43 protein-coding genes (1 of these 43 cut by a window edge) are annotated in these 45,186 nt (G+C 34.3%); 38 read left to right on the forward strand and 5 right to left on the reverse strand.

Translation table 11 applies throughout. The features are described from left to right. Positions 1-390: the 3' portion of an orotate phosphoribosyltransferase gene (pyrE, locus tag J5Y03_RS06530; protein WP_209403769.1), read on the forward strand. The gene continues 249 nt to the left of window position 1, outside the view; only the last 390 of its 639 coding nucleotides appear in the window; the start codon falls outside the window, past its left edge; its stop codon occupies positions 388-390. A gap of 194 nt (positions 391-584) precedes the next feature. Here the strand turns inward: pyrE and J5Y03_RS19980 are convergent, their stop codons facing one another. Beyond that, entirely contained in the window at positions 585-707 is a 123-nt protein-coding gene (locus J5Y03_RS19980; protein WP_280849627.1) for a hypothetical protein, read from the reverse strand. A 29-nt stretch (positions 708-736) separates the two neighbouring features. On the opposite strand from J5Y03_RS19980, the gene J5Y03_RS06535 reads away from it, so the two are divergent. Continuing rightward, complete coding sequence (locus J5Y03_RS06535) at positions 737-1,135, forward strand: helix-turn-helix domain-containing protein (RefSeq protein ID WP_209403771.1); 399 nt, start codon at positions 737-739, stop codon at positions 1,133-1,135. Between the two features lie 127 nt (positions 1,136-1,262). Beyond that, positions 1,263-1,595, forward strand: a complete 333-nt coding sequence (locus J5Y03_RS06540; protein WP_209403773.1) for a hypothetical protein — start codon at positions 1,263-1,265, stop codon at positions 1,593-1,595. Positions 1,596-1,730: 135 nt separating this feature from the next. Here J5Y03_RS06540 and J5Y03_RS06545 read toward each other — a convergent pair whose 3' ends face one another. Together J5Y03_RS06545 and J5Y03_RS06550 are read right to left on the reverse strand one after the other, a co-directional pair. Further along, a complete protein-coding gene (locus tag J5Y03_RS06545) occupies positions 1,731-2,195 on the reverse strand; it encodes an NUDIX hydrolase (protein ID WP_209403775.1) in 465 nt (154 codons plus the stop codon). Positions 2,196-2,338: 143 nt separating this feature from the next. Continuing rightward, positions 2,339-4,039 (reverse strand): Rqc2 family fibronectin-binding protein, encoded by a 1,701-nt coding sequence (locus J5Y03_RS06550; RefSeq protein ID WP_209403778.1) that lies wholly within the window; start codon positions 4,037-4,039, stop codon positions 2,339-2,341. Between the two features lie 210 nt (positions 4,040-4,249). On the opposite strand from J5Y03_RS06550, the gene J5Y03_RS06555 reads away from it, so the two are divergent. The 16 genes from J5Y03_RS06555 (at position 4,250) to spoVM (ending at position 22,386) form a co-directional block, all read left to right on the forward strand. Continuing rightward, the gene (locus J5Y03_RS06555; protein WP_209403779.1) at positions 4,250-6,922 is read left to right on the forward strand and encodes a calcium-translocating P-type ATPase, SERCA-type; all 2,673 of its coding nucleotides are present in this window, start codon (positions 4,250-4,252) and stop codon (positions 6,920-6,922) included. Between the two features lie 137 nt (positions 6,923-7,059). Further along, a complete protein-coding gene (locus J5Y03_RS06560; protein WP_209403882.1) occupies positions 7,060-7,917 on the forward strand; it encodes a YicC/YloC family endoribonuclease in 858 nt (285 codons plus the stop codon). Between the two features lie 426 nt (positions 7,918-8,343). Beyond that, a complete protein-coding gene (gene gmk, locus J5Y03_RS06565; protein WP_209403781.1) occupies positions 8,344-8,961 on the forward strand; it encodes a guanylate kinase in 618 nt (205 codons plus the stop codon). Between the two features lie 4 nt (positions 8,962-8,965). Continuing rightward, positions 8,966-9,178: a DNA-directed RNA polymerase subunit omega gene (gene rpoZ / locus J5Y03_RS06570; protein WP_209403783.1), complete on the forward strand. Its 213-nt coding sequence runs from the start codon at positions 8,966-8,968 to the stop codon at positions 9,176-9,178. Positions 9,179-9,474: 296 nt separating this feature from the next. Continuing rightward, a complete protein-coding gene (gene coaBC, locus J5Y03_RS06575) occupies positions 9,475-10,680 on the forward strand; it encodes a bifunctional phosphopantothenoylcysteine decarboxylase/phosphopantothenate--cysteine ligase CoaBC (protein WP_209403785.1) in 1,206 nt (401 codons plus the stop codon). After that, complete coding sequence (gene priA / locus J5Y03_RS06580) at positions 10,677-13,076, forward strand: primosomal protein N' (RefSeq protein ID WP_209403787.1); 2,400 nt, start codon at positions 10,677-10,679, stop codon at positions 13,074-13,076. Before coaBC ends, priA begins: the two co-directional genes overlap by 4 nt. Positions 13,077-13,350: 274 nt before the next feature. Next, the gene (gene def / locus J5Y03_RS06585; protein ID WP_209403789.1) at positions 13,351-13,824 is read left to right on the forward strand and encodes a peptide deformylase; all 474 of its coding nucleotides are present in this window, start codon (positions 13,351-13,353) and stop codon (positions 13,822-13,824) included. A gap of 8 nt (positions 13,825-13,832) precedes the next feature. Further along, a complete protein-coding gene (fmt, locus tag J5Y03_RS06590) occupies positions 13,833-14,786 on the forward strand; it encodes a methionyl-tRNA formyltransferase (RefSeq protein ID WP_209403791.1) in 954 nt (317 codons plus the stop codon). Then, positions 14,779-16,125 carry a 16S rRNA (cytosine(967)-C(5))-methyltransferase RsmB gene (gene rsmB / locus J5Y03_RS06595; protein WP_209403793.1) on the forward strand — a complete coding sequence of 449 codons (1,347 nt, stop codon included), beginning with the start codon at positions 14,779-14,781 and terminating at the stop codon, positions 16,123-16,125. The genes fmt and rsmB overlap by 8 nt, the downstream gene beginning before the upstream one ends. A gap of 2 nt (positions 16,126-16,127) precedes the next feature. Further along, positions 16,128-17,219, forward strand: coding sequence for a 23S rRNA (adenine(2503)-C(2))-methyltransferase RlmN (gene rlmN, locus J5Y03_RS06600; protein WP_209403795.1), 1,092 nt, complete (start codon positions 16,128-16,130; stop codon positions 17,217-17,219). A 4-nt stretch (positions 17,220-17,223) separates the two neighbouring features. Then, entirely contained in the window at positions 17,224-17,976 is a 753-nt protein-coding gene (locus tag J5Y03_RS06605; RefSeq protein ID WP_209403797.1) for a Stp1/IreP family PP2C-type Ser/Thr phosphatase, read from the forward strand. A gap of 8 nt (positions 17,977-17,984) precedes the next feature. Next, positions 17,985-19,964: a Stk1 family PASTA domain-containing Ser/Thr kinase gene (gene pknB / locus J5Y03_RS06610; protein WP_209403884.1), complete on the forward strand. Its 1,980-nt coding sequence runs from the start codon at positions 17,985-17,987 to the stop codon at positions 19,962-19,964. 29 nt (positions 19,965-19,993) lie between these two features. Continuing rightward, complete coding sequence (gene rsgA / locus J5Y03_RS06615) at positions 19,994-20,875, forward strand: ribosome small subunit-dependent GTPase A (protein WP_209403799.1); 882 nt, start codon at positions 19,994-19,996, stop codon at positions 20,873-20,875. 2 nt (positions 20,876-20,877) lie between these two features. Beyond that, entirely contained in the window at positions 20,878-21,522 is a 645-nt protein-coding gene (rpe, locus tag J5Y03_RS06620; RefSeq protein ID WP_209403801.1) for a ribulose-phosphate 3-epimerase, read from the forward strand. A gap of 44 nt (positions 21,523-21,566) precedes the next feature. Continuing rightward, positions 21,567-22,208, forward strand: a complete 642-nt coding sequence (locus tag J5Y03_RS06625) for a thiamine diphosphokinase (RefSeq protein ID WP_209403803.1) — start codon at positions 21,567-21,569, stop codon at positions 22,206-22,208. A 94-nt stretch (positions 22,209-22,302) separates the two neighbouring features. Then, positions 22,303-22,386, forward strand: a complete 84-nt coding sequence (gene spoVM / locus J5Y03_RS06630) for a stage V sporulation protein SpoVM (protein WP_209403886.1) — start codon at positions 22,303-22,305, stop codon at positions 22,384-22,386. Between the two features lie 537 nt (positions 22,387-22,923). Here the strand turns inward: spoVM and rpmB are convergent. Beyond that, positions 22,924-23,112 (reverse strand): 50S ribosomal protein L28, encoded by a 189-nt coding sequence (gene rpmB / locus J5Y03_RS06635; RefSeq protein WP_025568947.1) that lies wholly within the window; start codon positions 23,110-23,112, stop codon positions 22,924-22,926. A gap of 369 nt (positions 23,113-23,481) precedes the next feature. Between rpmB and J5Y03_RS06640 the strand changes: the two genes are divergently transcribed. After that, positions 23,482-23,844 carry an Asp23/Gls24 family envelope stress response protein gene (locus tag J5Y03_RS06640; protein WP_209403805.1) on the forward strand — a complete coding sequence of 121 codons (363 nt, stop codon included), beginning with the start codon at positions 23,482-23,484 and terminating at the stop codon, positions 23,842-23,844. Between the two features lie 22 nt (positions 23,845-23,866). Next, positions 23,867-25,546: a DAK2 domain-containing protein gene (locus J5Y03_RS06645; protein WP_209403807.1), complete on the forward strand. Its 1,680-nt coding sequence runs from the start codon at positions 23,867-23,869 to the stop codon at positions 25,544-25,546. A gap of 220 nt (positions 25,547-25,766) precedes the next feature. Here J5Y03_RS06645 and J5Y03_RS06650 read toward each other — a convergent pair whose 3' ends face one another. Then, positions 25,767-26,501, reverse strand: coding sequence for a GntR family transcriptional regulator (locus J5Y03_RS06650; RefSeq protein ID WP_209403809.1), 735 nt, complete (start codon positions 26,499-26,501; stop codon positions 25,767-25,769). 381 nt (positions 26,502-26,882) lie between these two features. Between J5Y03_RS06650 and deoD the strand changes: the two genes are divergently transcribed. The 17 genes from deoD to J5Y03_RS06735 all read left to right on the forward strand — a co-directional run bounded on the left by deoD (position 26,883) and on the right by J5Y03_RS06735 (position 44,977). Beyond that, positions 26,883-27,593 (forward strand): purine-nucleoside phosphorylase, encoded by a 711-nt coding sequence (deoD, locus tag J5Y03_RS06655; RefSeq protein ID WP_209403811.1) that lies wholly within the window; start codon positions 26,883-26,885, stop codon positions 27,591-27,593. 228 nt (positions 27,594-27,821) lie between these two features. Continuing rightward, positions 27,822-28,724: an EamA family transporter gene (locus J5Y03_RS06660; protein WP_209403813.1), complete on the forward strand. Its 903-nt coding sequence runs from the start codon at positions 27,822-27,824 to the stop codon at positions 28,722-28,724. A 389-nt stretch (positions 28,725-29,113) separates the two neighbouring features. Further along, a complete protein-coding gene (gene sdaAB, locus J5Y03_RS06665; RefSeq protein WP_209403815.1) occupies positions 29,114-29,776 on the forward strand; it encodes an L-serine ammonia-lyase, iron-sulfur-dependent subunit beta in 663 nt (220 codons plus the stop codon). A gap of 20 nt (positions 29,777-29,796) precedes the next feature. After that, complete coding sequence (gene sdaAA / locus J5Y03_RS06670) at positions 29,797-30,681, forward strand: L-serine ammonia-lyase, iron-sulfur-dependent, subunit alpha (protein ID WP_209403818.1); 885 nt, start codon at positions 29,797-29,799, stop codon at positions 30,679-30,681. Then, a complete protein-coding gene (gene recG, locus J5Y03_RS06675) occupies positions 30,678-32,726 on the forward strand; it encodes an ATP-dependent DNA helicase RecG (protein ID WP_209403820.1) in 2,049 nt (682 codons plus the stop codon). The genes sdaAA and recG overlap by 4 nt, the downstream gene beginning before the upstream one ends. A 100-nt stretch (positions 32,727-32,826) precedes the next feature. Beyond that, positions 32,827-33,390 (forward strand): transcription factor FapR, encoded by a 564-nt coding sequence (gene fapR / locus J5Y03_RS06680; protein WP_209403822.1) that lies wholly within the window; start codon positions 32,827-32,829, stop codon positions 33,388-33,390. Positions 33,391-33,412: 22 nt separating this feature from the next. Continuing rightward, positions 33,413-34,411 carry a phosphate acyltransferase PlsX gene (gene plsX, locus J5Y03_RS06685; protein WP_209403824.1) on the forward strand — a complete coding sequence of 333 codons (999 nt, stop codon included), beginning with the start codon at positions 33,413-33,415 and terminating at the stop codon, positions 34,409-34,411. Positions 34,412-34,426: 15 nt separating this feature from the next. Next, positions 34,427-35,377, forward strand: a complete 951-nt coding sequence (gene fabD / locus J5Y03_RS06690; RefSeq protein WP_209403826.1) for an ACP S-malonyltransferase — start codon at positions 34,427-34,429, stop codon at positions 35,375-35,377. After that, on the forward strand, positions 35,371-36,114 hold the full coding sequence (fabG, locus tag J5Y03_RS06695) for a 3-oxoacyl-[acyl-carrier-protein] reductase (protein WP_209403828.1): 744 nt from the start codon (positions 35,371-35,373) through the stop codon (positions 36,112-36,114). Before fabD ends, fabG begins: the two co-directional genes overlap by 7 nt. Before the next feature lie 67 nt (positions 36,115-36,181). Further along, positions 36,182-36,415 carry an acyl carrier protein gene (gene acpP / locus J5Y03_RS06700; protein WP_209403830.1) on the forward strand — a complete coding sequence of 78 codons (234 nt, stop codon included), beginning with the start codon at positions 36,182-36,184 and terminating at the stop codon, positions 36,413-36,415. A 92-nt stretch (positions 36,416-36,507) separates the two neighbouring features. Next, positions 36,508-37,251, forward strand: a complete 744-nt coding sequence (gene rnc / locus J5Y03_RS06705; protein ID WP_209403832.1) for a ribonuclease III — start codon at positions 36,508-36,510, stop codon at positions 37,249-37,251. A 147-nt stretch (positions 37,252-37,398) separates the two neighbouring features. Continuing rightward, positions 37,399-40,971, forward strand: coding sequence for a chromosome segregation protein SMC (smc, locus tag J5Y03_RS06710; RefSeq protein ID WP_209403834.1), 3,573 nt, complete (start codon positions 37,399-37,401; stop codon positions 40,969-40,971). A gap of 14 nt (positions 40,972-40,985) precedes the next feature. Further along, positions 40,986-41,978, forward strand: coding sequence for a signal recognition particle-docking protein FtsY (gene ftsY / locus J5Y03_RS06715; RefSeq protein WP_209403836.1), 993 nt, complete (start codon positions 40,986-40,988; stop codon positions 41,976-41,978). Positions 41,979-42,639: 661 nt separating this feature from the next. Next, complete coding sequence (locus J5Y03_RS06720; RefSeq protein ID WP_209403888.1) at positions 42,640-42,972, forward strand: putative DNA-binding protein; 333 nt, start codon at positions 42,640-42,642, stop codon at positions 42,970-42,972. Positions 42,973-42,985: 13 nt separating this feature from the next. Then, positions 42,986-44,326, forward strand: coding sequence for a signal recognition particle protein (gene ffh, locus J5Y03_RS06725; protein WP_209403838.1), 1,341 nt, complete (start codon positions 42,986-42,988; stop codon positions 44,324-44,326). Positions 44,327-44,462: 136 nt separating this feature from the next. After that, on the forward strand, positions 44,463-44,735 hold the full coding sequence (rpsP, locus tag J5Y03_RS06730) for a 30S ribosomal protein S16 (protein WP_209403840.1): 273 nt from the start codon (positions 44,463-44,465) through the stop codon (positions 44,733-44,735). Positions 44,736-44,749: 14 nt separating this feature from the next. Continuing rightward, positions 44,750-44,977, forward strand: coding sequence for a KH domain-containing protein (locus tag J5Y03_RS06735; protein WP_209403842.1), 228 nt, complete (start codon positions 44,750-44,752; stop codon positions 44,975-44,977). The last annotated feature ends 209 nt before the right edge of the window (positions 44,978-45,186 follow it).

Below are 45,186 nucleotides of genomic sequence, written 5' to 3' on the forward strand. Positions count from 1 at the left end.
GATGTAATGAATTTACCAATGTGCTACGTACGTAGCTCTGCAAAAGGACACGGAAAAGGCAATCAAATTGAAGGACTAGTAAAAGCAGGACAAAAAGTGGTAGTTGTTGAAGATTTAATTTCAACAGGCGGAAGTGTTATCACATGTGTTGATGCACTACGCGAAGCAGGCTGTGAAGTAGTAGGTGTTGTATCAATTTTTACTTACAACTTACCAGCAGCTGAAGAAAAATTTACTGCTAATAATGTAATGTACTACTCTCTAACTGACTACGATACGCTAGTTCAAGTTGCAAAAGAAGAAGGTACAATTACTGAAAATGATGTTAACAAATTAACTGAGTGGAGAAAAAATCCACAAGATAGCAATTGGATGAACGTTGGGGTTTAAGATTATAAACTAAAAAAGTAAAGGATAGATCAGTAGATTATTTCTGCTGTATCTGTCCTTTTTTGTTTGGTTGTTTTGTAAATATTGTAGTTATTAAGAAGGAAGTAATGTCTTTTTTGTTGAATAAAACTATACATATTGAATTGAGTATCACACAGGGAGCTGCAAGCATTGATTCTTAGAAGTGGTAACCCTTAAGCTTTTTTACCTTCTTTTAAACTTTCTTCTAAACGTTGATCTAATAGTTCAATTTCTTTATCTTTAGTCTTCATTCTTTTCATTTTTTCACCTATAACCTTTTTATTTATTACAAACAAAGTATTCACTTACAAGGAGATTGTTATTCATGAAAGTTGAAATTGAATTGCAAGAGGAAACCATAAAAGCATTGGAACAATATGCCTCGTTTTATAATGTTAAACATAAAGTTATTGGGACTAATGACGAACAATCTATAGAGGATATCATTAAGGCAGCTATAATGATGTATATACGCTGGTTATCGATAACTCCGAGTCCATTTATTTCCTCAAAGGGATTAACAGTTCTTTCACGAATCCCGCATATCTTTTCTTCCCAAGGGAAATCTTTAAGCGAATTAAGTTTGCAGACAGGAATACCTAAAAGTACACTCAGTGGTATATTAAAAGGGAACATTCCTAATTTAGAAAATTTCATACGGATATGGTTATCGATTGGCCAACCACCGATCTTAAATTTATTAGAAATACGATACGATTCTTAACGGACAACCTGTTCGATAAATCGAATAAAATGTTATAAATTTTTTCGATTTGTTGAATAGGACAAAACAGTAGTTCCATATAGTTGAATAAAAAGGTTTTTAGCTTCTAATAAGGAGGCGACCAAGTTTGTTCACTTTACATGATACTATTAGTATTGTCCAAGTAATTTGTTTATTAATTTCCACTTTTTTATCTGTTTATAAAGCAGTTAAACCACAGCCTACAGATAAAGAAGATATAGAAAAGAGAAAGGTAACCAAGGAGCATTTGCTAAAGGGAAAAATACTAAATGAGAACGTGAATACATTTCAGAAGGGATACTTAAATTATCACTTTATTGGCGACATCCATCAAAAACGGTATCTAATAATTGTTATCCTAGTATTTGAAATAACTGAAAATAGACAAAATACACTTTTTATTATAATCATGAACATTAATTATATTAACAACAAATAATATATTAAATAGAGCTATAAAATGACAGCTTTCATTTAGTCAGTCAATTAATAGTATATTTACCTAAAGTAAAACTTTTTTAAGTAATCAGAGGGTTACTTAAAAAAGTTTTTATTTTGGAAAAGGCAGTTCAAACTAACATTCTTTCTTTGAAAAAGTATCGATAAATAAGCTTACTATAGGAAAATCAGGCGGACTAATTTTTGATGGAAGTTCTTTAAAAGAGAAGAATTTCAATTCTTTTACTTCTTCTGTATCTTTCTGCAGCCTCCCTTTATAATCAGTGCAAATATAGGTTGCAACAACGTTATACACTTCATCACCATGAGGATACTTATAATAAAATTCATCTCCAGAAAAAATATTAAATAAACTAAGATGATTTGCTGTTAAACCCGTTTCTTCTTTTAATTCTCTTTTTGCTACATCTTCTAAATTTTCCCCTATTTCCATAGAACCACCTGGTAATCCCCAAGAATGATTATCGGTCCTTAATTGTAATAGGATTCTATTATTTGAATCCAATATGATTACATTTGCTCCAACCATGACTAGAGGACGACTACCAACTATTTTTCTTAAATCCATTATATAACCCATTGAGACACCTCTTATATACCGTATATATCTTTTATGTTCTATGAAGATTCGTCAAATCCTCTATAAAAATGAAATCATGATAAATAGTTAAAAATAAAAGGGGATGCCAGTAATTTATATTGGCATCCCCTTAATTTTTTAAGTTATTTTTTTAACTTCAACACTAGCTCTTCATCAGGTGTAACATAGATCGTATTATTTTGCTCATAAATAACAAAGCCTGGTTTCGAACCATTTGGTTTTTTTACATGACGGATTTGTGTATAGTCTACTGGAACTGAGCTAGATTGACGTGCTTTACTAAAGTATGCTGCCAATATTGCTGCTTCGTTAATTGCTTGTTCACTTGGTTCTTTTGAGCGAATAACAACGTGAGAGCCTGGGATATCTTTAGTATGGAACCATAGCTCATCTCTAGCAGCTAATTTATTTGTTAAGTATTCATTTTGTTTGTTGTTTTTTCCAACTAGTAATAATTCACCTGTAGAAGAGATGTATTCATCTAAAGTAACTTTTTGTTTATTTGATTTTGTTTGTTTTTTAGAATGTTTTTTTCTTAAGTAACCTGTTTCTACAAGCTCTTCACGAATCTCCTCTATGTCTCTAGGAGATGCTGATTCTAGTTGTTGGAGAATCGTCTCTAAATACTTATTTTCATCAATCGTTAAACTGATTTGCTCTTCAATATGGGTAATACTATTTTTCATTTTTGTATATTTTGTAAAATAGGATTGTGCATTTTCTGAAGGCGTTTTTAATGGAGAAAGTGGAATTGTGATTGTTGCTCCATTTTCATCATAATAGTTAACAACTTCAATATCCTTCATCCCTTTTTTAAGTGCAAACATATTTGCAGTTAATAGTTCACCTTGGAGCTGTAAACGATCTGCTTTTTCAGTGTCTTTTAGACTTTGTTCAAGCTTCTTTAGTTTTTTATAATTTTTAGAAACTTCATTGTGTAAAAGCTTTTCTAAATCACCGCTTTGTTGCTTCACACGGTCACGTTCGGCTTTTCCAAAATAAAATACATCTAATAATTTACTTAGTGTATCAAAATGGACTGTTTCTCCATGCAAATGTGTTATTGGCAAGAAATAAAAATACTCTTTGTTCTCAGTTTTGAAGTAGGTTGGTGTGTATTCATATTTCTTTAGCTTTTCAATAAGATCCGAAAACACTTCATAAGATTGTCCAATCCCTTTGAATACCACTTCATTAGCAAATAATGGAGACACTCCAGAGAATGAATTAATAATTGCTTGAGACGGAGTCACATCTTCTTGTTGAATTAAACTGTTAAATTCATCCTTTGAAATTGGCGCAAACGGATTTCTTTTTTCTTGAGCTGGTGGTTGTATATACTGTGCGCCAGGTAAAATGGTACGGTGTCTATTCACAGCCATTGGAACGTGTTTTACACTATCAAGAATCATATTTCTATCATTATCTATTAAAATAATGTTACTATGACGCCCCATTAATTCAACAACTAGTGACCTTGACATTTCATCGCCAATTTCATTACGACTACGTACTTTAATCGTAACAATCCGTTCGTTATCTGATTGCGTAATGCTTTCGATAAATCCGCCATTTAAATGCTTTCTAAGAACCATCGTAAACATTGGTGGCTCATTAGGTGAATCATATTGTTGGTCTGTAATGTGGAAACGAGCATAGCTTGGATGAGCGCTTAATAATAATTTGTAATTTGTACTGCTTGCTCGAATCGTAAATAAAACCTCATACGCACTTGGTTGAACAATTTTTGAAATCCGTCCAGTTGTTAAAAGTGAAGCAACTTCGTGTGTCATTGCTCCTGTAAATAAACCATCAAAAGACATAATGTCACTTCCTAACTAAATAAACATAATAAGTTATGTATATCACAATTGTTTTTATTTGTATTTTATCGATAAAGACCTTTTAGAGCTAAACAAGCTCACTCCACATTTCTTAATTCATTATATCATTTTTTTGGACGAGTTCGAATATGCATTTATAAGAGGGGAAGGGGATTGCTTTCCTTATGTATTTAGTAGGGGTGACGATGAATGGATTTTTACCGTATGGATTCGGATGAGGTGTTTCATGTTACGAATAGTAATATGTCCTTAGGTTTGTCAGATGCAGAGGCAAAGAGAAGGCGAGAAAAGTTTGGTTATAATGAGCTTCAAGAAAATGAAAAAAAGTCAAAAATAATTTTGTTTTTAAGTCAGTTTAATGATTTTATGGTGTTTGTTTTACTCGGAGCAACGTTAATTTCAGTGTTTTTAAAAGAGATAGTTGATGCAATTGCGATTATTGCAATTGTGCTAGTCAATGGTATTCTAGGTTATTTTCAAGAGGCTAGAGCGGAGAAATCTTTAGAGGCTTTAAAGGAATTGGCTGCACCTCAAGTTACTGTTCTCAGGGAAGGACAATATAAGAAAGTTCCTACGAAAGAGTTAGTGCCTGGAGACATAATAAAATTTACAAGTGGGGATCGAATTGGTGCAGATGTTAGGATTTTTGAAGCAGCAAGTTTATACATAGAAGAATCTGCATTAACAGGCGAGTCATTACCTGTTCAGAAACGTTCGGAAGCTCTTGATTTGGACAATCTTGGGATTGGTGATCAAACGAATATGGCGTTTATGGGTACTTTGGTTACACGTGGACACGGTAAAGGTGTTGTTGTTTCAACAGGTATGAAAACTGCAATGGGGCAAATCGCAAATTTATTACAAAATACTGTTGCAGTTATAACACCTCTTCAACGAAGACTTGAGCAATTAGGAAAAATCTTAATTGTTGTTGCGTTATTCTTAACGGCACTTGTCGTACTCATTGGTGTTTACCAAGGAAACGAGCTTTATCATATGTTTTTAGCGGGTGTTTCACTTGCTGTTGCGGCAATTCCAGAAGGACTTCCGGCCATTGTAACAGTAGCATTGTCACTTGGTGTCCAAAGAATGATTAAAAAGAAAGCAATTGTAAGAAGGTTGCAGGCAGTAGAGACATTAGGTTGTGCTTCTGTTATTTGCTCTGACAAAACAGGAACAATGACAGAAAATAAAATGACAGTAACAAATATTTGGTCGGGTGGTACAAACTATTCTGTCACAGGTAGTGGCTATGAGACAGAAGGTCAATTTTTACAAAGTGATAAGCAAGTGAATTTGGCACTAAACAAACAATTATTTCAAACACTAGTTTTTGGTTCAGTTTGTAATGATGCTCAATTAATAAAAAGGAAAAAAGATATATTCTTAGACGGGGATCCAACTGAAGGAGCAATTATCGTAGCAGGTCATAAAGCTGGAATTAATCAAGCTTATATCGAATCCAACTTTACTAGAGTACATGAACTTCCTTTTGATAGTACTAGAAAAATGATGAGTGTGGTTGTACGTGATAAAGCTGGTAATTTCTTCGTCGTTACAAAGGGGGCTCCAGATGTTTTGCTATCAAGATGTTCCACAATCCTCTGGCATGAACGTCAAGAACAATTAAATGCATTGCGTGTTGGTGCGGTTGAAAATATCATATCTAGTTATGCGAATAATGCACTTCGAACCATTGCAATTGCTTTTAAACCAATTGAAGCAAAACATGCTCGAGATGAAGAAATGTTAGAGAGCGGATTAACATTTATTGGTCTACAAGGAATGATTGACCCTCCACGAAGAGAAGTAGCAAAAGCTGTTCAAGAATGTAAAGAAGCAGGCATTAAAACAATCATGATTACGGGTGATCATAAATTAACTGCTTCAAGTATTGCAAAACAATTAGGGATATTAAGAGAAGGAGGACTAGTTATTGAGGGGAAAGATTTAGACTCTCTTTCAGTACAACAGTTATCTGATATTGTTGATGATGTAAATGTTTTTGCTCGTGTTTCACCAGAGCATAAATTGAAAATTGTAAAAGCCCTTCAATCAAATGGACATATTGTTGCGATGACTGGGGATGGTGTAAATGATGCACCTGCTATAAAAGCAGCGGATATCGGTATTTCCATGGGTATTACGGGTACTGAAGTAGCGAAAGAAGCATCGGCTCTTATCTTGTTAGATGATAACTTCGCAACAATTAAATCTGCTATTAAAGAAGGACGAAATATTTATAGTAATATTCGAAAATTTATCCGATATCTCTTGGCATCGAATGTAGGCGAAATTTTAGTTATGCTTTTCGCAATGATTCTTGGATTGCCATTACCACTTGTTCCTGTTCAAATCCTTTGGGTAAATTTAGTAACAGATGGATTACCTGCTATGGCTCTTGGGGTAGATTCACCTGAAGATGATGTGATGAGAAGAAGTCCGAGATCATTATCGGAAGGTATTTTTGCAAGAGGACTAGGTTGGAAAATTATTTCAAGAGGCTTTTTAATAGGAATTGTCACCTTACTTGCGTTTATTATTTCTTATAATCAGCATCCTGATCATCTTGAATATGCACAAACTGTTGCTTTTTCTACTCTAGTACTTGCACAACTTATTCACGTTTTTGATTGTCGAAGTGAACGATCTATTTTTCATCGAAACCCATTTGGGAATCTCTATTTAATAGGAGCGGTAATTGTTTCATTATTATTAATGCTTGTCGTAATTTATTTCCCACCACTACAACCTATTTTTAAAACATTACCGCTTGATCCTAGAGAATGGTTTTTAATAGTTGGACTTTCATGTGTACCAACTTTTATGTTGGCAGGTGCCTTATTTACAAAGAAAAAATAATTTTCTCGAAGAAAATAGCCTAGTAGAACAGAATATGGTATAATCGCTTAAGGTAGTAGAGGTAATCTCTATTACCTTTTGTCTTTACTAATTATTTAGGACAAAATTGTATTGGAAGTGAAATAATGGTTGTTAGTATGACTGGGTATGGAAAAGCCATCCTAACGAAAGAGCAAGTAAAAATACATATTGAAATGAAGTCAGTAAATCATCGCTACTTAGAAACAATTCTACGTATGCCTAGACAATTAATGCCATATGAAGAGCCAATTAAAAAAATTGTTTCTGAATATACAAATCGTGGGCGAGTTGAACTGTTTATTACGATTGAAGGCATGTTAAGTCGTAAATTAGTCGTTGATGAAGAATTATTGACACAATATAAAAACGTACTAAATCAACTTCAATTAGATAAAAAGGACTCTAAAGATTATTCAGCAATCGAATTATTGAAGTTGCCAGAAGTAACAACAATTACCGAAGTTGAGCAAATTGAAGAAAATTTCGGGCAGTATTTATTTGATACTGTTCACGAAGCATGTAATCAATTTAGACAGATGAAAGAAAAAGAAGGAACACAGCTTAAAAAAGATGTAGTTCTTCGTCTTAACTCAATTGAAGAGTCATTAGAAAAAATTAAGCCATATGCACCAAACGTTATTAAGTCTTATCAAAATAAGCTTCAAGCTAAGCTAAACGAAGTACTTAACCAATCAATTGATGAGCAAAGACTATTAGCAGAAGTAATGATTTTTGCTGATCGTAGTGACATTACAGAAGAACAAGTGAGGCTAAAGAGCCATATCGAAATGTTTAACGAAACTCTTCAATTAAATGAGTCAATTGGACGTAAACTAGACTTTATTGTTCAAGAAATGAACCGCGAAATCAACACAATCGGTTCAAAAGCAAACGATATACTAATATCAAAACTAGTAATCGAAATGAAAAACAACCTTGAAAAAATCAGAGAACAAGTACAGAATATAGAGTAGAACGAAAAGCGGAGTCGCCTTGCTCACATCCGACAGACATTGGAGCAAAAATCAAATGAAGTGCGGTTTTCACTTCAATTGGTTTTTGTGAAATGGCCGAGGAGGTAGGCGACGGAGCTAGACAGACAGAAAAGCTGAGTCGACCCGGTTAGCCCCGACAGGCGTTGGAGCATTTTATTCTTAATTATTGGCTTTTTTCTAAAGATTGATGCTTTTAGGTTTTGTATATTAACTTACACATACTAATATAGCAACATGTCTATAAAAACAGCCTGATTTTTAAAGAACTTGTTTACAGTATTAAGTAAGGGGCAACAATGTTTTTTAAATAGAAGTTAATATTTAGATATTCGACGAAATTAAATAGAGTAAAAATTTTTTACTTCTTATAGAAATTGTTTGATTTAAAGAAGGGTAGGAGCCAAAATGAAACACGAACGCGGCTTATTAATTGTCCTTTCTGGGCCATCTGGCGTAGGTAAAGGTACAGTTCGTAAAGCACTATTTGAGTGTAAAGATACAACGCTTCAATATAGTATTTCAATGACAACACGTTCACCTAGAGAAGGTGAAGTCAATGGAGTCGATTATTTCTTTACAACAAAAGAAGACTTCAAACAACGCATTGCTGAAAATAAGTTTTTAGAGTGGGCAGAATATGTAGGAAACTATTATGGAACACCTATTGAATATGTAGAAAAAACATTACAAGAAGGTAAAGACATCCTATTAGAAATTGAAGTCCAAGGTGCATTACAAGTTAAAAAAGCTTTCCCAGAAGGAATCTTTATTTTCTTAGCTCCACCTAGCTTAAAAGAACTTCAAAATCGTATCGAAACTCGTGGTACAGAAACAGAAGATTTAATTAGAAATCGAATGAATGCTGCTAAAGAAGAGTTAGACATGATGGATGCTTATGATTATGTAGTTGAAAATGACAAAGTTGATTCTGCTTGTGATCGTGTAAATGCAATTATTACAAGTGAACATTTAAAACGTGAACGAGTATCAAATTATTATAAAAGAATGCTGGAGGCGGAATAAGTATATGTTATATCCTTCTATTGACCGTTTATTAACAAAATTAGATTCAAAATACACTTTAGTAACAGTAGCATCGAAACGTGCTCGCGATATGCAAGTAAAACGTGATGGACGCGTTGAAAAGCCAGTATCAGACAAATTTGTTGGTAAAGCGTTAGAAGAAATCAATGCAGGCCTATTATCTTACCGTAAGCTTGAAGAAGTAAAAGAAGATTAAGCTTTCTCAATGAATAACAACCTACGCATCTAGGTTGTTATTTTTTTATCCCGCATTAAAAGGCAGTAATAGGGAAAAGGGAAAAGGTAGTAGGGAAACTTCCCTTTAATTAAACCTGGTATTTAGCATCGGTGGAGTATTGAAAAAAATATGATTTAAATACGAATCAAGACATTTTTGTTAATCTGATGCATAGTCCTCATTATTTCTTAATCTTTTATGGTAAATTAGAATTAGTTAATAAACGAAATTAAATGAAAAGATTATTTGCTTATAGATTGAAAGGGTGAAGGGAATTGGTACAAAAGAAAATTTTACTGTGTGTAACTGGAGGCATTGCTGTTTACAAAGCTGCTGCTCTAACAAGTAAACTTGTACAAGCAGGCTATGATGTAAAAGTGATGATGACTCAAAGTGCGACAGAATTTGTAGCTCCTTTAACGTTTCAAGCGTTGTCTAAAAACGACGTATATATAGATACTTTTGATGAAAAGGATAGCTCAAAAATTGCCCACATCGATCTTGGCGATTGGCCTGACCTAATTGTTGTTGCACCTGCCACGGCTAATACGATCGGAAAGTTAGCAAATGGGATCGGAGACGAAATGATCTCTACTACTTTACTTGCTGCAACAAAACCGATCTGTATTGCACCAGCAATGAATGTGAATATGTACAATCATCCAATTGTTCAAAAGAATATGGCAACTTTAAAGGAAATCGGATATCAGTTTATTGAGCCTGATGAGGGTTATTTAGCTTGTGGCTATGTTGGGAAAGGACGTCTTGCAGAACCTGAGGAGATTGTTTCATTTGTTAATGAACAGTTTACAGAAGAGGAAAAAATCTTAAGCGGGAAAAAAATTGTTATTTCTGCTGGTCCAACAAGAGAAAAAATTGACCCGGTACGTTATATTAGTAATCATTCATCTGGAAAAATGGGCTATAGCATAGCTGAAGTTGCCGTTTCTTTAGGAGCAAATGTTGTATTAGTATCTGGTCCAACAAATCTGACTCCACCTTCAGGATGTGAAGTAATTCAAGTTGAGTCTGCGGCACAAATGTATGATGCCATCCATTCTCATTTTAATGATGCTGATGTTGTCATTAAAACTGCTGCAGTTGCTGATTATACACCTGAAGTAACTTATGACCATAAAGTTAAAAAAACTGACGGCAATTTGTCAATTCCTTTAAAACGAACAGAGGACATTTTACTTTCTCTTGGGAACAAAAAAACTCATCAATTATTAGTTGGATTTGCAGCTGAAACAGAGCAAGTAGAAGAGTATGCAAAAGGAAAACTACAGAAAAAGAATGCTGATTTTATTGTAGCGAATAATGTAACTCTTGAAGGTGCTGGATTCGGAACTGATACAAATATTGTAAGCATTTATAATCGTAACGGTGATATTAAACATCTACCTAAAATGACGAAAAAACAAGTCGCAAAAGAAATTTTAGCTGAAGTATACCGCAAATTGAGTGAGGGAGAAAAATGAATTATGCATCTGTTTTAGTAGATGTATCGGTTCGCCAAACGGATAGAGCTTTTGATTATGCTATTCCTAACCGTTGGGAAGATGCTGTTCAACCAGGCATGCGTGTAATTGTTCCATTTGGTCCAAGGAAAGTCCAAGGAATTGTATTAGCTGTAAAAGATCATACGTCAGTTTCGAAAGTAAAGGAAATTGGTGAAGTACTTGATGTGATTCCTGTTTTAACGGAAGAATTATTATTATTAGGTACGTATTTATCGGAAGAGACACTTTGTTTTTTAATTACGGCCTATCAAGCTATGCTTCCAACAGCAATAAAAGCAGTGTACAAGAAATTTGTCAGACTACATTCGAAAGAATCAATAGATTATTTGCCAGAAGAGCTTCAAGCCATTTTTACTCATTTAGAGAGAAGAGAATGGAGTGAATTGGAAGAGTTAGTTTCAAAAATCACAACTGTCCAAAGAGCGATCAAAGAAGGTTTACTTGAAGTAGATTATGAAGTGAAAAATAAAGCGAATAAAAAAGTGGAAAGAGTAGCGACATTATTAGAAGTTTTTGATCATGAAGCAAATTCTATCTCTTCACCTCAACAAAGGGATATAATCGAATTTCTTCGACTAAATGGACAAACAAGTATAAAAGAACTAAAGGAACGATTAGGCATCACAGAATCACCAATCAAAACACTTCAAAAGAATAAAGTAATAAATGTTCATTCGATTGAAGTCTATCGTGATCCTTATGTGAACAAACAAATAAATAGAACAAGTCCATTACCTTTAGTTGATGAACAAAAAAATGCATATGAAAAAATTGCTACTTCAATTTCAAATAATGAACATAAAGTTCATTTATTACACGGTGTTACTGGAAGTGGAAAAACAGAAGTTTATCTTCAAACAATCCAAAACGTACTAAATTTAAATAAAGAAGCAATTGTTTTAGTTCCTGAAATTGCGCTTACTCCGCAAATTGTAGAACGGTTTAAAGGACGTTTTGGAAACGATGTTGCAGTTTTACACAGTGGATTATCAATTGGTGAAAAATATGATGAATGGCGAAAAATTCAGAGAAAAGAAGTTAAAGTTGTTGTTGGAGCACGTTCGGCAATTTTTGCACCATTTGAAAACCTTGGCTTAATTATTATTGATGAGGAACATGAAACAACATACAAACAAGACGAACATCCAAGATATCATGCACGTGATGTAGCAATTTGGAGAGGAAACTATCACAGTTGTTCAGTCGTTCTCGGTAGCGCAACTCCTACATTAGAGTCATATGCCCGTGCTCAAAAAGGTGTCTATGAACTTGAAACAATGGAAAAACGTGTGAATCAAGATGCATTACCTACTGTTGAAGTAGTTGATATGAGAGAAGAACTTCATCGTGGTAATCGCTCGATGTTTTCTACAGCGTTACATGAGAAAATTGAAGACCGGTTACAAAAGAAGGAGCAGATTATCCTTTTCTTAAATAGAAGAGGCTATTCCTCATTTGTTATGTGTCGTGATTGTGGGTTTGTTATTCAGTGTCCACATTGTGAAGTATCATTGACTTATCATAAAAATACCCATCGTTTAAAATGTCATTATTGTGGTTACGAGGAGCATATGCCAAAAGTATGCCCTTCCTGTCAAAGTGATTACATTCGCTTTTTTGGTACTGGGACGCAGAAGGTTGAAGAGGCAATCTATCAACAATTTCCAGAAGCACGGGTCATTAGAATGGATAATGATACGACAAGTCGAAAAGGATCTCATGAAAAAATGTTAAAACAATTTGGAAATGGAGAAGCTGATATCTTACTAGGGACACAAATGATTGCAAAGGGACTTGATTTTCCGAAAGTTACTTTAGTAGGTGTGTTAGCTGCAGATAGTTCTCTTCATTTACCAGATTTTCGTGCGAGTGAACGAACGTTTAGTTTATTAACTCAAGTTAGTGGACGAGCAGGACGTCATGACTTGCCAGGTGAGGTTGTTGTACAAACTTATACACCAGAGCATTATAGTATTGAACTCGCAAAGGACCAAAATTATCTTGATTTTTATGAGCAAGAAATGAAAATTAGAAGAAACTTTCATTATCCACCATATTATTATCTAGTTCTTATATCAATCTCGCACCAGGATTTAATGAAGGTTGTAAAGGTTTCAGAACAGATAGCCATTTATTTGAGGGAACATTTGTCCAATAAATCAATCATACTTGGCCCAGTGTCTTCACCAATACCTAAAATTAAAGATAAATTTCGCTATCAATGTGTCATCAAATATAAATATGAACCCGCTCTACACGCGGTTTTAACAAAAATACAACAATTTTACCAAGAAGAAACCGACAAAGGTCAGCTTCAAATAACGATCGATTTTCAACCAACAATGTTCATGTAAGGTTTTTTCTAAAAGATTGTTGTTTTTAAATAAATTATGTTATAAGAAACTTTTGAATAGAAGTTGATTGGAACGGAAGGTGCGAGACTCCTGTGGGAACAGCGGGACAGGTGAGACCCCGCAGGAGCGATAGCGACGAGGAGGCTCACCGCCCGCCCCACGGAAAGCGAGCAACCTGGAGTGGAAATCAACTTACACATTCTAAAATAACAACAATGTATACGCAAACAGCCTTATATAATTAAACTTGATTTAACATTTAGGAGGAAACAATTTGTCACTTTTAAAAATCGTTACACATCCAAATGAAATCCTTGAAACACCTTGCGAAAAAGTGACTTCATTTGATAAAGATCTAACAAAGTTATTAAATAATATGTATGAAACAATGCTAGCTGAAGATGGGGTTGGATTAGCAGCACCACAAATTGGCGTATTAAAGCAAATTGCTGTTGTCGATGTTGATGATGACAACGGTCGTATTGATTTAATTAACCCAGTTGTAATGGAAGTAAAAGGTGAACAAACTGATATCGAAGGTTGCCTAAGTTTTCCAGGATTATTTGGTGATGTAACAAGACCTAGCTATGCTAAAATAAAAGCGCAAAATAAAAGAGGTAAATATTTTATTATTGAAGCAAGAGGTTTTTTAGCTCGCGCACTTCTTCATGAAATTGATCATTTAAATGGTGTGTTATTTACTTCAAAGGTAACTCGATATTATACAGAAGATGAGCTAGAAGGGTAGGATCAAAAATGACTAGAATCGTATTTATGGGTACACCGGATTTTTCAGTAAATGTCTTAAGAACATTAATTGAAGAAAAATATAATGTAGTGGGTGTAGTTACGCAACCAGACCGTCCAGTAGGTCGAAAAAGAGTATTAACACCTCCACCTGTAAAGGTTGAAGCTTTAAAACATGATATTCCTGTTTTCCAACCAGAGAAAATAAGATTGGCAGAAGAAGTAGAAAAGGTATTAGCATTAGAACCAGATTTAATTGTCACTGCTGCATTTGGACAAATTTTACCTAAGGAAATTTTAGAAACACCTAAATTTGGCTGTATTAATGTTCATGCATCTCTACTTCCTGAGCTAAGGGGTGGGGCACCAATTCATTATTCAATTATCCAAGGTAAAAAAGAAACTGGTGTCACTATTATGTATATGGTTGAGAAACTTGATGCTGGTGATATGATTTCTAAAGTAGTTGTTCCAATTGAAGAAAGAGATCATGTTGGGACACTGCATGATAAATTAAGTGTGGCAGGTGCAGAATTGCTTTCACAAACAATTCCAAACTTATTAAATGGAGAAATTAATCCTGAGAAACAAGATGAAAGCAAAGCTACATTTGCATGGAATATTAAAAGAGAAGAAGAGAAAATTGATTGGACAAAAACAGGTGAAGAAATTTATAATCATGTCCGAGGTTTACACCCATGGCCAGTCGCTTATACTACACTAAACGGAGATGTCATGAAAGTTTGGTGGAGTGAAAAAGTAATAACTTCTAAAAATGCAAAGCCTGGTGAAATCATTGAGGTTGAAGCTGATGGTTTTATCGTATCAACAGGAAATGATGTAGCTATTAAAATTACAGATTTACAACCAGCTGGTAAAAAACGTATGGACGCTAAGCAATATTTAAATGGAGCGGGATCGTTTATTACAGTTGGAATGAAGTTAGGAGACGTACATGAGTAAAAATGTAAGAGAGATTGCCCTTGATGCACTTCTTTCCGTTTATAAAAACCAATCATACAGCAACTTGCTTTTAAATAATGTCATTAATAAAAATGATTTATCACAAGCTGATACTGGTTTATTAACTGAAATAGTATATGGAACGATTCAAAGAAATCGATATTTGGAATATGCTTTAAATCCATTTATCGCAAATCAAAAGAAATTACAAGATTGGGTGAAAGTTTTATTAAAGCTATCCCTTTATCAGTTGCAATTTTTAGATCGTATTCCTGCTCATGCGGTATTAAATGAAGCTGTAGAAATTGCAAAAAAACGTGGTCATAAAGGAATTTCTTCATTAGTTAATGGCGTTCTAAGAAATATTCAACGTAATGGAACTAGATCGATTGACGAAATAGAAAATCCGGTTGAAAGAATTGCTGTTGCTACAAACCATCCAGAATGGTTAGTAAGTCTTTGGATGAAAGAGTTTGGTGAAGAGGAAACAATTAAAATGTGTGAAGAAAACATCAAACCTCCATTTCAAACTGCGCGTGTGAATACGAGTAAGATTTCTAAAGAAGAAGCGATCAAAATGTTACAGCAAGAAGGAGTAGAAGTTGAAACAGGTGACTTATCTCCTTTTGCCATCAAAATATTAGAAGGAAATGTTGCCTTTACTAACGCATTTAAAGAAGGATATATTTCAATTCAAGATGAAAGTTCAATGCTTGTTGGGCAAGCACTAGGTGTAAAAGCTGGTGAGACAGTACTTGATACATGTGCTGCTCCGGGAGGTAAATCAGCTCATATTGCTGAGTTGTTAAATAATACTGGTTCAGTAACTTCACTTGATTTGCATAAGCATAAAGTGAAATTAATAAAAGAACAAGCTAACAGACTAGGACTATCAAATATTCATGCCTTCACATTAGATGCTCGAAAAGCACCTGAAGAGTTTGATGGACAACAATTTGATAAAGTATTAGTTGATGCACCATGTTCAGGATTAGGTGTTATAAGAAGAAAACCTGATATCCTTTTGAAAAAAGAAAAAGTAGACGTGGAAAATTTACAACGTATACAAGGTGATATATTACATGAAGCTTCAAAACTTGTGAAATCACAAGGAGTTCTAGTTTACTCTACTTGTACTGTAGGGCAAGAAGAAAATGCCTGCGTTGTACAAAGTTTCTTAGAAACACATCATGATTTTGAATTAGATCCAACTTTAGAAAATGATTTACCAATAGAAATAAACCAATGTACAAACGTTAAAAATGGGTATGTACAAATACTCCCTCATTACTTTGGGACGGACGGATTTTTTATTGCAAGATTAAGAAAGAAGGTGTAACTTTGAAAGTAGAAGATACTTCATTAGTTAAAGCAAATAAAGCAGCACAAAAACCATCAATTTATTCGTTAAAAATAAAGGATTTAGAAGAATGGTTGAAGGAAAATAAACAGCAGGTTTTCCGTGGAAAACAAATTTATAATTGGCTATATACTCAACGTGTTGATAGCTTTGAAGAAATGGCTAATTTGCCTAAAGAATTGCGCCAATTATTAAATGATCAATTTGAAATCACAACGCTTAAAACACTTGTTCAACAAACATCTTCTGATGGAACGATGAAATTTTTATTTGAGCTTCATGATGGTTACTCAATAGAAACAGTATTAATGAGACACAATTATGGTAATTCTGTATGTGTAACAACACAAGTTGGTTGTCGCATCGGCTGTACATTTTGCGCTTCGACTCTTGGTGGTTTAAAAAGAAATCTAGAAGCTGGCGAAATAGTAGCACAAGTACTAAATGTACAACGTGCTGTTGATGAAACAGAAGAGCGTGTAAGTTCAATCGTTGTAATGGGTATCGGTGAACCATTTGATAATTATGATGGTTTAATGGATTTCCTTCGTATTGTAAATGATGATAAAGGTCTTAATATCGGAGCAAGACATATCACGGTTTCTACAAGTGGTATTATTCCCAAAATTTATCAATTTGCTGATGAAGGCTTACAAATTAATTTTGCTATTTCTTTACATGCACCAAATACAGAATTACGATCTAAACTAATGCCAATTAACCGTGCTTATAAATTGCCGGAGTTAATGGATGCAGTTAATTATTATACAAATAAAACAGGTAGACGTGTAACATTTGAATATGGGTTAATGGGTGGAGTTAATGACCAAAACGAGCATGCAGAGGAATTAGCGAAACTATTAAAAGGTGTAAAATGTCACGTGAACTTAATACCGATTAACTATGTTCCTGAGCGTAATTATGTTAGAACACCTAGAGAACAAATATTTGCTTTTGAAAAAGTTTTAAAACAACGTGGAATCAATGTAACAATTCGTCGAGAGCAAGGGCATGATATTGATGCTGCATGTGGTCAATTGCGTGCGAAGGAGCGTAAAGAGGAGACGAGGTGAAAGGATGCAAACCTTTTTTCAAACTGATAAGGGGAAAGTACGCCAACACAACGAAGATTGTGTAGGCGTATTTACTAATGAGTCACAAAATGTTTTGGCTGTTGTTGCAGATGGGATGGGTGGTCATTTAGCTGGCGATGTTGCTAGTAAAATGGCGATTGAATTCCTTGAATCTGAATGGAAAAAAACAAGTAACTTTAATACACCTAGAGAAGCTGAAAATTGGTTAAGCACATTCATTGATGAGTTAAATTCAAAGTTGTATACTCATGCAGAAAGTCATGAGGAATGTAAAGGGATGGGTACAACACTTGTTGCTATCATTTGTACGTATCAATTTTTTACAATTGCCCATATTGGTGATAGTCGTTGCTATTTTAAAGATAGTGATGGCTTCACTCAAATTACAGATGATCATACACTTGTCGCTGAATTGGTGAAGTCTGGACAAATTTCTAAAGAAGATGCTGAAATTCATCCAAGAAAGAATGTTATTACGAGAGCTCTTGGTACTGAAGAAACTGTAAAATTGGATGTAAAAACTCTCACTTGGGAAGGCGAAGATACTCTTCTATTATGTTCAGATGGTTTATCTAATAAAATTTCTTTTGAAAAGCTAGAAGAATTAATTTATTCATCTAATGAACTTAAACTAATAGGAAATGAGCTAGTTTCTTTAGCAAATGGTCTTGGGGGCGAAGATAACATTTCACTAGCAATTGTTAAATACAATCAATCAATAAATCAGAAAGGATGATGATGAACTTGATGATTGGAAAACGCCTTAACGATCGATATAAAATCTTAAAATTAATAGGCAGCGGCGGAATGTCCATCGTATATTTAGCCCATGACATGATATTAGATCGTGACGTAGCTGTTAAAATGTTACGCCTAGACTATTCAGATGATCCTGATTTTTTGAGACGATTTCAACGAGAAGCATATTCAGTTACTACTTTGTCGCATCCGAATATAGTAAGCTCGTATGATGTTGGTGAAGAGAACGGATTGCATTATATAGTAATGGAGTATGTTAAAGGGGAAACATTAAAAGAATACATACAAAGGAATTATCCAATTGACATAGAAACTGTTTTAAAAATTATGGAGCAGTTAACTTCGGCGATTGCACACGCACATCATTTCCAAATCGTTCACCGAGATATAAAGCCGCAAAATATTTTAATAAACAGTGATGGTAAGGTGAAAGTAACTGATTTTGGAATTGCAACTGCATCCACATCAGTTACCATTACTCAAACGAATACTGTCCTTGGCTCAGTACATTATATTTCACCTGAGCAAGCAAGGGGTGGCATTGCAAATAAAAAAACAGATATCTATTCTTTAGGAATTGTCATGTTTGAACTACTAACAGGTAGAGTACCTTTTTCGGGTGAATCAGTAGTTTCCATTGCATTAAAGCACTTGCAAAGTGAGGTTCCTCCTCCATCTAGATGGAATGATACGATTCCACAAAGTGTCGAGAATATTGTATTAAAAGCAACTGCCAAAGATCCTTTTTATCGATATGAATCAGTTGATGAAATGAAATTAGATGTTCAAACAGCTTTAGATCAAGATCGAAAAAATGAAAAGAAATATGTCATACCAAGTAACAATGAAGAAACAAAAATAATTCCAATTATAAAGGATGTACCTAATACGAATGATGAAGATACGGTTATTATTCCTGTACAAAAAGGAAAAGATAATGTAGTTTCATCGAATAATAAAATTCAAGATAAAAAGAATAAGAAAAAAACGAAAAATAATAAAAAAAATCGTTTTGCAAAATTTATAATCGGTATTTTTATTGTTTTGACGATCGGTGGTTTATTAGCGATTACTGTTATACCAGCTTTATTTTTGCCAAACGACATTGAGATTCCAGATGTTAGAAATATGACTTACGAAAATGCTGTCACGCTACTTGCCTCAAAAGGTTTAAAAGTTAATGATCCAAAAGAAATATCTGATAATGAAATTGAAAAAGGTAAGGTAGTGAAAACATCACCGGGTATAGGCGAAACCGTTAAAGAAAAATCTTCAATCACAATTTATAAGTCTTCAGGTAAGCAAAGTGGTGAAATGGAGGATCTCACTGGTTATCAATATGATTCGATAAAAGATCGGCTTAAAAGCGACTATAAATCAGTAACTACACACTATGTTGAAAATGACGCATCTGAAGGTGAAATTGTTGATCAATCACCAAAAGCTGGTGATGCTGTTGTGCAAAGTGATGAAGATTTAGAAGTATGGATAAGTAAAGGTCATTCATCTTTTGGCATCAGGGATTTAACAGGTTGGACTAAAGGTGATGTTAATTCTTATAAGAAAGAAAATAATCTAAAAGTAATTTTCCAAGACCAGCAGTCAGACACTGTTGATAATGGTCTAGTTATATCACAGACACCAAGTGCGGGATCCCAAGTAAAAGAAGGCGATTCGATTATTGTCGTTCTTTCATCTGGAGCACCGATACAAAAACCTAAGGAAGTTTTAATCAAAGTTCAAGTACCTTATATGCCTTCAGTGCCAGATGCTCCGGAAACTATACAGGTATATATTACGGATGCTAAGAATACAGGAGACAAGCCTGCTATTACAAGAACAATTACGGAAACAACACCAATTTCTTTCACACTAACTATTCTGCCTGGCCAAACAGCTTCTTATAAAATTTTAGGTGATGGTCAAGTAAAAGAAATTGTACCAAAACAAAATGAACCATATTAATCGTATTAAACAAACTTAGGAGTGAATTTATGCCAGAAGGCAAAATTATTAAAGCATTAAGTGGTTTTTATTATGTAGAATCAAGCGAGGGGATTGTTACTTGTAGAGGAAGAGGAAATTTTCGAAACAAGAAAATTACCCCGCTTGTTGGAGATCATGCCATATACCATATAGAAAAAAGTGGAGAAGGTTACTTATTAGAGATTAAAGACAGAAAAAATGAACTTGTTAGACCTCCAATTGCAAATGTAGATCAAGCAATACTTGTTTTTTCTGCAGTTGAGCCAGATTTTTCTCCAGTCCTTTTGGATCGATTTTTGGTTTTAATCGAGTTTAATGAAATAAAACCAATTATCGTTATAACAAAAATCGATTTATTATCTGAGGAAGCATTAAAAAAGATTAACGCATATGCAGACTATTATCGTCAAATAGGTTATGAAGTCCTATTAACATCTTCTAAAACTGAAGAAGGTGTTGAACTAGTTCAACCGATGTTGGCCAAGAAAATATCAGTGTTTGCTGGTCAATCTGGGGTTGGAAAATCGACTTTACTAAATGCTTTAAAACCTAACTTAGATTTAAAAACAGGAATCATTTCTTCCCACTTAGGTAGAGGAAAGCATACAACAAGACACGTAGAATTAATTGAGATTGGAGAAGGTCTTGTTGCAGATACACCTGGTTTTAGTTCGTTAGATTTTATTGATATTGAGGTAGAAGACCTTTCTTATTGTTTTATTGAAATGAGAGAAAGAAGTAACGCATGTAAATTTAGAGGATGTACTCACTTAGCAGAGCCTAAATGTGCCATAAAAGAATCAATTGAAAACGGAGAAATATCTTCTGATCGATACGAACATTATAAATCATTCATCCAAGAAATAAGAGACAGAAAGCCGAGGTACTAAAAATGATTAAAATTGCACCATCAATATTATCAGCTAATTTTGCGAAATTAGGAGAAGAAATTTTAGACGTTGAACGTGGAGGAGCAGATTACATTCATGTTGATGTAATGGATGGCCATTTTGTTCCAAATATTACAATTGGACCATTAATTGTAGATGCAATTCGTCCTGTCACAAAATTACCGTTAGATGTACATTTAATGATCGAAAATCCAGATCAATACATTGAACAGTTCGCAAAAGCAGGAGCAGATTACATTACTGTCCATGTTGAAGCATGTAAACATCTTCATAGAACAATCCAATCAATTAAAGCTCTTGGTGTAAAAGCAGGGGTAGTCATTAATCCAGCTACACCAGTTTCTACAATTGAAAATATTATTGAAGACATTGATATGGTATTACTAATGACTGTTAATCCTGGATTTGGTGGACAAAAATTCATTCATTCAGTATTACCAAAAATCAAACAAGTGTCTGATATGGCAAAAGAACGTAATTTACAGGTTGAAATTGAAGTTGATGGCGGTGTAGATGAGCATACAGCAAAACTTTGTATTGAAGCGGGTGCTACAGTTCTTGTTGCTGGATCAGCAGTTTTTAACAAAGAGAACCGTAAAGAGGCAATAGCAAAAATTAGAGGTTAATGCAGTCATTTTGATTGCATTTTCTTTTTTTAGGAGTGAGTAATTTGATTATTCATCTTGTAGGCGCTGGACCAAGAAATAAAACTCCATTTCGTTCCATTCAAAAAAATGAGAATGAGGTATGGATAGGGGTTGATCGCGGGGCAGGTTATTTATTATCTGAAGGGATCATTCCTGAAGCGATATTTGGTGATTTTGATTCAATAAGTCAATCACATTTAGAAGAATTAAAAGAAAAGATTGAAAATGTTTTTACTTTTCCCCCTGAAAAAGATGATACTGATTTAGAATTAGCTTTAAAGTGGGCTTTAGACCAAGGACCAAATAAAATCATGATTCATTGTGTTACTGGTGGACGGCTTGATCATGAGTTTGGGAGCATTAATACTTTAGTTAAATACTTGAATCATCATACGGATATCTTGATTTTAGACGACGTTAATGAAATTAAGGTATTAAAAGAGGGTTCTCATTTATTTAAAAAATCAAATGAATATAAGTACATTTCTTTTTTCTCACTTGGAAACGAAGTGAAAAATTTAACACTTGAAGGCTTTAAGTATCCACTTACGAATTATTCGTTAAAAGTAGGTTCTTCTTTATGTGTAAGTAATGAAATTTTAAACGAAAGCGGTGCTATTTCTTTTGCAAGTGGCATAGTTTTGGTAATAAGGAGTAAAGATTAAAAATCATGACATAGTTTTCGCTCAATGCAAGTAAAATGTATTAGGATTAATCTTTTCCTTAGGTCCTTTTTAGAAAGCTTGTAGGAGGGAAAGCATGAGATTTTATACAATTAAGTTACCAAAATTTCTTGGCGGGCTTGTGCGTGCAATGCTGAGTACATTTAAGAAAGATAAATAGAAGGCACCCATTACTTGGGTGTTTTTTATTTATAGCCATGCCAAGCATTGTTATCGTATACATTGTTGCTGTTTTAGAATGTGATAGTTGATACAACTCCAGGATGATCCCTTTCCGCGTTGGCGTGAGCTAGCCTCCTTGGCAAGCATGCGGGGTCTCAGCCTTCCCGCTATTCCCAAAGGAGTCTCGCACCTTCCGCACGAATCAACTTCTGTCTTTAATATTAAATATCTCAAAAGCAACAATCTTTTAGAATAGAACCTTTTACAAATACCGATATTACTCCTCTTCTTTGGGTGTTTGCCCAAAATGTGTCCTTGAGATAAACGGGAAGTTTTCACTTTTCTTACTGTCTAGCTCCAACTTCCATCTCCTCGGTCATTTCACAAACACCAAATGAAGGGAAAAATCACCCTTCTTTTGGTGTTTGCTCCAATGCCTTTCGGAGAAAAGCGGGAAGTTTCCGCTTTTCTTATAAAATGCAAAAAAGCATAGCTTTAAGCAGCTATGCTTTCGTGTACGTATAATTGTTATAAATTATACGCGCTCAATTTTACCTGATTTTAATGCTCTCGCTGATACGTAAACACGTTTAGGTTTACCATTAACTAAAATACGAACTTTTTGAAGGTTAGCACCCCAAGTACGTTTTGAAGCATTCATAGCGTGAGAGCGACTGTTACCAGAACGAGATTTTCTTCCTGTAATAACACAAACACGAGCCATCTATATCCCTCCTTACATACAAACGGAATAACATTTAAATAGTTATTTTCATTTAGAAATACTACTATAATTTATCATAACCATATATAGAATGCAACAGTTATTAAAAAGCATTTCAAGAAAAATTACTTGACATAGGATTGTATAATATACTAAAACTAGTAAAGTGACATCTTATTTTTTGTTAAAATAGAATTAAAATTGGTTCATATACAGGAGTTGCTTTTTCTGCTGATAAGAGGCTATTTGTGGAATCATTCGTTAAATACATATACTTAATAGAATTATTTAGTTAAAAAGTATACAATAATAGATAAGCAAAAAGATTCATAACTACTTGGTACTGAAAAAATAAGGGGGACCAGTAAAATGTCATTAGAACTTAAAACACAATATGGATCAATTGAAATTAGTACAGAAGTAATTGCTACAATTGCAGGAGGAGCAGCAACTGATTGCTACGGTATTGTAGGAATGGCTTCAAAGAACCAAATAAAAGATGGAATCACAGAGATACTAAGAAAAGAAAACTTTACTAAAGGTGTTATCGTACGTAATACAGGAGAAGATGTACATATAGATATGTATATAATTGTAAGTTACGGAACAAAAATTTCAGAAGTAGCTAGCAATGTACAAAATAAAGTGAAATACACACTTGATCAAACTTTAGGGCTATCAGTTGATTCTGTTAACATTTTTGTTCAAGGTGTAAAAGTTACGAACATGTAAGACACTCTAAGGAGGAGAACTTGTGTCCATTAAACGTATTGACGGTAGATTATTTGCAGAAATGGTTATTCAAGGGGCGAATAATTTAACGAAAAATGTGAAATTTGTAGACTCTTTAAACGTATTTCCTGTACCAGATGGTGATACAGGGACAAATATGAATTTATCCATTACTTCTGGTTCTAAAGAAGTTAAAGAAAATCCAAACAATCATGTTGGAAAAGTAGGACAGCTTTTTGCAAAAGGACTACTTATGGGTGCTCGTGGGAATTCGGGTGTTATTTTATCTCAATTATTTAGAGGGTTCTCTAAATCAATTGAATCAAAACAAACAATCTCGACAGCTGAGTTTGCTGCTGCACTAGAAGCTGGCGTAGAATCTGCTTATAAAGCTGTCATGAAACCGATTGAAGGAACAATTTTGACTGTTGCAAGAGAAACTGCAAAAAAATCTGTAGAAATTGCAGCAAATCATGATGAATATATCCCATTTCTAGAAAAAACAATTAAAGAAGCTAAAGCATCCTTAAATCGCACACCAGACTTATTACCTGTCTTAAAGCAAGTAGGTGTAGTAGATAGCGGTGGTCAAGGACTAGTTTTAGTATATGAGGGCTTCCTAGCAGCTTTAAAAGGGGAAGAAATTTCACTTGAAGGTGCTGAAGAAGCATTATCGTTAGAAGAATTAGTTGAAGCAGAGCATAGAAATGTACAAAGTATGTTAAATGCTGAGGATATTGTTTTTGGATATTGTACAGAATTTATGGTTCGATTTGAAAAAGACAAGACTGATAAAAATCCTTTTGACTTAAATGCATTCCGTGAAGAACTAAGTGAATTAGGAGATTCGTTATTAGTTGTTGCAGATGATGAAATTGTAAAAGTTCACATTCATGCTGAATATCCAGGTGAAGTATTTAATCGTGGTCAACGTTACGGTAGCTTCCTAAAAATTAAAGTTGAAAATATGCGAGAACAACATTCAAACCTTGTACACGATGATAAAGAAAAGAAACAATTAACTCCTATTAAAAATAATGAAAAACAAGAATACGGAATCGTCACTGTTGCTATGGGTTCTGGTATTAAAGTATTGTTTGAAAGTATTGGAGCTACAGTAGTAATCGAAGGCGGCCAAACAATGAATCCAAGCACAGAGGATATTGTAAAGGCTATAGAAAAATGTAATGCTAAAAATGTGATCGTTCTACCGAATAACGGGAATATTGTTATGGCTGCAGAGCAAGCTGCAACAGTTTCTGATGCAGATGTTGCCGTTGTAACTTCTAAGAGTGTTCCACAAGGAATGTCGGCTTTATTAGCATTTAATCCAACTGTTACACTAGAGGAAAATGCAGAAGGAATGAAAGATGCACTTCAGTATGTAAAAACTGGTCAAGTGACATTCGCTGTCAGAGATACTGAAATTGATGGAGTAGAAATTAAGAAAGACCATTTTATGGGGATTCTTGAGAATAAAATTATTACTACTGATGCAAATCAATTAGGTGCTGCTAAAAAGCTACTTTCAGAAATGGTAGATGAGGATTCAGAAATTCTAACAATCTTGCAAGGTGAAGACGTTTCTGACGAAGAACTTGCAGAATTAGTATCTTACGTTGAAGATCAATTTGAAGAAATTGAAGTAGAGGTACATAAAGGAAATCAACCTCTATACTCTTATATTTTTTCAATTGAATAATTTGTAAGACTAGATAATTTTTCAAGAACTTAATTCTCGTTTCTTCTTGATGAGATAAAATGAAAGTCTTTTATACACAAACAAATGAAGAGGGACATCTATTAATGATGTCCCTCTTCATTTGTTTGTTAGCAATATTCTTCACAAACATAACCTTTTATATTAGCGCGTTTCTTTTTTGTTATATAAATTCTTCTTTACATATACGAACGTTTATATGCTATTTGTTTATTCGATTTATTTTTATTGAACTAAGTTCGGTTGGGATATAAATCTTATTTTTAAGTACAACGTTCCCCATTGAGTCAAATAAATTTTCAATTAATAATACGAATAAATTATTATTTGAACGTAATTCATAGTTTGAAGAAGGAAGAACTGATTCTGTAAATTTTATTTCGATTGTTGATGAATGGATTAGCGTATAAATATCTTCTTCAAGTATTTTTAGTGCGCTCTGTTGATCGTTAAGATTCATTTGATAATGGGAAGCTGTCTCACTTGGGAACATTGTAAAAGCATGTGCCACAACTTTATTTTTAGACTTGTACCACCTATTAAATTTAATCATTACTGCTGAATCTCGATTAAAAATCTTTTTACTGTAATCATAATCATCTGAAAAACTTACTTCAAAAGAAGCATCTATATCATCAATCGTTTCTGTACAACATTGAAAAATAGTATTATCTATTTTTTCTAAACCTACACTTTTTACATTTACATTTTGTTTGATAAAGTTCCCTTGCCCATGGGTTGTTTCAATATAACCTTCCTCTTTTAGTAAACCCAATGCTTGTCTTAGGGTCATTCTACTAACATTCATCATCTTAGAAAGTTCAGGTTCTGAAGGTAGTTTACTTCCAATCGGATAGACTCCATCATTAATTAGTTTAAATAATTTTTCAAAAACCTCCTCGTATAGAGGTGATTTTTTTTTATTTTCAGCAGACATAACCAACACTCCTTACAAATATTATATCGAGTTATAAATTATTCGCAATCTTATCTGTTATGTGAAAATGTAAAGCGTGACCATTATTCTTAAAATATTTAAGGTGAAGAATATTGTGGAAGTTTAAGTTTGTCCTTGCTTATTTTAGTATATTGAAATATAATTTGATTGTATTAATTAGACAACTAAGTATACAACTGCATCTCGTGATATTAAATTGTTATCTTTAACTAGATGGTAATAAGAAATCAAGACAAAATAGTTTTTTTTCCCTAATTGTGCAAACGAATACATTTTAGTAAAACGAGTAAAAATAGTAGTTGGATTATAGTTATTGATATTTAAGTAGATCAAAATGAATAGAAATGGAGAAATTATAATATGACAACAGCACATAATACAGCAAAAGTTGGAGATATTGCAAAAACAGTTTTAATGCCAGGAGATCCACTTCGCGCGAAATATATTGCGGAAACATATCTAGAAAATCCAGTACAATTTAATACTGTACGTAATATGTTTGGCTATACGGGAACTTATAAAGGAAAACAAATATCTGTAATGGGATCTGGTATGGGAATGCCAAGTATTGGAATTTATTCATACGAGTTATATAAGTTTTATGAAGTAGAAAATATTATCCGTATTGGTAGTGCAGGAGCTTATACAGATAAACTGAACATACATGATATTGTGCTTGCGGATAGTGCTTGGAGTCAATCAACATTTGCAAAGACACAAGCAGGCGTAGAAGGTGATATTCAGTACCCTAATGAGTTATTAAATAACAAAATTGAAGATACTGCAAAGCAGATTAATACTCCTATTGTTAAAGGTAGAATACATTCCAGTGATGTATTTTATCATGAAAGTTCAGTTCCAAATTATGTTGATTTTTATAATGACCATAAGTGTATTTGTGTAGAAATGGAAAGCTTTGCATTATTCCATAATGCAAAAGTATTAGGTAAGAATGCAGCTTGTGTACTTACTATTTCAGATTCATTAGTTACTCATGAAGAAATTAGTGCTGAAGCAAGACAAACTTCATTCGATAAAATGATGAAACTTGCATTAGAGGCTTGTATGTAAAGTGTAGTGTTTTTGAAATTTGTATTTATCTCTTTTATATTGAAAATATAAAAGAGATAAATACACTAGAGTCATAATAATTGTTATCTGTTTTGTATGTTATTATTTTATACACAAACTCACACCCGATTGTGAGTGGCGGAATTTTGTAGAGTGTTCACTCTGTTTCGTTCGCCCGTTGTCCTGCTGGACAGCGGGCGTTTTTTTATTTATATAGGAGGATTTTTTATGGAGAAATTTAAGTTTTCATTATTAGTTTTATTTGGTGCCTGCAGCTATGGCATACTTTCAACAATTTTCAAGCTCGGCTTTAGGGACGGTTTTTCTGCGTTTGAGCTATTAGGAGGACAATATGTATTTGGCTGGATTGGACTATTGCTACTTGTTCTTCTTTTCTCACGTCATAAAATGTCAACAAAACAAGTACTTTTATTATTAGCTGTCGGAACAACAATGAGCATGACCAGTATTTTTTATGCAATCTCTGTAGAAGAATTACCAGCTTCGATAGCTGTTGTTTTACTCTTTCAATTTACATGGATTGGAGTAACCATAGAAGCAATTGCGAATCGAACATTTCCAAGCCGTGAAAAGATAATGTCAATTATTATTTTATTTGCCGGAACTCTATTGGCAGGTGGGGTGTTTGAAGGATTTGGACAAAACTTCTCTACAAAAGGTATCATTTTTGGACTATTAGCCGCTGTTTCTTTTTCCTTTTATATTTTTGTGAGCGGACGCGTTGCTACAAATGTACCACCATATACGAAAAGCTTTCTAATGACAACAAGTGCTACATTTATCGTTTGCTTATTTTTTCCACCAACCTTTTTAATTAATGGTGCCTTGCAAGCTGGATTATGGAAATATGCACTCTTCCTTGGATTCTTCGGTGTTGTTGTACCGGTCATTTGCTTCTCTATTGGTGTCCCAAAAGTAGGAACAGGACTTGGAACAATTTTAGGTGCTGCTGAACTCCCAATAGCAATCATTGCTTCTATTACACTTGTTCATGAAGCTGTATCACCATTACAATGGCTCGGCATTGTTTGTATACTACTTGGTATTTTCGCACCGCAATTTCTTTCTGCACGAAAAGATAAAAAACGTAACATAGAACTCAGCGGCTAACAAAAAGAGCACACCATGTGCTCTTTTTTAAAAATTAACTAATCTCAGTGAATTTGCTTGGAGGAACGTGTGATAAGTCATGAGTTCGTCCGATGGAAAATAAATGATTTTCGTAATGATTAACATTAAAGTATTACAGTACACATTAATAAAATATAATTAAGTAGGTATTAAATTTGTCATTTAAGGGATTTGAACTTGAGAAAATTTAAGCGATTACAGAAATAATTACGTAATGGGTAAAATTTCAATAGAACTATCAACGATTTCGTATTAAACTAAGAAATGGGTTATCTCAATGTTTTTTAAATGTAGATAATATAAAAAGAGTAAACGTAATATTTAGGTTTGTTCTTCTATTCAAAAATAATAGAAGTGGGGGAAATGACATGAAGTATAAAAGTGTTTTTGATATAATTGGCCCAATTATGATTGGTCCTTCTAGTTCACATACTGCAGGTGCGGCAAGAATCGGTCGTGTTGCAAGAAATTTATATGGTAAGTTACCTAAAAAAGTAAGAATTTCTCTATATGGTTCTTTTGCAAAAACGTATCGTGGACATGGAACAGATATCGCGATTATTGGAGGACTATTAGACTTCGATACATTTGATGAGCGAATTAGAGAATCATTAAAGCTTGCTACTGATCAAGGAATGGAATTTGATTTTATAGAGGAAGATGCGATTACAAATCATCCTAATACAGTGAAAATCACAATTGAAGATGATGACCAGACTTTTGAGTTGGTAGGTGTTTCAATTGGTGGTGGTAAAATTGAAATTATTGAATTAAATGGCTTTGAACTAAAACTTTCAGGAAATTATCCTGCAATCTTGGTAGTACACAATGATCGTTTTGGTGCAATTGCTGGAGTAACGAATGTCTTAACTAAGTATTCATTAAACATTGGCCATATGGAAGTTTCTAGAAAAGAAGTTGGTCAGCTAGCATTAATGACAATTGAAGTAGATCAAGTGATTGAAGATAAAGTATTAGAAGAACTAATGTCGTTACCACATATTGTACAAGTAACGAAAATGGTGGACTAATTAGTAGGAGGTGTAGTGAATTGTTTAAAAATGTTGCAGAATTAGTAGAGTTAGCTGAATCAAAAGGCGTAAAAATAGCTGAAATTATGATTCAACAAGAAATGGAATTCACTGGTAAAACTAGAGAAGAAATTATTAGAAAGATGGAAATGAATCTTGATGTTATGGAAAAGGCAGTTGAAAGAGGACTTGAAGGAGTTCATTCACCTACTGGCTTGACTGGTGGAGATGCTGTTCTTTTACAAAGATACATTGAAAAAGGAAATATGTTAACTGGTCATACAATTTTAGATGCAGTTAGTAAAGCGGTTGCTACAAATGAAGTAAACGCTGCAATGGGTACAATTTGTGCAACACCAACTGCTGGGTCAGCGGGTGTAGTACCAGGAACATTATTTGCTTTAAAAGAAAAGCTAAACCCAACACGTATGCAAATGATTGAGTTTCTATTTACTTCAGGAGCTTTTGGTTTTGTTGTAGCGAACAATGCTTCTATTTCTGGTGCTGCAGGAGGTTGCCAAGCTGAAGTAGGATCTGCTAGTGGGATGGCTGCAGCTGCGATCGTTGAGCTTGTTGGCGGGTCACCTAGTCAATGTGCAGAAGCATTTGCAATTACATTAAAAAATATGCTTGGACTAGTATGTGATCCTGTAGCAGGATTAGTAGAAGTTCCTTGTGTGAAAAGAAATGCAATGGGTGCTGCAAATTCAATGGTAGCAGCTGATATGGCATTAGCGGGTATAACAAGTCGAATTCCGTGTGATGAAGTAATCGATGCAATGTTTAAAATAGGACAAACAATGCCTTCTGCGCTAAGAGAAACAGCGCAAGGAGGATTAGCTGCGACACCAACTGGAAGAGAGCTAGAAGCTAAAATATTTGGTGTCTCACTAACAAAAAAATGAGACAAGAATTATTACAACCTGTTGTAATATTAAATGGCATCGGTGAAGAAACTGCTAATTTACTAAAAGAATTAGACATTCACACAATTAATGACTTGATTAACTATTTACCTTATCGATATGAAGATTTTAAACATAAAGAATTAACTGAAGTGAAACATGATGAAAGGGTTACTGTTGAGGGTACTGTTCACAGTGCCCCTTTAATTCAATTTTATGGCAAAAAAAAATCTAGACTTACCTTTAGAGTGTTAGTGGATCGTTTTCTTATTACTGTTATTTGTTTTAATCGTCCTTATTACAAAACAAAATTAAACTTAAATGAACAAATAACAGTGACAGGAAAATGGGATCAACACCGCCAGACTATAACAGTATCTGAATTAGTGTTCGGTTCTAGACCTAATGGACATGAAATCGAACCAGTCTACTCCGTTAAAGGAAATTTAACGGTAAAAACAATGAGAAAATTTATCTGGCAGTCACTGACAAAATACGGTGATTACTTAGAAAATATCATTCCAAATCAACTTGTTAGTAAATATAAGTTGCTTCAGCGAAAAGATACCCTGAAATTATTACATCATCCAATTGATGGTAATAGTTTAAAACAAGCTAGAAGAACATATGTTTATGAAGAGTTTTTTCTTTTTCAACTAAAAATGCAAGCACTTCGTAAAGTCCAACGAAATCATTCTCAAGGTATTGCAAAAAAAATTAATCATCGTCAAGTAAACAACCTTATTTCCTCTTTACCATTTCCATTAACAGGAGCACAAAAACGAGTGGTCAATGAAATATTTGATGATATGAGCCAGCCATATCGAATGAATCGGTTATTGCAAGGTGATGTAGGTTCAGGAAAGACAGTTGTGGCGACAATTGCTCTTTATGCAAATATGATTGAAGGATACCAAGGTGCATTAATGGTGCCGACAGAAATATTAGCAGAACAACATTTCGAATCATTAGTGAAAATGCTAACAAATTTAGACGTGAATGTTGAGTTGTTAACAAGCTCAGTCAAAGGGAAAAGAAGGAAAGAACTTTTAGAGAGATTAAAAAATGGAGAAATAGACATAGTAGTTGGTACACATGCACTCATTCAGGATGAGGTTCAATTCCAAAAGTTAGGCTTAGTTATTACGGATGAGCAACATCGATTTGGTGTCAATCAGAGGAGAGTACTTCGTGAAAAGGGGTATTTTCCAGATGTTTTATTTATGACTGCAACACCGATACCTAGAACATTAGCAATAACAGCATTTGGTGAAATGGATGTATCAATTATAGATGAATATCCTGCTGGACGTAAAAAAATTGAAACATATTGGGTTAAGCAAGAAATGTTTGATCGAGTATTAACATTTGTCCAAAAGGAGATTGAAAAAGGTAGACAAGCTTACGTTATTTGCCCGCTAATTGAAGAGTCAGAAAAATTGGATTTACAAAATGCACTAGATCTACATAGTCAATTATCATTTCATTTTCAATCTATTTGCAAGGTTGGCTTAATGCATGGGAAATTGTCTTCTGCAGAAAAAGATGAAGTAATGAAGGCATTTTCAGCAAACGAAGTTCAAATCTTAGTATCGACTACTGTTGTTGAAGTAGGTGTAAATGTACCTAATTCAACCATCATGGTTATTTATGATGCTGAAAGATTTGGTTTATCTCAACTTCATCAGTTAAGAGGCCGTGTTGGTCGAGGATCGGAACAATCTTACTGTATTCTAGTGGGAAATCCCAAAAATGAAGTAGGAAAAGAACGACTGCGTATTATGACCGAAACGAATGATGGATTCGAGCTTTCAGAGAAAGACCTTGAACTTCGTGGCCCTGGAGATTTTTTTGGTAAACAGCAAAGTGGTGTTCCAGTGTTTAAAATGGCAGATATGGTACATGACTATCGAATTCTTGAAGTTGCAAGAACAGATGCAGCTATGCTAGTAAATTCGAATTCCTTCTGGGAGGACGATCATTATCTTCCACTCAGAGACTATTTGAAAGATAGTGGGATATTTAATTCTGAAAAACTAGATTAGTACTAGGTATTAAAAGTTTGTAAAAATGTATTGATAAACTAGATGTTTTATTATAAACTGATGTTAATACCAGGTAATAAAAAATACTGAGGTATAGAATATGAGAAGAAATAAAAAAGATCGCCAAAAGAAGTTAAAAGATATAATTGAAGTAAATCCGTTTATTACAGACGAGGACCTTTCTAATCAGCTCAGTGTCAGTATTCAAACGATAAGACTTGATCGATTGGAATTATCTATTCCGGAATTGCGTGAAAGAATCAAAAATGTAGCTACACAGCAATTAGAAGATGTAAAATCATTGCGTGTAGATGAAATTATTGGTGAAGTCATTGATATTCAACTAAATGATAGTGCTATTTCAATTTTCGACGTGAAACAAGAGCATGTGTTTAGTCGAAACGGCATTGCCAGGGGTCATCATTTATTTGCACAAGCGAATTCTTTAGCAGTAGCAGTCATTAATGATGATTTAGCATTAACTGCTAAATCGAATTTAGTGTTTCTTAAACCTGCAAAACTAGGTGATCGAATCGTAGCAAAAGCTAAAATTATTGAAGATGAACCCGAGACAAGGCGTAAAACAGTTGAAGTTAATGGTTTTGTTGAGAATGAACACATTTTTGAAGGTACATTCGAAATGTATCATCGCTCGCAGCAATGATTACCAGGAAGGAATTAATGATATGAGACTAGCGATAGACGCAATGGGTGGAGATCATGCTCCAAAAGCAATCGTAGAAGGAGCTATGCTCGCTGTAGAAAAACTTGAAAATATTACAATCACATTAATCGGTGATGAATCAAAAATTAGACCTTACTTAACAAATGATAAAAACATCCAAATTATCCATACAGATGAGGTAATCGAAGGAACAGATGAACCTGTAAGAGCTGTTCGTCGTAAAAAGAATGCGTCTTTGGTTCTTATGGCGAATGAAGTAAAAGAAGGTAGAGCGGATGCTTGTATATCAGCAGGTAATACAGGGGCACTGATGACTGCTGGTTTATTTGTTGTTGGCCGTATGGAAGGCGTTGAACGTCCTGCCTTATCTCCAACATTACCTACTGTAGATGGAAAAGGATTTGTATTTCTTGATGTTGGTGCAAATGTTGATGCGAAAGCAGAACATTTACTTCAATATGCAATTATGGGTTCAGTATACGCTGAACAAGTTCGTGGCATTAACAAGCCTAGAATTGGATTGTTAAATGTAGGGACAGAAGATAAAAAAGGTAATGAATTAGCTAAACAAACCTTTGAATTATTAAAGAAGAGTAACTTGAATTTTATCGGCAATGTTGAAGCAAGGGACTTAATGGATGGAGTAGCTGATGTAGTTGTTACAGATGGTTATTCTGGAAATATTGCATTAAAAGCCATTGAAGGAACTGCATTAACCATGTTTTCTTTGTTAAAAGATGCATTATTATCTAGCTTTACATCCAAAATATTAGCAGCACTTTTAAAGCCGCAATTAAAAGGTCTTAAAAAGAAAATGGATTACTCAGAATACGGTGGTGCAGCTCTTTTTGGATTAAAGTCACCAGTTATTAAAGCGCATGGAAGCTCAGATGCATATGGATTTTTCAATGCAATTAAACAAGCACAAACAATGGTGGATCAACGTGTCGTTCATTTGGTTAGTAAACATATGGAGTCACAAAACAGTGTGAACGATTAAGGAGGAATCTACTTAATGGGAAAGACAGCATTTATTTTTCCAGGGCAAGGGTCTCAAAAGGTTGGAATGGGACAAGATTTATTAGAACATTTTGAGGATAGTAAAGAATTATTTCAGAACATTGATCAAACTCTTGGATTTTCATTAACGGATATTATGTTTAACGGTACTGATGAAGATCTAACTCTTACATACAATGCTCAACCAGCGATTCTTGCAACATCAATTGCTTTTTATGAAAAAATAAAACAAGCGGGTATTCAACCTGATTTTGTTGCTGGTCATAGCTTAGGAGAATTTTCTGCACTTGTTGCCTCTGGATCATTAGAATTTAATGAAGCTGTAAAGTTAGTTAATACTAGAGGGAAATTAATGGACAAAGCAGTCCCAGTTGGGAAAGGTGCAATGACAGCAGTGTTATTTTTATCAATGGATAAAGTTGAAGAAGCTGTCAAAAAAGCTGTATCTCAAGGATACGAGGTTGGGATAGCAAATTATAATTCTCCAACTCAAGTTGTTATTTCTGGGGAAGCTGAAGCAGTGAAAGTTGCTTCAGAATTCTGTAAAGAAGCTGGAGCAAAACGAGTAATACCATTAAAAGTAAGTGGTCCTTTTCACTCAAGTCTAATGGAACCAGCAAGTACTGATTTCCGAAATGAATTAGAAAAAATAAATGTTTCTGACAGTAAAGTTCCTGTTATAACAAATGTTACTTCAGAGCCTGTTACGAATGCTTCTGAAATTAAAGAATTACTTGTTCGCCAACTTTTCTCTCCTGTAAAATGGACTCAATCGATTGAAAAACTTGTTGAACAAGGCGTTGATACATTTGTAGAAATTGGACCTGGTAAAGTGTTAACTGGTTTAGTAAAAGCAATTAACCCATCAGCTCGATTAATTAATGTGTACGATATACAAACACTTAATGAATTTTTAGAAAAATGGGAGGAGATTAAACCATGTTAACAGGGAAAGTAGCACTTATTACAGGTGGATCTAGAGGAATTGGAAAGGCTATCGCATTAACACTTGCTAAAAATGGTGCAGATGTTATTGTGAATTTCTCCGGTAATGAACAAGCTGCAAATGAAGTTGTAAATGAAATTCAATCTCTTGGTAGACAAGCAATTTCAATTAAAGCGAATGTTGCAAATTCTGATGAAGTTACCAGTATGATGAAACAAGCAGTTGATACTTTTGGTAAAGTTGATATTCTAGTTAATAATGCTGGTATTACAAGAGATGGCTTATTACTTCGCATGAAAGATGCTGACTGGGATGATGTAATTAACACAAACCTTAAAGGTGTGTTTTTATGTACAAAAGCAGTTGCAAAACATATGACTCGTCAACGTTCTGGACGCATTATTAACATTACGTCAGTTGTTGGTCAAATCGGTAATCCAGGACAAATTAATTACGTTGCTGCAAAAGCTGGGGTAATCGGCGTTACAAAAACAGCTGCAAGAGAGCTTGCGTCACGCCAAATTACTGTGAATGCAATTGCACCAGGATTTATTGAAACTGATATGACAAATGAGTTATCAGAAACAGTTAAATCGCAAATGCTATCTAATATACCATTACAATCATTTGGACAACCTGAAGATATTGCTAATGCAGTTTTATTCTTAGCTGCTGATGCAAGTCGTTACATTACAGGACAAACAATTAATGTTGATGGTGGATTAGTAATGTATTGATTTGATGAAATAACATGTTATCATGTATAATGTGCTATAGAATTACTTTGGGGGGAGGTGAAAGATGATGCAAGATGTATTAGAGCGTGTTTCTAAAATTATTGTTGACCGTTTAGGTGTAGAAGAATCTGAGATTGCTTTAACTAGCCGTTTCAAAGAGGATTTAGATGCTGATTCTTTAGACGTAGTTGAGTTAGTAATGCAATTAGAAGATGAATTCGAACTTGAGATTTCAGATGAAGATGCTGAAAAAATCATCACTGTTGGTGATGTTGTTAGCTACATAGAGAGCAACATGTAATGGCTGAACTAGTCCCGTACAAAAAAAGTACGGGACTTCTCAGCATATTTCTATGATTTTAAAATCATCCAATTCTGTTGTTGGAGGTAAATATGCCACATTTTAGAAGGGTAAAAGAAAGTAAGCTGTCAGAGCAAGAAGTACAAAATTTTAACTCATTACAGCAGCAACTCAAAGTTCAATTTGATAATACTCAGTTGCTTATACAAGCTTTTACACATTCATCCTATGTGAATGAGCATCGCAAAAAGCCCTATGAAGACAATGAACGATTAGAATATTTAGGAGATGCAGTTTTAGAATTAACAGTTTCTCAATATTTGTTTCAAAAATACCCGACAATGAGTGAAGGGGAATTAACTAAACTTCGTGCTGCGATCGTTTGTGAGCCATCATTAGTCAAATTTGCAAATGAATTATTATTTGGAAATTATATTCTCCTAGGTAAGGGAGAAGAAATGACTGGTGGACGTACAAGACCAGCCCTTCTTGCGGATGTGTTTGAAGCATTTATTGGTTCCTTATATTTAGATAAAGGATTAAATGCAGTAGAGAATTTTTTATCAACTTATGTTTTTCCTAAAATAAACGCTGGTGCTTTTTCGCATGTGATGGATTACAAAAGTCAATTGCAAGAATTTGTTCAAAGAGACTCAACTGGAACAATTGAATATCAAATTCTACATGAAAAAGGACCAGCCCATAATCGTGAGTTTGTTTCAAAAGTGTTATTAAATGGACAAACACTTGGTATTGGAAACGGCCGATCTAAAAAAGAAGCTGAACAACATGCAGCAAGTGAAGCATTAAGCAAATTAAAAGGATTAAAAAAATAGGTTTTTTTCTAAAAGTTTAAGAAAAAGGCCAAAAATAAAAACCACCAAACATAAAAAAAGTCGAACTATCGGTGAAAATGTCGTTATCCCCCTTTTAAGGGGGATATTTTGTGTATATAATTAAATTTAAAAAAGGAGGAAATAAGCATGTTCCTCAAACGCTTAGATATAATTGGATTTAAATCATTCGCCCAGCGCGTATCAATAGATTTTGTTAAAGGTGTAACAGCAGTAGTAGGTCCAAATGGAAGTGGAAAAAGTAATATTACAGACGCAATTCGATGGGTCTTAGGTGAACATTCTGTTAAATCATTACGTGGGGCAAAAATGGAAGATATCATTTTTGCTGGAAGTGATAGCAGGAAGCCGTTGAATTTTGCGGAAGTGACATTAACATTAGACAATGCTGATCAACAGCTACCGCTAGAATACTCTGAAGTAAGTGTGACTAGGAGAGTTTATCGTTCAGGGGACAGCGATTTCTTGATCAATAAACAATCATGTCGATTAAAAGATATTGTTGACCTATTTATGGATTCTGGATTAGGTAGGGAAGCATTTTCGATTATTAGTCAGGGGAAAGTCGAAGAAATTTTAAGTAGTAAACCTGAAGAACGTAGAGGCATTTTTGAAGAAGCTGCAGGTGTTTTAAAATATAAAACACGTAAAAAGAAAGCAGAATCTAAATTAGCTGAGACGCAAGAAAATTTAAATCGAGTTGATGATATATTATTTGAATTAAGTGGCCAGATTGAACCGCTTAAGATGCAATCTTCAATCGCTAAAGATTATTTAGAGAAAAAAGAACAATTAGAAGTAGTTGAAGGTGCTTTATTAGTATATGAAATTGAAACTCTACATCAAAAATGGCAAGTACTGCAAGAAGAAATGAAAAAGAATAGTGATCTAGATATTGCGCTTTCAACAGAAATTTCAACCGATGAATCTCATATTCAAAGCTTACAAGAAAAAATGAATACACTCGATGAATCGATTGATCAACTCCAACAAATATTGTTGAATGTAACGAAAAATTTAGAAAAATATGAAGGTCAAAAGGAATTAATGATGGAGCGGAAGAAAAACGCTTCAAATCAAACCCTTCAATTTAAGGAACAACTTGATGAGTTTAAAAAACAAATACAAGTCATTAAAGAAGAATTAATGAATGAACAAAAAACAAAACAAACAATACAAGCTGTCCTTAAAGAGCTTCAAGATCAAATCAAAAGTAATGAAAATGAAATCTTAATTTTTGAAGAAGACATAGAAGAACAAATAGAATCGATAAAATCGGATTACATAGAGTTGTTAAATAACCAAGCATCTGCAAGTAATGAAAAAAATATATTAGAAACACAGCTAGAGCAATATTCGGTAAAAGCTAATCGATTGGACTCCGAAAACGAGAAATACATTCGTCAACGTCAAGTTTTAAAACAGAAAAAAGACCAGCTGCTTAAAGAACTTGCAAACTTAGAAGCAAAATGGAAAGAAGACGGTCAGACTGTTGAGCAAAATGAAAAAGCTTTCGAAGCATTGTCAGTACAATTAAAAGAAAAAGAAGACCTTTTATATAAAGCCTATCAATTTGTCCAACAAACAAAGTCAAGAAAAGACACTCTTGAAGAACTCCAAGAAGATTATTCAGGATTTAATCAAGGTGTTAAGGAAATCTTAAAAGCTAGAGATTCTAAATTACAAGGAATTGAAGGTGCTGTTGCTGAGTTAATCATGACTGAGAAGCAATATGAAGTCGCAATTGAAATTGCATTAGGAGCAGCAACACAGCAAATTATTGTACAAGCTGAGGAACATGCAAGGCAGGCAATTCAGTTTCTTAAGCAGCAACGATTAGGAAGAGCGACATTTTTACCTATGACGGTTGTAAAAGCTAGATCAATTCCTGATCAAAGTATCGAATTAATGAGAAAACATGAAACTTTTATTGGAATTGGTTCATCTCTTGTTACGTATAAAGAAAAGTATGATGGTATTATTAAAAATTTATTAGGGACTGTCGTTATTACAAAAGATTTAAAAGGCGCAAACGAGCTTGCGAAGCAAATCGGCCATCGATATCGATTTGTGACATTAGAAGGTGATGTTGTAAACCCTGGTGGGGCTATGACTGGTGGAGCAATGCGCGTAACGAATAATTCTTTACTAAGTCGTCAACGTGAGCTAGATGAAATAACGGATAAATTGAAAGACATGCAAGAAAAAACTACAAATGTTGAACATGAAGTTAAACAATTGAAGCAAAAGAAGCAAGAGTTAAACAATGTTATTACAGAAAAGAAAGCTTCGTTTAACAAAAATCAAGAAAGCTTACGTTTTGTTCAAGATGAGTTAAGAAGTATTGAATTTGAAGAAAAGAATATCAATGATACGTTAGCCATTTATGATCTTGAAATGGGAAATTCATTAGAAGAAAACAACCGCATAAGTTCTCGTGTTCAAGAATTAATTGAACTTCAAGGCAAACTGAAAGAAGAAATTGCTAAAAATGAACAGTTAATTGAGGAATTGACGGAAAAGAAAAATAACCAAAAGCAAGTAATGCAAGACATTCAAGTTCAATTAACAGATTCAAAAGTAAAGGTAGCAGAAGAACAACAGAAGTTGCAGCATTGTAAAGAACGTATTTTCCAAAAAGAAAGTGATTTGGATAAATATGAACAATCTGTAGTCGATCTAAACGATAAAATTGTCTTTTTATCAAGTGAGTTAATGACAAATGAAAATGGAAAAGAAGAGCTAGAAAAGTTAATTCAAGAAACTAGAGTTGAATTTTCAAAAACTACTGAATTAATTTCATCTAGACGAGAAGAACGATTAGCTTTTCAAAATGAAATTGAAGACTATTCAAATGCACTACGTGAAAAACAAAGACAATATAAATCGTTATCTGATTTATTAAAGCAACAAGAGGTTAATTGTAACCGTTTAGACGTAGAATTAGAAAATAGACTTCAGCATTTAACTGAAATGTATATGTTATCATTTGAAGCTGCTAAACAAAAATATACTCTTTCAATCGAAATTGAAGATGCTCGAAAAAAAGTAAAATTATTAAAAAGAGCAATTGAAGAATTAGGTACTGTAAATATTGGTTCCATTGATGAATATGAACGTGTCAGTGAGCGTTATGAATTTTTACAAGAACAACGAACAGATTTAATTGATGCAAAAACAACTCTTCATTCTGTTATTGACGAAATGGACGAAGAAATGACAAGACGATTCGAAACGAGTTTTAGAGCAATCAGAGAAAAGTTTCAAATTGTTTTTACTCAATTGTTTGGCGGAGGACGTGCTGATTTAGTCCTATCTGATGAATCCAATTTATTGATGACGGGTGTAGATATCGTTGCTCAACCACCTGGGAAAAAGCTACAAAACTTAGGTTTATTGTCCGGTGGAGAACGCGCTTTAACTGCAATTGCATTATTATTTGCAATTCTACAAGTTCGTCCTGTTCCGTTCTGTGTCTTAGATGAGGTAGAGGCAGCACTTGATGAAGCGAATGTGGCTAGATTTGCAAAGTTTTTAAAGAAATTTAGTACACAGACGCAGTTCATTGTGATCACACACCGAAAAGGAACAATGGAAGAATGTGACGTGTTATACGGTGTAACAATGCAAGAATCAGGTGTGTCAACATTAGTGTCTGTTCGTCTAGACGAAGGTGAAGAAATAGTAGCAAGTGAAAAATAGAAAGGAAGTTGAAAATGGGCTTTTTTAAAAAATTAAAAGAAAGCATTTCAAAACAGGCTGAAACAGTCACTGAAAAATTTAAGAGTGGTTTAGCAAAATCACGTAATACATTTACAGATGGATTAAATGATCTAGTTGCACGTTATCGAAAAGTTGATGAAGATTTTTTTGAAGAGCTAGAAGAAGTATTAATTATGGCAGATGTAGGTGTAAACACTGTCATGGAGTTAATTGATGAATTGAAATTTGAAGTGAAGAGAAAAAATATACAAGATCCAAAGCAAGTGCAAGAAGTCATCTCTGAAAAATTAGTAGAAATTTACAAAGGTGCTACTGATAAAGAGGAATCATTAGAACTAAACTTAAATCCAAATGGATTAACAATCATCTTATTCGTTGGGGTAAATGGTGTTGGTAAAACAACTTCTATCGGAAAAATTGCACATATGCTAAAACAAGAAGGAAAATCAGTTTTATTAGCTGCTGGAGATACATTTAGAGCTGGGGCCATCGAACAATTAGAAGTTTGGGGAGAACGCGTAGGTGTCGACGTTATTAAGCAAGGAGCCGGTTCTGATCCAGCTGCAGTCATGTATGACGCAGTTCAAGCGGCTAAAGCAAGAAAAGTTGATGTACTTCTTTGCGATACAGCTGGACGTTTGCAAAATAAAGTAAACCTTATGAAAGAGCTTGAAAAAGTTCGTAATGTAATAGCTAGAGAAGTTCCAGATGCTCCTCATGAAGTGTTACTTGTAATTGACGCTACAACAGGACAAAATGGATTATCACAAGCTAAAACATTCTCAGAGGCTACAAGCGTATCTGGAATTGTTTTAACGAAACTTGACGGTACTGCTAAAGGTGGTATTGTACTTGCGATACGTAATGAATTGAAGGTCCCAGTAAAATTCGTAGGACTTGGAGAGAAAATGGATGATCTACAACCATTCCAGCCTGAACAATTTGTGTATGGTTTGTTTGGAGATTTAGTGAACGAGGAGAAGTAGATCACAGATTTTATGGTATGGGTAGAAAGTGGTGATCAAGGCGAATCCGCTTTTCGTTGTGTCTAGTTACACGAGTTAGCTCTTCGGTCGTTTCGCAAATACCAAATGAAGTGAAAACCACACTTCCTTTGGTATGTACTCCAACGCCTGTCAGAGCTAAACGAGCTCGCTCCACTTTTCGAACTGTCTAGTTCCGGCGCCTATCTCCTCGGCCATTTCACAAATAGGAATTGAAGTGAAAAGCACACTTCTATTCCTATTTGCTCCAATGTCTGTCGGAGATAAGCAAGGCGCCTCCACATTTCGGTATGTCTAGCTACTTCGCCTACCTCCTCGGCCATTTCACAAAAAACAATTGAAGTGAAAAGCGCACTTCCATTGCTTTTTGCTCCAATGTCTGTCGGAGGTAAACAAGGCGAATCCGCTTTTCGTTGTGTCTAGTTCCGCGAGCTAGCTCTTCGGTCGTTTCGCAAATACCAAATGAAGTGAAAAGCACACTTCATTTGGTATTTACTCCAACGCCTGTCAGAGCTAAACGAGCTCGCTCCACTTTTCGTGCCTGACAAGAAAATAACTTGACATTGATTTTATTTTTGTATAAACTAACAGATGTAAAGGTAAATCACTTAACAAAGGAGTGGTGAGCATGTTGGAGAAATCCATGCTTGATAAAACGATGAGAATCAATTATTTATATGATTTTTATCAATCTTTATTAACTCCTAAGCAACAAAGCTATATGTCGCTTTATTATTTAGATGATTACTCTTTAGGTGAAATTGCTGAAGAATTCAGCATTAGCAGACAAGCGGTTTATGATAATATAAAGCGTACGGAAGCAATGCTTGAAGAATATGAAGAAAAGTTATTACTTCTAGAAAAATTTCAAAAACGCCAAGTTCTCATTAATCAATTGAAAACTTTTACTGGAAACGGTAAAGTAATAGATGAAGAGTATTTTGAAGTATTAGATGCGTTAGAGAAATTAGAATAAGGAGGGCGGCACTATGGCATTTGAAGGGTTAGCCGACCGACTGCAGAAATCATTACAAAAGCTTCGTGGAAAAGGTAAAGTTACAGAAGCTGATGTCAAAGAAATGATGAGAGAAGTACGTCTTGCACTATTAGAAGCAGACGTTAACTTTAAAGTAGTAAAAGACTTTGTAAAACGTGTGTCTGAACGTGCAATTGGACAAGAAGTAATGCAAAGCTTAACCCCTGGTCAACAAGTTGTAAAAGTTGTACAAGATGAGTTGACCGAACTAATGGGTGGCGAACAAAGTAAAATTGCAGTTTCCAATCGTCCGCCAACTGTTATTATGATGGTTGGTTTACAAGGTGCTGGTAAAACGACAACTACTGGTAAACTTGCGAATTTATTACGAAAAAAATACAATCGCAAACCTTTGTTAGTTGCTGCTGATATTTACCGTCCAGCTGCGATTAAACAGCTTGAAACGTTAGGTAAGCAGTTAGATATGCCTGTCTTTTCTTTAGGTGATCAAGTCAGTCCTGTTGAAATTGCTAAACAAGCAATTGAACATGCAAAGACTGAACATCTTGATTATGTCCTAATCGATACAGCAGGTCGACTTCATATTGACGAAGGTTTAATGGAAGAACTTGAGCAAATCAAGGAACTTTCTAAGCCGAACGAAATCTTCCTAGTTGTTGATGCAATGACGGGGCAAGATGCTGTCAATGTGGCACAAAGCTTTAATGATCTTTTAGGTTTAACAGGTGTTGTTTTAACGAAGCTTGATGGAGACACTCGTGGGGGTGCTGCATTATCTATTCGAGCAGTGACAAACACACCGATTAAATTTGTTGGTCTTGGTGAAAAACTAGATGCAATAGAACCATTCCACCCTGAGCGTATGGCTTCTCGTATTCTAGGAATGGGTGATGTATTAACGCTCATTGAAAAGGCACAAGAGACCGTTGATCAAGAAAAAGCGAAAGATCTTGAGAAAAAATTAAAAAATGCAACTTTTACGTTGGATGACTTCTTAGATCAACTTTCTCAAGTGAAAAAAATGGGACCGCTTGGTGATTTATTAAAAATGATGCCAGGTGCAAACAAAATTAAAGGATTGAATGACATTCAAATTGAGGATAAACAAATCGCTCACGTTGAAGCAATTATTCAATCAATGACAAAACAGGAAAAACTTCAACCAGATATCATTAACTCAAGTCGTAGAAAACGAATTGCAAAAGGTTCTGGAAGACCTGTTCAAGAAATCAATCGCTTACTTAAGCAATTTGAAGAGATGAAAAAAATGATGAAAATGATGGGTGGCATGCAAAAAGGTAAGAAAAAAGGATTTAAATTTCCTTTTATGTAACTAAAAAGCTTGCTTGCTGAACATTTTCAAAATAAATTTTGAAAAAAACACTACTGTTAAGAAAAATAACTTTACAAACAGTGATAGTTTTTGATAATATACTAATCGTTGAAATATTTTCGGAGGTGCTATTAAAATGGCAGTTAAAATTCGTTTAAAACGCATAGGAGCAAAAAAATCTCCTTTCTATCGTGTAGTAGTTGCAGACTCTCGTTCTCCTCGTGACGGACGTTTCATTGAAGAAATTGGAACTTACAATCCAGTTGCTCAACCAGCAGAAGTTAAAATCAATGAAGAAGCAGCATTAAAATGGTTACAAACAGGTGCTAAACCATCTGATACAGTTCGTAACCTTTTCTCTAAAGCTGGTATCTTAGAGAAATTCCATAACGCTCGCAACGGCAAGTAATAATGGAAAATAAGATGAATACACTTGTTAACGCAATTGTTTCTGGACTCGTCGATCACCCTGAGGAAATTTCACTTCAAGTAAAAGAAGACGAACATAACCTATACTACCATCTTTCAGTTAATCCTGAAGATGCTGGCAGAGTGATTGGCAAGCACGGTAAAATAGCAAAAGCGATTCGTACAGTTGTTTATGCAGCAAGTAACGAACATTCAAAACGTATTCACCTTGACATTCAATAAAAGATTCGGTTTTTTAAATAAAACTTGAATCGATAAAATAGAATGTTAATAAACCAACGGAACAGGGCGGGGGCAACCTCACCCTGTTTTTTATGTGCGCCCAGCATGTGCATAATCTATAGGGTGTAAGTCCCGAGCCATGAAGGCAGTAGTAGTGGTTAGCTTAAGACAAGGGTGTCTGTGGTGACGCAGAATCTGAAGGAAGTCGG

Origin of the sequence: Gottfriedia endophytica, assembly GCF_017814275.1 — a bacterium.
Classification (GTDB): domain Bacteria; phylum Bacillota; class Bacilli; order Bacillales; family Bacillaceae_G; genus Gottfriedia; species Gottfriedia endophytica.

Excerpts from the sequence above, each read along its gene's own strand:
- J5Y03_RS06550 (WP_209403778.1), bottom strand. The coding sequence starts at position 4,039 with ATGTCTTTTGATGGTTTATTTACAGGAGCAATGACACACGAAGTTGCT.
- priA (WP_209403787.1), top strand. The coding sequence starts at position 10,677 with ATGAATTATGCATCTGTTTTAGTAGATGTATCGGTTCGCCAAACGGAT.
- J5Y03_RS06535 (WP_209403771.1), top strand. The coding sequence starts at position 737 with ATGAAAGTTGAAATTGAATTGCAAGAGGAAACCATAAAAGCATTGGAA.
- rsgA (WP_209403799.1), top strand. The coding sequence starts at position 19,994 with ATGCCAGAAGGCAAAATTATTAAAGCATTAAGTGGTTTTTATTATGTA.
- fapR (WP_209403822.1), top strand. The coding sequence starts at position 32,827 with ATGAGAAGAAATAAAAAAGATCGCCAAAAGAAGTTAAAAGATATAATT.
- fabD (WP_209403826.1), top strand. The coding sequence starts at position 34,427 with ATGGGAAAGACAGCATTTATTTTTCCAGGGCAAGGGTCTCAAAAGGTT.
- ftsY (WP_209403836.1), top strand. The coding sequence starts at position 40,986 with ATGGGCTTTTTTAAAAAATTAAAAGAAAGCATTTCAAAACAGGCTGAA.
- fabG (WP_209403828.1), top strand. The coding sequence starts at position 35,371 with ATGTTAACAGGGAAAGTAGCACTTATTACAGGTGGATCTAGAGGAATT.
- J5Y03_RS06640 (WP_209403805.1), top strand. The coding sequence starts at position 23,482 with ATGTCATTAGAACTTAAAACACAATATGGATCAATTGAAATTAGTACA.
- J5Y03_RS06720 (WP_209403888.1), top strand. The coding sequence starts at position 42,640 with ATGCTTGATAAAACGATGAGAATCAATTATTTATATGATTTTTATCAA.
- J5Y03_RS06735 (WP_209403842.1), top strand. The coding sequence starts at position 44,750 with ATGAATACACTTGTTAACGCAATTGTTTCTGGACTCGTCGATCACCCT.
- rpe (WP_209403801.1), top strand. The coding sequence starts at position 20,878 with ATGATTAAAATTGCACCATCAATATTATCAGCTAATTTTGCGAAATTA.
- smc (WP_209403834.1), top strand. The coding sequence starts at position 37,399 with ATGTTCCTCAAACGCTTAGATATAATTGGATTTAAATCATTCGCCCAG.
- J5Y03_RS06650 (WP_209403809.1), bottom strand. The coding sequence starts at position 26,501 with ATGTCTGCTGAAAATAAAAAAAAATCACCTCTATACGAGGAGGTTTTT.
- J5Y03_RS06545 (WP_209403775.1), bottom strand. The coding sequence starts at position 2,195 with ATGGGTTATATAATGGATTTAAGAAAAATAGTTGGTAGTCGTCCTCTA.
- spoVM (WP_209403886.1), top strand. The coding sequence starts at position 22,303 with ATGAGATTTTATACAATTAAGTTACCAAAATTTCTTGGCGGGCTTGTG.
- rnc (WP_209403832.1), top strand. The coding sequence starts at position 36,508 with ATGCCACATTTTAGAAGGGTAAAAGAAAGTAAGCTGTCAGAGCAAGAA.
- deoD (WP_209403811.1), top strand. The coding sequence starts at position 26,883 with ATGACAACAGCACATAATACAGCAAAAGTTGGAGATATTGCAAAAACA.
- J5Y03_RS06660 (WP_209403813.1), top strand. The coding sequence starts at position 27,822 with ATGGAGAAATTTAAGTTTTCATTATTAGTTTTATTTGGTGCCTGCAGC.
- rpoZ (WP_209403783.1), top strand. The coding sequence starts at position 8,966 with ATGTTATATCCTTCTATTGACCGTTTATTAACAAAATTAGATTCAAAA.
- plsX (WP_209403824.1), top strand. The coding sequence starts at position 33,413 with ATGAGACTAGCGATAGACGCAATGGGTGGAGATCATGCTCCAAAAGCA.
- acpP (WP_209403830.1), top strand. The coding sequence starts at position 36,182 with ATGCAAGATGTATTAGAGCGTGTTTCTAAAATTATTGTTGACCGTTTA.
- J5Y03_RS06560 (WP_209403882.1), top strand. The coding sequence starts at position 7,060 with ATGACTGGGTATGGAAAAGCCATCCTAACGAAAGAGCAAGTAAAAATA.
- gmk (WP_209403781.1), top strand. The coding sequence starts at position 8,344 with ATGAAACACGAACGCGGCTTATTAATTGTCCTTTCTGGGCCATCTGGC.
- rpsP (WP_209403840.1), top strand. The coding sequence starts at position 44,463 with ATGGCAGTTAAAATTCGTTTAAAACGCATAGGAGCAAAAAAATCTCCT.
- recG (WP_209403820.1), top strand. The coding sequence starts at position 30,678 with ATGAGACAAGAATTATTACAACCTGTTGTAATATTAAATGGCATCGGT.
- rsmB (WP_209403793.1), top strand. The coding sequence starts at position 14,779 with ATGAGTAAAAATGTAAGAGAGATTGCCCTTGATGCACTTCTTTCCGTT.
- fmt (WP_209403791.1), top strand. The coding sequence starts at position 13,833 with ATGACTAGAATCGTATTTATGGGTACACCGGATTTTTCAGTAAATGTC.
- J5Y03_RS06605 (WP_209403797.1), top strand. The coding sequence starts at position 17,224 with ATGCAAACCTTTTTTCAAACTGATAAGGGGAAAGTACGCCAACACAAC.
- J5Y03_RS06555 (WP_209403779.1), top strand. The coding sequence starts at position 4,250 with ATGGATTTTTACCGTATGGATTCGGATGAGGTGTTTCATGTTACGAAT.
- sdaAB (WP_209403815.1), top strand. The coding sequence starts at position 29,114 with ATGAAGTATAAAAGTGTTTTTGATATAATTGGCCCAATTATGATTGGT.
- ffh (WP_209403838.1), top strand. The coding sequence starts at position 42,986 with ATGGCATTTGAAGGGTTAGCCGACCGACTGCAGAAATCATTACAAAAG.
- rpmB (WP_025568947.1), bottom strand. The coding sequence starts at position 23,112 with ATGGCTCGTGTTTGTGTTATTACAGGAAGAAAATCTCGTTCTGGTAAC.